Origin of the sequence: Xanthomonas sp. AM6, assembly GCF_025665335.1 — a bacterium.
Taxonomy (GTDB): Bacteria; Pseudomonadota; Gammaproteobacteria; order Xanthomonadales; family Xanthomonadaceae; genus Xanthomonas_A.
The window spans coordinates 3314260-3370894 of sequence record NZ_CP106869.1; the positions used below are offsets into that span (position 1 = coordinate 3314260).

The 56635-nt window shown below is 70.2% G+C and carries 48 protein-coding genes and 1 pseudogene (2 of these 49 running past the window's edge); 16 read left to right on the forward strand and 33 right to left on the reverse strand.

All coding sequences use genetic code 11. The features are described 5' to 3' along the window. On the forward strand, window positions 1-328 hold the final stretch of the coding sequence (locus OCJ37_RS13905; RefSeq protein WP_263110170.1) for an MATE family efflux transporter. It extends 1133 nt beyond the left edge of the window; 328 of the gene's 1461 nt are visible here — the last part of the coding sequence; its start codon lies beyond the left edge, outside the window; its stop codon occupies window positions 326-328. A 441-nt stretch (window positions 329-769) separates the two neighbouring features. On the opposite strand, the gene rplS is transcribed toward OCJ37_RS13905, so the two are convergent. From rplS to ffh, 7 genes are all read right to left on the reverse strand, one after another. Next, complete coding sequence (rplS, locus tag OCJ37_RS13910; protein WP_003470862.1) at window positions 770-1186, reverse strand: 50S ribosomal protein L19; 417 nt, start codon at window positions 1184-1186, stop codon at window positions 770-772. A 132-nt stretch (window positions 1187-1318) separates the two neighbouring features. Beyond that, window positions 1319-2101, reverse strand: a complete 783-nt coding sequence (gene trmD / locus OCJ37_RS13915) for a tRNA (guanosine(37)-N1)-methyltransferase TrmD (RefSeq protein WP_263110179.1) — start codon at window positions 2099-2101, stop codon at window positions 1319-1321. A gap of 73 nt (window positions 2102-2174) precedes the next feature. Beyond that, window positions 2175-2687, reverse strand: coding sequence for a ribosome maturation factor RimM (gene rimM, locus OCJ37_RS13920; protein WP_263110180.1), 513 nt, complete (start codon window positions 2685-2687; stop codon window positions 2175-2177). A 42-nt stretch (window positions 2688-2729) separates the two neighbouring features. Continuing rightward, window positions 2730-2990, reverse strand: a complete 261-nt coding sequence (gene rpsP, locus OCJ37_RS13925) for a 30S ribosomal protein S16 (RefSeq protein WP_145701131.1) — start codon at window positions 2988-2990, stop codon at window positions 2730-2732. A gap of 96 nt (window positions 2991-3086) precedes the next feature. Continuing rightward, window positions 3087-3890: an aminotransferase class IV family protein gene (locus OCJ37_RS13930; RefSeq protein ID WP_263110181.1), complete on the reverse strand. Its 804-nt coding sequence runs from the start codon at window positions 3888-3890 to the stop codon at window positions 3087-3089. Then, window positions 3887-4957 (reverse strand): NAD(P)H-dependent flavin oxidoreductase, encoded by a 1071-nt coding sequence (locus OCJ37_RS13935; protein WP_263110183.1) that lies wholly within the window; start codon window positions 4955-4957, stop codon window positions 3887-3889. The genes OCJ37_RS13930 and OCJ37_RS13935 overlap by 4 nt, the downstream gene beginning before the upstream one ends. A gap of 335 nt (window positions 4958-5292) precedes the next feature. After that, complete coding sequence (gene ffh / locus OCJ37_RS13940; RefSeq protein ID WP_263110185.1) at window positions 5293-6672, reverse strand: signal recognition particle protein; 1380 nt, start codon at window positions 6670-6672, stop codon at window positions 5293-5295. Window positions 6673-6906: 234 nt separating this feature from the next. On the opposite strand from ffh, the gene ccsA reads away from it, so the two are divergent. Continuing rightward, complete coding sequence (ccsA, locus tag OCJ37_RS13945) at window positions 6907-7701, forward strand: cytochrome C assembly family protein (RefSeq protein WP_263110186.1); 795 nt, start codon at window positions 6907-6909, stop codon at window positions 7699-7701. Between the two features lie 156 nt (window positions 7702-7857). On the opposite strand, the gene OCJ37_RS13950 is transcribed toward ccsA, so the two are convergent. Beyond that, window positions 7858-8910: an aldose epimerase family protein gene (locus OCJ37_RS13950; protein WP_263110187.1), complete on the reverse strand. Its 1053-nt coding sequence runs from the start codon at window positions 8908-8910 to the stop codon at window positions 7858-7860. A 605-nt stretch (window positions 8911-9515) separates the two neighbouring features. On the opposite strand from OCJ37_RS13950, the gene OCJ37_RS13955 reads away from it, so the two are divergent. Further along, complete coding sequence (locus OCJ37_RS13955) at window positions 9516-11108, forward strand: alpha-N-arabinofuranosidase (RefSeq protein WP_263110189.1); 1593 nt, start codon at window positions 9516-9518, stop codon at window positions 11106-11108. Between the two features lie 85 nt (window positions 11109-11193). On the opposite strand, the gene OCJ37_RS13960 is transcribed toward OCJ37_RS13955, so the two are convergent. From OCJ37_RS13960 to OCJ37_RS13970, 3 genes are all read right to left on the reverse strand, one after another. Then, window positions 11194-11667, reverse strand: a complete 474-nt coding sequence (locus tag OCJ37_RS13960) for a YqhG/Tai3 family protein (protein WP_263110191.1) — start codon at window positions 11665-11667, stop codon at window positions 11194-11196. 128 nt (window positions 11668-11795) lie between these two features. Next, complete coding sequence (gene fusA / locus OCJ37_RS13965; RefSeq protein WP_263110192.1) at window positions 11796-13859, reverse strand: elongation factor G; 2064 nt, start codon at window positions 13857-13859, stop codon at window positions 11796-11798. A 444-nt stretch (window positions 13860-14303) separates the two neighbouring features. Continuing rightward, a complete protein-coding gene (locus tag OCJ37_RS13970) occupies window positions 14304-15455 on the reverse strand; it encodes a dipeptidase (RefSeq protein ID WP_263110194.1) in 1152 nt (383 codons plus the stop codon). A 217-nt stretch (window positions 15456-15672) separates the two neighbouring features. Between OCJ37_RS13970 and OCJ37_RS13975 the strand changes: the two genes are divergently transcribed. Next, on the forward strand, window positions 15673-16941 hold the full coding sequence (locus OCJ37_RS13975; protein ID WP_263110196.1) for a cation:proton antiporter: 1269 nt from the start codon (window positions 15673-15675) through the stop codon (window positions 16939-16941). Between the two features lie 21 nt (window positions 16942-16962). On the opposite strand, the gene OCJ37_RS13980 is transcribed toward OCJ37_RS13975, so the two are convergent. Further along, a complete protein-coding gene (locus OCJ37_RS13980; protein WP_263110198.1) occupies window positions 16963-17895 on the reverse strand; it encodes a LysR family transcriptional regulator in 933 nt (310 codons plus the stop codon). A 138-nt stretch (window positions 17896-18033) separates the two neighbouring features. Here OCJ37_RS13980 and OCJ37_RS13985 point away from each other — a divergent pair, with 138 nt between their 5' ends. Further along, complete coding sequence (locus OCJ37_RS13985; protein WP_263110199.1) at window positions 18034-18300, forward strand: DUF2798 domain-containing protein; 267 nt, start codon at window positions 18034-18036, stop codon at window positions 18298-18300. 258 nt (window positions 18301-18558) lie between these two features. Next, complete coding sequence (locus OCJ37_RS13990) at window positions 18559-19884, forward strand: hypothetical protein (RefSeq protein ID WP_263110201.1); 1326 nt, start codon at window positions 18559-18561, stop codon at window positions 19882-19884. A gap of 143 nt (window positions 19885-20027) precedes the next feature. Here the strand turns inward: OCJ37_RS13990 and OCJ37_RS13995 are convergent, their stop codons facing one another. After that, the gene (locus OCJ37_RS13995; protein WP_263110203.1) at window positions 20028-20747 is read right to left on the reverse strand and encodes a hypothetical protein; all 720 of its coding nucleotides are present in this window, start codon (window positions 20745-20747) and stop codon (window positions 20028-20030) included. Window positions 20748-20807: 60 nt separating this feature from the next. Further along, window positions 20808-20882 (reverse strand): annotated as a pseudogene (locus tag OCJ37_RS21010) (glutathione S-transferase); the annotation flags it as partial. A 289-nt stretch (window positions 20883-21171) separates the two neighbouring features. Between OCJ37_RS21010 and OCJ37_RS14000 the strand changes: the two are divergent. Further along, complete coding sequence (locus OCJ37_RS14000; RefSeq protein WP_263110205.1) at window positions 21172-22161, forward strand: sensor domain-containing diguanylate cyclase; 990 nt, start codon at window positions 21172-21174, stop codon at window positions 22159-22161. Window positions 22162-22438: 277 nt separating this feature from the next. Here the strand turns inward: OCJ37_RS14000 and OCJ37_RS14005 are convergent, their stop codons facing one another. From OCJ37_RS14005 to araD1, 9 genes are all read right to left on the reverse strand, one after another. Further along, entirely contained in the window at window positions 22439-23059 is a 621-nt protein-coding gene (locus tag OCJ37_RS14005; RefSeq protein ID WP_263110207.1) for a glutathione S-transferase family protein, read from the reverse strand. 241 nt (window positions 23060-23300) lie between these two features. After that, window positions 23301-25253, reverse strand: coding sequence for a glycoside hydrolase family 97 protein (locus OCJ37_RS14010; protein ID WP_263110208.1), 1953 nt, complete (start codon window positions 25251-25253; stop codon window positions 23301-23303). 11 nt (window positions 25254-25264) lie between these two features. Then, window positions 25265-27220: a beta-L-arabinofuranosidase domain-containing protein gene (locus tag OCJ37_RS14015; protein WP_263110210.1), complete on the reverse strand. Its 1956-nt coding sequence runs from the start codon at window positions 27218-27220 to the stop codon at window positions 25265-25267. Next, the gene (gene yjfF, locus OCJ37_RS14020) at window positions 27217-28245 is read right to left on the reverse strand and encodes a galactofuranose ABC transporter, permease protein YjfF (RefSeq protein ID WP_263110211.1); all 1029 of its coding nucleotides are present in this window, start codon (window positions 28243-28245) and stop codon (window positions 27217-27219) included. Before yjfF ends, OCJ37_RS14015 begins: the two co-directional genes overlap by 4 nt. Beyond that, entirely contained in the window at window positions 28242-29297 is a 1056-nt protein-coding gene (locus OCJ37_RS14025) for an ABC transporter permease (RefSeq protein WP_263110213.1), read from the reverse strand. Before OCJ37_RS14025 ends, yjfF begins: the two co-directional genes overlap by 4 nt. Continuing rightward, on the reverse strand, window positions 29294-30808 hold the full coding sequence (locus OCJ37_RS14030; RefSeq protein ID WP_263110214.1) for a sugar ABC transporter ATP-binding protein: 1515 nt from the start codon (window positions 30806-30808) through the stop codon (window positions 29294-29296). The genes OCJ37_RS14025 and OCJ37_RS14030 overlap by 4 nt, the downstream gene beginning before the upstream one ends. 13 nt (window positions 30809-30821) lie before the next feature. Continuing rightward, on the reverse strand, window positions 30822-31814 hold the full coding sequence (locus OCJ37_RS14035) for an ABC transporter substrate-binding protein (RefSeq protein WP_263110215.1): 993 nt from the start codon (window positions 31812-31814) through the stop codon (window positions 30822-30824). A gap of 97 nt (window positions 31815-31911) precedes the next feature. Next, a complete protein-coding gene (locus tag OCJ37_RS14040) occupies window positions 31912-33351 on the reverse strand; it encodes an aldehyde dehydrogenase family protein (protein WP_263110217.1) in 1440 nt (479 codons plus the stop codon). A 17-nt stretch (window positions 33352-33368) separates the two neighbouring features. Beyond that, window positions 33369-34376, reverse strand: coding sequence for an AraD1 family protein (gene araD1 / locus OCJ37_RS14045; protein ID WP_263110218.1), 1008 nt, complete (start codon window positions 34374-34376; stop codon window positions 33369-33371). Window positions 34377-34526: 150 nt separating this feature from the next. Between araD1 and OCJ37_RS14050 the strand changes: the two genes are divergently transcribed. Then, complete coding sequence (locus tag OCJ37_RS14050) at window positions 34527-35510, forward strand: LysR substrate-binding domain-containing protein (RefSeq protein WP_263110220.1); 984 nt, start codon at window positions 34527-34529, stop codon at window positions 35508-35510. A gap of 497 nt (window positions 35511-36007) precedes the next feature. Here OCJ37_RS14050 and OCJ37_RS14055 read toward each other — a convergent pair whose 3' ends face one another. Further along, complete coding sequence (locus OCJ37_RS14055; RefSeq protein ID WP_263110222.1) at window positions 36008-36805, reverse strand: SDR family NAD(P)-dependent oxidoreductase; 798 nt, start codon at window positions 36803-36805, stop codon at window positions 36008-36010. Window positions 36806-36978: 173 nt separating this feature from the next. On the opposite strand from OCJ37_RS14055, the gene OCJ37_RS14060 reads away from it, so the two are divergent. From OCJ37_RS14060 to OCJ37_RS14070, 3 genes are all read left to right on the forward strand, one after another. Continuing rightward, window positions 36979-38703: an IlvD/Edd family dehydratase gene (locus OCJ37_RS14060; protein WP_263110224.1), complete on the forward strand. Its 1725-nt coding sequence runs from the start codon at window positions 36979-36981 to the stop codon at window positions 38701-38703. Window positions 38704-38922: 219 nt separating this feature from the next. Continuing rightward, the gene (locus OCJ37_RS14065; protein WP_263110225.1) at window positions 38923-39447 is read left to right on the forward strand and encodes an RNA polymerase sigma factor; all 525 of its coding nucleotides are present in this window, start codon (window positions 38923-38925) and stop codon (window positions 39445-39447) included. A 65-nt stretch (window positions 39448-39512) separates the two neighbouring features. Further along, window positions 39513-40523, forward strand: coding sequence for a FecR family protein (locus OCJ37_RS14070; protein WP_263113695.1), 1011 nt, complete (start codon window positions 39513-39515; stop codon window positions 40521-40523). A gap of 381 nt (window positions 40524-40904) precedes the next feature. On the opposite strand, the gene OCJ37_RS14075 is transcribed toward OCJ37_RS14070, so the two are convergent. Together OCJ37_RS14075 and radA are read right to left on the reverse strand one after the other, a co-directional pair. After that, window positions 40905-41291 carry a DUF805 domain-containing protein gene (locus OCJ37_RS14075; RefSeq protein WP_263110227.1) on the reverse strand — a complete coding sequence of 129 codons (387 nt, stop codon included), beginning with the start codon at window positions 41289-41291 and terminating at the stop codon, window positions 40905-40907. 112 nt (window positions 41292-41403) lie between these two features. Further along, window positions 41404-42789 (reverse strand): DNA repair protein RadA, encoded by a 1386-nt coding sequence (radA, locus tag OCJ37_RS14080; protein WP_263110228.1) that lies wholly within the window; start codon window positions 42787-42789, stop codon window positions 41404-41406. Between the two features lie 509 nt (window positions 42790-43298). Between radA and OCJ37_RS14085 the strand changes: the two genes are divergently transcribed. Beyond that, window positions 43299-43724, forward strand: a complete 426-nt coding sequence (locus OCJ37_RS14085) for a hypothetical protein (RefSeq protein ID WP_263110230.1) — start codon at window positions 43299-43301, stop codon at window positions 43722-43724. A 204-nt stretch (window positions 43725-43928) separates the two neighbouring features. Here the strand turns inward: OCJ37_RS14085 and OCJ37_RS14090 are convergent, their stop codons facing one another. Both OCJ37_RS14090 and OCJ37_RS14095 read right to left on the reverse strand, forming a co-directional pair. Then, window positions 43929-45797 carry a M61 family metallopeptidase gene (locus tag OCJ37_RS14090; protein WP_263113696.1) on the reverse strand — a complete coding sequence of 623 codons (1869 nt, stop codon included), beginning with the start codon at window positions 45795-45797 and terminating at the stop codon, window positions 43929-43931. A 312-nt stretch (window positions 45798-46109) separates the two neighbouring features. Next, complete coding sequence (locus OCJ37_RS14095) at window positions 46110-46634, reverse strand: MarR family winged helix-turn-helix transcriptional regulator (RefSeq protein ID WP_263110231.1); 525 nt, start codon at window positions 46632-46634, stop codon at window positions 46110-46112. On the opposite strand from OCJ37_RS14095, the gene OCJ37_RS14100 reads away from it, so the two are divergent. Further along, window positions 46633-47517, forward strand: a complete 885-nt coding sequence (locus tag OCJ37_RS14100) for an SDR family NAD(P)-dependent oxidoreductase (protein ID WP_263110233.1) — start codon at window positions 46633-46635, stop codon at window positions 47515-47517. The two genes, OCJ37_RS14095 and OCJ37_RS14100, sit on opposite strands and share 2 nt — an antisense overlap. Before the next feature lie 151 nt (window positions 47518-47668). Here OCJ37_RS14100 and cyoD read toward each other — a convergent pair whose 3' ends face one another. The 5 genes from cyoD to OCJ37_RS14125 form a co-directional block, all read right to left on the reverse strand. Further along, a complete protein-coding gene (cyoD, locus tag OCJ37_RS14105) occupies window positions 47669-48007 on the reverse strand; it encodes a cytochrome o ubiquinol oxidase subunit IV (protein WP_263110234.1) in 339 nt (112 codons plus the stop codon). Further along, on the reverse strand, window positions 48007-48630 hold the full coding sequence (gene cyoC / locus OCJ37_RS14110; protein ID WP_263110235.1) for a cytochrome o ubiquinol oxidase subunit III: 624 nt from the start codon (window positions 48628-48630) through the stop codon (window positions 48007-48009). The genes cyoD and cyoC overlap by 1 nt, the downstream gene beginning before the upstream one ends. A 3-nt stretch (window positions 48631-48633) precedes the next feature. Continuing rightward, window positions 48634-50634 (reverse strand): cytochrome o ubiquinol oxidase subunit I, encoded by a 2001-nt coding sequence (cyoB, locus tag OCJ37_RS14115; RefSeq protein WP_263110237.1) that lies wholly within the window; start codon window positions 50632-50634, stop codon window positions 48634-48636. After that, window positions 50634-51575, reverse strand: a complete 942-nt coding sequence (gene cyoA / locus OCJ37_RS14120; protein WP_263110239.1) for a ubiquinol oxidase subunit II — start codon at window positions 51573-51575, stop codon at window positions 50634-50636. Before cyoA ends, cyoB begins: the two co-directional genes overlap by 1 nt. 377 nt (window positions 51576-51952) lie before the next feature. Beyond that, window positions 51953-52726, reverse strand: coding sequence for a helix-turn-helix transcriptional regulator (locus OCJ37_RS14125; protein WP_263110241.1), 774 nt, complete (start codon window positions 52724-52726; stop codon window positions 51953-51955). A gap of 248 nt (window positions 52727-52974) precedes the next feature. Here OCJ37_RS14125 and OCJ37_RS14130 point away from each other — a divergent pair, with 248 nt between their 5' ends. The 3 genes from OCJ37_RS14130 to OCJ37_RS14140 form a co-directional block, all read left to right on the forward strand. Then, on the forward strand, window positions 52975-54576 hold the full coding sequence (locus tag OCJ37_RS14130) for a S10 family serine carboxypeptidase-like protein (protein WP_263110243.1): 1602 nt from the start codon (window positions 52975-52977) through the stop codon (window positions 54574-54576). Between the two features lie 3 nt (window positions 54577-54579). Further along, entirely contained in the window at window positions 54580-56100 is a 1521-nt protein-coding gene (locus OCJ37_RS14135; protein WP_263110245.1) for a S10 family peptidase, read from the forward strand. Window positions 56101-56178: 78 nt separating this feature from the next. Beyond that, window positions 56179-56635: the 5' portion of a TonB-dependent receptor gene (locus OCJ37_RS14140; protein WP_263110247.1), read on the forward strand. 1787 nt of this gene lie beyond the right edge of the window; only the first 457 of its 2244 coding nucleotides appear in the window; it begins with the start codon at window positions 56179-56181; its stop codon lies off the right edge, out of view.

The following is a 56635-nucleotide window of genomic DNA, read 5'->3' on the forward strand; positions in this document are numbered from 1 at the left end:
GACCTTCGTGATCTCCGGCGTGGTCCGCGCCACCGGCGCGGTGATCCCGCCGCTGCTGATCCTGGCGCTGTCGCTGTGGGGCATCCGCGTGCCGTTCGCGCAGTTGCTGCAGCCGCACCTGGGCGCCGATGCGGTGTGGTGGAGCTTCCCGACCAGCGCGACCTGCGCGATGCTGATGTCGCTGGCCTATTACCGCTGGGGCAACTGGCGCAAGGCGCAGATGCTGGCCAAGCCGCGCCCGGAGGAAATGGCCCACCCCGCGGAAGTGCCGGCGCAGCCGCCCGCGCCGGTCGCGGACGTGCCGGTCGCGCAGGGGCGGGCGCGCTGAGCGCTGGTATTCGCGGTTCGGTCCAGGCGATAGCGCCTGTGGGCACTCCTTCAGGCGCGGCAGGCCTGCTCGGTAACGCCCGTGGCGACTGAAGTCGCTCCTGCATACAGCCTGCGGCAACTGCGCGAAAACACTCTCGCTTCGTCTCGGCCGAAGCGGCATCGAGGGAACGCGGTCAAGCTGACGCCGCCGAGGCTTGGCCGCACGGAGGGTCCGCGGCTGCGTTCGGTCGCGGTTGAAACCGCCCCTGCAGGAAGCTGACTGCGCACTGCAGGAAGGACTCCAGCCCCGACCGGAATCTCCAGTCCGCGCCATGCCCAACACACGCCGGCACATCGGACGCAACGGCGCGTCGCTCCGACATCGCAGTCATACCGCCCCACAAACGCAAACGGCCGCCCGAAGGCGGCCGTCGCGGCAGCGACCGGAGTCGCTGGGGTCTTACTCGGCCTTGGCGGCGGCCGCAGCGGCCTGGCGCGCGACCTTGGCCTGCGCAGCGGCGGCCAGATCTTCCTTGATGCGGGCGGCCTTGCCTTCCAGGCCACGCAGGTAGTACAGCTTGCCGGCGCGGACCTTGCCGCGGCGCTTCACTTCGACCGAGTCGATGATGGCGCTGTGGCTCTGGAACACGCGCTCCACGCCGAAGCCGTGGGAGATCTTGCGCACGGTGAACGAGGAGTTCAGGCCGGCGTTCTTGGTGCCGATCACCACGCCTTCGTAGGCCTGCACGCGCTCGCGGTTGCCTTCCTTCACCTTGACGTTGACGACGATGGTGTCGCCCTGGTTGAACTCCGGCAGCTTGCGCTGGATCTGGGCGGCTTCGAAGTCGGCCAGGATGGTCTTGTTGAGCTTGCTCATGGTGGGCACCGCTTGTGTCTGGTGAGGTGGTCCGGCAGTCGCCGCACGGCGATTGCGCGATATACGGATGGGCCAAGCACAGAAGGGCTTGACCGGAAAGCCGGGCATTTTAACCCAGTCGTGCCGCCGTGGCTAGGGCTTGGATGGATTTTCCTGCGCGGGCGCCGGATCGGCCTGCAGGCCCTGGCGGAATTCCTCCAGCAGCCGCCGGTCGGCCGCGCCCAGCGCTGCCTCGTCCAGCAGCTCCGGGCGCCGCAGCCAGGTCCGGCCCAACGCCTGCATGCGCCGCCAGCGCGCGATCGCGGCGTGGTTGCCGGAGCGCAGGATGGCCGGCACCTCGCCCAGCGCGTGTTCGCGCGGGTGGGTGTAGTGCGGGCAGTCGAGCAGGCCGTCCGGGCCTTCGAAGCTGTCCTGGGCGGCGGACTCGGCGTCGTTCAGCGCGCCCTCCTGCAGCCGGGTCACCGCGTCGACCAGCACTGCCGCGGCGAGCTCGCCGCCGGACAGCACGTAGTCGCCGATCGAGATCTCCTCGTCCACCGCGGCGGCGACGAAGCGTTCGTCCACGCCTTCGTAGCGGCCGCACAGCAGCACCAGCCGCGGCAGCGCCGCCAGCTGGCGCGCCTTGGCCTGGGTCAGCGGCGTGCCCTGCGGGCTCAGGTAGATCACCGGCGCCGGCTGCGGGTCGGCCTCACGCACCGCCTGCAGGCAGGCCTGCAGCGGCTCGATCATCATCACCATGCCGGGGCCACCGCCGAACGGGCGGTCGTCCACCTTGCGGTAGCCGCCGCTGGCGTAGTCGCGCGGGTTCCAGCCGTGCAGCGCCAGCAGCGCGCGCTCCTGCGCACGCCCGACCACGCCGAACGCGGCGCACTGGGCGACGAACTCGGGGAACAGGCTGATGACGTCGATGCGCATGAGGCCGGGAATGGAGAGTCGAAAATGGGGAATGGGAACAGCAAGAGCGAAAGCGGCCGCATGGCCGCCTCGCTCAGAACTCGGGGTCCCAATCGACGACGATCAGGTTGGCGTCGAAATCCACCGACTTGACGTAGTCCGGCTGCACGAACGGCAGCAGCCGCTCGCGGTCGCCGCGCACCACCAGCACGTCGTTGGCGCCGTTGGAGAACAGGTGCGAGACCTGCCCCAGCGCCACGCCCTCGACGGTGCGCACGTCCAGGCCTTCCAGGTCCACCCAGTAGTACTCGTCGGGCTTGGGCGGCGGCAGGGTGTCGCGCGCCACGTAGATCTCGGTGCCGCGCAGCGCCTCGACCGCGTCGCGATCGGTGACGTCGGGCAAGGTGACGACCAGATGCTTGCTGGATTCGCGCCCGCGCACGCCGCTGAGGGTGCTCTCGCTGCCGTCGGGCTTGCGCACGATCCAGGGCTGATAGCGAAAAATGGCGAGGCGCGGCTCGGTCCACGACTCGAGCTTGGCCTCGCCACGTACGCCGAAGGCGCCCAGGATCCTGCCCAGCAGGATGCGGCGCTGGCTGTCTTTCATGGGTGCAAAACCGAAGGGCCGCGCGTGGCGCGGCCCGCAGGATCAGGCCGCGGCGGCCTGGGCCTTGGTCGCTTCCTTGTACAGGTTGCGCACCTTGTCGGTCAGCTGCGCGCCATTGGAGACCCAATGGTCCACGCGCGGCAGGTCGAGCACGATGCGCGGCTCGGCGCCCTGCGCGACCGGGTTGTAGTAGCCCAGGCGCTCGATGTTGCGGCCGTCGCGCGCGCTGCGCACGTCGGTGACGATGATGTGGTAGAAGGGGCGCTTCTTGGCGCCGCCACGGGTAAGGCGAATCTTGACCATGGTGAGTTTTCCGGTGTTGCCCAGTCGCCAGGATGGCGCGGTAAGCCGGCGATTATAGCGGGCGCCCGGAACGCTGCCAAGTCGCCCCCCGATTCGTCAGATCGCTTGCCAGGGCTGGGTCTGCACGGCTTCGTTCAGCATCCGCAACAGCTCGTCGGCCGGCGCCAGCGGCCGCCCGTCGATGGCGGCGATGGCCTGCTGGCCGCGCGCATTGCAGGCGAACACCGCCCAGCCCCCCGCCAGCACGTCCTGCAGCTGCAGCGGCCGCACCTGTTGCGCCACGCCGAGCGCGGCCAGGCCGGCCTGCAGCAGCCGCTCCTGGGTGCCGCGCAGGGCCGGCGCCTGCGGCCACACCACGCCCTGCCCGTCCCACGCGCCCAGGTTCCAGATCGATCCCTCGGCGACCAGGCCCTGCGCGTCGACGAACAGCGCATCGTCGAAACCGGCCTGCAACGCGAGCCGACGCTGGTGGAACAGCGCGAAGGTGCCGGCGTGCTTGATCTGCGGCAGTTCGCGCTGGAACACCACGCTGCGCACCCGCAGCGGCGTGGCGTCGGCCTGTGCGGGCGCGGCCAGCGAGACCAGCAGCTGCGCCGCGCAGGCCGCATCCGCGCGGCGGAAATCGAAGTCCGGCGCGAACACGCTGGCGCGCAGCGACGCGTCGCCGCTGCCGAATGCGTGCAGCGCGGCGCGCAACTCGGCGCGGATCCGCTCGGCCGGCAGTTCGCTGCCGAACAGCGCGCGGGTGGCCGCATCGAGCCGCTGCAGATGCAGGTCGAACCCGCGCACCGCGCCGTTGCGCACCTGCATCGTGCTGAAGTGGCCGTAGTTGACCAGCGCCGGCGCGGCCAGCGCGGCCGCGCTCGCCGGGCGTCCGTTGCAGAACAGCTGCGCGCTCACAGCAGCGCCTGCGCCTGATCCCACCAGGTCTGCACCAGCGCCGCCGCCGGCTGCGCCGGCGCCATCCACGCCGATTGGCCGGCCCAGGCCTGCATCGCCGCCAGCCGGTCTTCGCGCGCGGCGGCCTGGCGCATCGGCGCGGTCAGCCCGCGCTGCACCGGGTAGGGGCGCGGTGGCGGCGCCGTCGGTTCGGCCGCGGCGCGCACGTAGTCGGTGGCCAGGCCACGGCCGAGACGGCCGGAGAAGGCACGGGTCAGCGCGGTCTGTTCCGGCTCGGCGTCTGCCAGCGCCTCGGCCCAGGCCGGCGCCAGCGCCGCCTCTGGGGTGCGCAGGAAGGCGGTGCCGATCTGTACCGCGCTAGCCCCCAGGGTCAGCGCCGCGGCGATGCCGCGGCCATCGGCGATGCCGCCGGCGGCGATCACCGGCACGTCGAGCCGGTCGGCCAGCCGCGGCAGCAGCGCGAACAGCCCGGTCAGCTGCTGCTCGGCACGCGCGGCATCGAACGCGCCGCGGTGGCCGCCGGCCTCCGCGCCCTGCGCGACCACCGCATCGGCACCGGCCGCCTGCGCCGCCAGCGCCTCGTCCAGGGTGGTGGCGCAGGCGAACCAGGCGATGCCGGCCTGCTTCAGCTGCGCGACGAAGGCGGGCGGAAACAGGCCCATGATCGACGAGGCCACCGCCGGGCGTGCGGCAAGCAGCGCGGCGCATTGCGCTTGGAAATCGGCCGGACCGGCGTCGCCGGCGGCCGCGTCCACCGGCGGCCCCCACTGCGCCAGAAAATCGCACATGGCGGCCTCCGCGGCGGCATCGCGCAGCGGCGGCGGGTCGGGCACCCACAGGTTGACCTGCGCCGGCCCGCTGCTGTCGCGCCGGAACGCATCCATCCAGGTGCCGATGTCGGCGGCCGACGACAGCACCGCGCCCATCGCGCCCATGCCGCCGGCCTGCGCGACCGCCACCGACAACGGCACCGGGCAGGCGCCGGCCATCGGCGCCAGCAGGATCGGCGTGCGCAGGCCGAAGTGCGCGCAGAACGCGGTCACGCGGTGGTGCAGGGAATCGTTCATGGCGTGGGAATGCCGCAGTCGCGGCGTGTCGGAGGATGCAGCGGATGATATCGCCGGCGTCCGCGCGGTGGTCGCCGTGCGAAAGGTGCGTGAGGGACGACGAAGGTCTCCGATCGAGAACGAGGCGGCGTGGCCACGATCTCTTCCGCCACTCCATTGCGTGGTGAGGCGCCTTCGTCCTTCCCTCACCTGGCTCGTCGATGCATGGTCGGGCGGCTTCGCGCCGTACCCTGGCCCAAGCCGCCATGAATGGCTGGGTGCTTCGTCCCACCCCTCTCCCGGGAGAGGGGCTTGAGAATGCGCCGGCTCCCTTTCCAAGGAGCCGTTGGGCGGGCTCAGCGGAACGGCAGGCCGCCGCGGCCGCCCATGCCGCCCATCATGCCCTTCATGCCGCGCATCAGGCCCTTCATGCCGCCGCCGGCCATCTTCGACATCATCTTTTCCATCTGCTGGTACTGCTTCATCAGCTTGTTGACGTCGGCCGGCTGGGTGCCGGAACCGCGGGCGATGCGGGCGCGGCGCGAACCGTTGAGCAGGGTCGGGTTGCGCCGCTCCTTCTTGGTCATCGAGCCGATGATGGCGATCATTCGCGGCACGTCCTTGTTGCCGGCGACCTGCTGCTTGAGGTGCTCGGGGATCTGGCCCATGCCCGGCAGCTTGTCCATCAGCCCGGAGATGCCGCCCATGTTCTGCATCTGCTCGAGCTGGTCGCGCATGTCGTTGAGGTCGAACTTCTTGCCCTTGGCGACCTTCTCGGCGAGCTTCTGCGCCTTGTCCTTGTCGACCTGGTGCTCGACCTGCTCGACCAGCGACAGCACGTCGCCCATGTCCAGGATGCGGCTGGCCAGGCGGTCGGGATGGAACACGTCCAGGCCGTCGGGCTTCTCGCCCACGCCGATGAACTTGATCGGCTTGCCGGTGATGTAGCGCACGCTCAGCGCCGCGCCGCCGCGGGCGTCGCCGTCGGTCTTGGTCAGCACCACGCCGGTCAGCGGCAGCGCTTCGCTGAACGCCTTGGCGGTGGTGGCCGCGTCCTGGCCGGTCATCGCGTCGACCACGAACAGGGTTTCGGCCGGGTTGATCGCGGCGTGCAGCGCCTTGATCTCGGTCATCATCGCTTCGTCGATGGCCAGGCGGCCGGCGGTGTCGACCAGCAGCACGTCGACGAAGGACTTGCGCGCATCGGCGATCGCGGCGCGGACGATGTCCACCGGCTGCTGCGAGGCCTCGGACGGGAAGAACAGCACCCCGACCTGCTCGGCCAGGGTCTTGAGCTGCTCGATCGCGGCCGGGCGGTAGACGTCGGCCGAGACCACCATCACCTTCTTCTTGCGCTTTTCCTTCAGGTGCTTGGCCAGCTTGCCGACCGTGGTGGTCTTGCCCGCGCCCTGCAGGCCGGCCATCAGCACGATCGCCGGCGCCGGCACGTTGAGGTTGAGGTCGCTGGCGGCCGAGCCCATCACCGTGGTCAGCTCGTCGCGCACGACCTTGATCAGCGCCTGGCCCGGGGTCAGGCTCTTGAGCACTTCCTGGCCGACCGCGCGCACCTTGATGCGCTCGATCAGGGCCTGCACCACCGGCAGCGCGACGTCGGCCTCGAGCAGCGCAATGCGCACTTCGCGGGTGGCTTCGCGGATGTTCTCCTCGGTCAGGCGGCCGCGCCCGCGCAGGCGCTGCATGGTGCCGGAGAGGCGTTGGGTGAGGGATTCGAACATGCGGGCGGGTCGCAGACGGGAAACGGCCGTCGATTATAGCCGCGCCTGCCCGCCAACCCCGAGACGGCCATGCCTTGGCCCTGGCGCCGCCGCGCTACCGGCAGGCGCCCGACCCGGCGCCCTGCCCGAGGGCGCTCAGCAGGGCCCAGGCGCACCACGCGCCGCGGCCGGCGCGCGGGCCGAGGACGCCCGCCCGCCGCCACGAGCCCAGGCCCGATATGCGAAACTGGCGCGATGCTCCTGATCCTCGTCGCGACCCTGCTGTACCTGACCGCCACCGGCCTGCTGGTCGGCTCGGTGGTGCGCGACCGGGTCGAGCGCAGCCGCGGCTGGCTGTGGGCGGCGCTGCCGGCGGTGGCGCTGCACGCGGGCTACCACGTGCAGGTGGCGCTGCATACCGCCGGCGGACCGGACATGCACTTCTTCGCCGCGCTGTCGCTGGTCAGCCTGGGCATGGCGCTGATGACGACGCTGGTCGGCGCCAGCGGCCGCATGGCGGCGCTGGGGGTGGTGGTGTTCCCGCTGTCGGCCGCGCTGCTGCTGGCCTACCACTCGCACGGCCACGAACCGGCGCCGATGCTGGACTGGCGGCTGCAGCTGCACGCGTGGATGGCGCTGCTGGCCTACGCCACGCTGGGCATCGCCGCGCTGCTGGCGGTGATGCTGTGGCTGCAGGAGCGCGCGCTGCGGCGCCGCGACTTCCATCCGTGGCTGCGCGCGCTGCCGCCGCTGACCGCGCTGGAGACGCTGCTGTTCCGCACCATCGTGGTCGGCTTCATCCTGCTGACCCTGACCCTGCTGACCGGGGTGCTGTTCGTGCAGGATTTCCTGGCGCAGCGGCTGGTGCACAAGACCGTGCTCAGCGTGCTGTCGTGGATCGTGTTCGGCGCGCTGCTGTTCGGCCGCTGGCGCTATGGCTGGCGCGGGATCAAGGCGGTGCACTGGACGCTGGCGGCGATGCTGTTGCTGCTGCTGGCGTTCTTCGGCAGCAAGTTCGTGATCGAACTGGTGCTCGGCCACCCGCAGTAGCGGCCGCGGGGCAGCCAGGGCGCCACGCTTCCCCTGCAGGAGCGGCTTTCAGCCGCGACAGGATGTCTCCGCAACCGAAATCCCCCTGCGCCGGCGCTGCGGCTGAAGCCGCTCCTACAGGAAGCGCGCGCACTGCCGGCAGCGCTGCATCACCCCTCAATCGGCCAGCGCAGCCTCGACCGCGTCCCAATCGGCATTCGCGCCGACGTCGGCGAAGCGGTACTCGATGCGGTGCCGGTAGACCTGGCCGGGACGCAGGATCGTGTCGGGGAAGCCCGGCTGGTTCGGTGCGTCCGGGTAGCCCTGCGGCTCCAGGCACACGCCGCGGCCGAGCTGCGGATGCTGGCGATCCAGGCCCTGCCCTTCGTACAGCTGCAGCGCGGGCGCGGTGCTGGCGATGCGCATGGCCACGCCGCTGTGCGGCGAATACAGCACGGCGCTGCAGTCGCGCGTGTCGGCCAGCACCAGGCAGTGGTCGTAGCCGCTGCTCAGGCGCAGCTGCGGATCGGCTGCGATGTCCTTGTCGGCGATCGCGCGCGGCGTGCGGAAATCGAACGGCGTGCCGGCCACGCCGGCGATCGCGCCGCTCGGCAGCAGCGCCGCGTCGGCCACCGGCAGGTAGCGGTCGGCCGGCACCCGCAGCCACTGCGCGGCGGCGGCGACGCCGGCATCGCCGGCCAGGTTGAAATACGGATGGTGGGTGAGATTGAGCGGGGTCGGCGCGTCGGTCTGCGCGGCGAACTGCAGTTCCAGCGTGCGGCCGTGCACGCTGAACTCGGCACCGACCTGCACGTTGCCCGGATAGCCTTCCTCGCCGGCCGGCGAGTCGTAGCCCAGCTGCAGGTTGCGCCCGGACTGCGCCCGCACCGACCACACCCGGCGCCCGAATCCGAGCGCGCCGCCGTGCAGGTGGTTGGCGCCTTCGTTGGCAGTGAGCGCATGGCGTTGCCCGTCCACGCTGAAGGCCGAGCCGGCGATGCGGTTGCCGAAGCGGCCGACGAGCACGCCCAGGTAGGCCGGATCGTGCAGGTAGGCGTCCAGCGTCGGCAGGCCGAGCACCAGTTCGGTGCGGCCGCGCGCGGTGTCCAGGCTGAGGCTGCGCAGCAGGCCGCCGTAGGTCAGCACTTCCGCGCGCAGGCCCGCGCCGCTGTCCAGGACCAGGCGTTGGATGGCGGTACCGTCGGGAAGCTGGCCGAAGATCGATGACATGCAGGAGTCCTGGTTGAGGGCGTGGCGGGTGCGCTTGCACGCGGGTCGCGCAGCATAACCAGCGCAGGCGGTCGCAAGCCACCGATCGCGCCCTGTGCATCTCCTGCATTCGAATGCAGGTTGGCTCCCGCTCGCGCGACACAGCCGCGAGCGTGCTGCGCAACACAGAATGCGCCGGTCTGCGGCATTGCATCATTGCAATCCCCATATCGATACGCGGAGATAAATCATTGGTCGGCCATCCGCCGCTCCTCTATCTTCGATCCGCGCACAGGGGAGCGCACGGCGTCGCGCCACATCGGCAGCAATGCGAATCGGCCATGGCAGCGAGGATTCACGTCATTGGCCGCACTGCACCGGCCTGCCCATGCTCGAACCGTGGCCGGGGACCGCAGCCAGGCGGCCGCCGCGCCGCTGCACCATCACCGATCACAAGGACCGCGATCTGCACCGATACCGCCACACCGCCACGCCCTGCCACCTGCCACTGCCGACCGCCACCATGCATGCGCCAGATTGCGCCGAACCGCCGCATGCGGTCGCTCCCGCCCGCACCGGCATGGCGTCCGTGCACGCTCCATCGTCCATCCACCAGGAGACCCCCGATGCTCTCGACCCGCTCACTGAAGAACGCCGCGCTGCGCTGGCGGCAGCGCCTGCCGCTGGCCGCCGCGGTGGCCGCGTTGACCCTGGGCGCCGGGCTGGCGCAGGCCGCCGACGTCGAGGTGCGCGGCACGCTGCGCGCCGACCAGCCGGGCGCGCAGGTTTCGCGCAACCTGTTCGGCCAGTTCGCCGAACACCTGGGCAACGGCATCTACGGCGGCGTGTGGGTCGGGCCTGACTCGAAGATCCCCAACACCCGCGGCTACCGCAACGACGTGGTCGCGGCGCTGAAGGCGCTGGAGGTGCCCAACATCCGCTGGCCCGGCGGCTGCTTCGCCGACGAGTACCACTGGCGCGACGGCATCGGCCCGCGCGCCAAGCGCCCGGTCAGCATCAACAGCCACTGGGGTGGCGTCGAGGAACCCAACAGCTTCGGCACCCACGAGTTCCTGGACTTCACCGAACTGCTCGGCACCCAGGCCTACGTGGCCGGCAACGTCGGCGACGCCGCGCCGGACGAGATGGCGCAGTGGGTCGAGTACATGACCGCGCCGACCAAGTCCACGCTGGCCAACCAGCGCCGCAGCAACGGCCGCGATGCGCCGTGGAAGGTGCCGTTCTTCGGCGTCGGCAACGAACTGTGGGGCTGCGGCGGCAACATGCGCGTGGAATACGCCGCCGACGTGTACCGGCGCTACCAGACCTTCGTCAAGGCGCCGGCCGGGCAGAAGATCATGAAGATCGCGCCCGGCCCCAGCGACGCCGACTACCACTGGACCGAAGTGATGATGCGCGAGGCCACCAGGTACATGGACGGGCTGAGCATGCACTACTACACCATTCCCGGCGGCTGGCCGCCGCGCGCCTCCTCCACCGATTTCGACGAGACCGCGTGGATCGAGACGTTGTCGCGCACGCTGCTGATGGACGAACTGATCGGCAAGCACAGCGCGATCATGGACAAGTACGACCCGGGCAAGAAGGTCGCGCTGGTGGTCGACGAATGGGGCACCTGGTACAGCGGCCTGCCCAACGTCAACCCGGGTTTCCTGCGCCAGCAGAACACGCTGCGCGACGCGCTGGTGGCCTCGCTCAACCTGGACATCTTCGTGCAGCACGCCGAGCGCGTGCGCATGGCCAACATCGCGCAGATGATCAACGTGCTGCAGGCGATGATCCTCACCGACGGCGACAGGATGCTGCTGACCCCGACCTACCACGTGTTCGCGATGTACAAGCCGTACCAGGACGCGACCGCGCTGCCGCTGCAGATCAAGACGCCCGACTACAAGCACGGCGACTACACGGTGCCGTCGGTGCACGGCTCGGCGGTCAAGGCGAAGGACGGCCACGTCTACGTGGCGCTGACCAACCTGGACCCGAACCGCGCCGCGGACGTCGAGGTCAAGGTGGACGGCGTGCAGGCCAGCGGCGTCGGCGGGCAGATCCTCACCGCGCCGAAGATCACCGCGCTCAACACCTTCGAACAGCCGCAGGCGGTGAAGCCGGCCGCGTTCGGCGGCGCCAGCCTGCAGGGCGGCACGCTGAAGGTGGCGCTGCCGGCCAAGGCGATCGTGATGCTGAAACTGCACTAGTCGGCGGACGCCGTCGCGCCATCCCCTCCCGCTGCAGGCGCGGGCAGGTCGTCCGCACCGCGCCGGCGTCGCCGGCGCGGTTTTTTTATTCCTGCGGCTCGGACAGCAGCGCGAACAGCGAGTCGCCGTTGGGCGAGATCAGGTCGCTGACCGCCCAGCAGCCATTGCCGCGCCGCTGCAGCTCGATCTTCACCGAACCTGGCGTACTGGCCGCACCGTCCTGCGCCAGGTGGTAGTCCACGCGGACTTCCAGGACGGTGGCCAGGGCGCCGCCGGAAACCAGGGTGAAGCGCGGCTTGCCGGCGATGTCGCCGTCCTGCGCGCTGGTCCACGGATCGTAGTCCAGCCGGCAGATGCCCTCGCGCTCGGCGCAGGCCAGCTCGGCCTTGACCGCATGGGCGAAGGACGGCGTCAGCAATCCGTCCAGGTTCTGCGGCCGCCAATAGAAATCGCGCGCCTGGTACAGCCGCTCGGCCACCTGCAGCGGCGTCGCGCACGGCGGCGCCTGCGCCGCGGCGAGCGCCGGCAGCAAGGCGAGGATGGCAACGAATCGACGCATGCACGGCTCCGGTATCGGGGCGCCTATGAAGCCCGGATCGCGGCCCGCGCGCAAGCGCCGGGCAAAAAAAAGGGGAGCCGGCGTACCGGCTCCCCAAGGTCCAACTGCTGCGCAGCAGGCAGATGCGCTCATGCCGCCCTGACCGCCTCGTAGCCGTCGAAGGTCATGCTCGCCGACGCGCGTCCCTGGGTCAGCGAACGCAATGCGGTGGCGTAGGCCTGCAGCTGCGCCAGCGGCGCATGCGCGACCACGTCCGCGCGCGTGCCGTGCTCGGCGATCGCCACGACGCGCCCGTCGCGCCGCTGCAGGTCGCCGAGCACGTCGCCGACGCTGGCGGCCGGTGTGTCGATCGCCAGCGCCATCACCGGCTCCAGCAGCAGCGTGCCGGCCTGCGCCAGCGCCGCCTTCACCGCCTCCGACGCCGCGCGCTGGAACGCCATGTCCGACGAATCCACCGCGTGCGCCAGGCCATCGACCAGCGCGACCTCCACGCCGACCACCGGGTAGCCGCGCGGGCCCTGCGCCAGCGCCGCGCGCACGCCCTTCTCGGTCGCGGCGACGAACGCCTTCGGCACCACGCCGCCGCGGCTGCGGTCCACGAACACGACCTCGCCGTCCGCGCGCGGCACTAGGTCCAGCACCACCTGCGCGAACTGGCCATGACCGCCGTTCTGCTTGGACAGCCGCCCGACCACGCCCGGCGCGGCCGCGCGCAGCGTCTCCTGGTAGGCCACGCGCGGCGCGCCGGTGCGCACGTCCACGTGCCACTCGCTGCGCAGGCGCTCCACCATCACCTCCAGGTGCAGCTCGCCCATGCCCCAGACCAGGGTCTCGCCGGTCTCGGCATCGCTGTCGACGCGGAACGAGGGATCTTCCTGCGCCAGCCGCGCCAGTCCCTGCCCCATCCGCACCAGCTCCGCGGCATTGGCCGCGCGCAGCCGCCACGCCAGCACCGGCGGCTGCGTGCGGATGCTTTCCAGCACCCAGCGCTCGCTGCCGCCGCTGAGCGTCTCGCCGCTGGCCGCGTCCTTCCAGCCGAGGACGGCGACGATCTCGCCGGCGACCGCCTGCGCCACGTCATGGGTGCGCTGCGCCTGCACCACCGCCAAGCGCCCGACCCGGCGCGTGCGCCGCGCCTGCGACGCCCACACCGTGTCGCCGACGCGCAAGGTGCCGGCATACACGCGCACGAACGCCAGCGGCCCCTGCGCGGTATGCGCGACCTTGAACACCAGCGCCGCCAGCGGACCGGACGGGTCCGGCGCCAGCAGCGCCGTGGCGGCGGCATCGCGGCCGCCTGCAGCGTCCGCGTCGCGCGTGGCCGGCACCGGCGGGCGCTCCAGCGGCGACGGCAGCCAGTCGACGATCGCGTCCAGCAACGGCTCGATGCCCTTGCTCTTGAACGCCGAGCCGGCCAGCACCGGCACCCCGGCGCCGGCCACGGTGGCGCGGCGCAGTGCGGCGCGCAGCGTGTCGTCGTCGATCGCCCGCTCCTCCAGATAGGCCTGGGCCAGCGCGTCGTCGTGCTCGGCCACTTCGGCGATCAAGCGCTCGCGCGCCGCGGCGAACGTCGTGGCATCGTCGCTGTTCCAGGCGCGCGCGGTCATGCGCCCGTCGCCGTCCCACGCCAGCACGCGGCGGCCGACCAGGTCGGCCCAGCCGTCGAAACCGGAGTCGCCCGGCAGCGGCACGCCGACCGCCCACACCGTGGCGTCGAGCTTGCTGCGCAGCTGTTCCAGCACGCCGTCGAACGAGGCGCCGGCGCGGTCCATCTTGTTGACGAACGCGAGCAGCGGCACACCGTGCCGGCGCGCCTGGCGCCACACGGTTTCCGATTGCGGCTGCACGCCGTCGACCGCGGAGAACACCGCGACCGCGCCATCGAGCACGCGCAGCGAACGCTCCACCTCGATCGCGAAATCGATGTGGCCGGGAGTGTCGATCAGGGTGAGCCGATGCGCCGGCTGCCCGCGCGCGGACCACTGCGCCTGCACCGCGGCCGCGCCGATGGTGATGCCGCGGGCGCGCTCGATGTCGGAGAAGTCGGTGGTGGCGGCGCCGTCGTGGACTTCGCCGACGCGATGGATCGCGCCGGTGGCCCACAGCAGGCGTTCGGTGAGGGTGGTCTTGCCGGCGTCGATGTGGGCGATGATGCCGAGGTTGCGCCAGCGGGAAAGGGTTTGGGTGTTCATGAGATGGGTTCCAGATGCCAACACGGGGAGGCCGCATGCCCCGGTTGGCGCGTGGGCATGCGGCTAGGTTTCGGGTTCGGCTGCGTGGTGCATGGCACGTTCTCCTTCGCGTCCGGGAAGTGGGAAAACTGGAAAAAAGGCAATAAAAAAGCACCCATCGGGTGCTCGTCTGCGGCGGATCGGCGGTGGCGGAGCGCTACGGCTCGGCTCGTTCCATCCCGTCAGGCAGGCGCACCCGGCCTGCGCTGGCGCGCAGGGCGTTGGTCGGCAATATCAGCAGCGGTGCGTGCGGCATGGGGACGGCAGTCGATACGGTGGACGAGGCCGCAAGTCTGGACCTGCGCCAGGGCCGGGTCAATGCGCGGGACGCATCGCCACTGGAACAGTCCGGCGCGGCGCATGCAACGCCGCGCTGCGCCGATGCGCGCGATCGCGTGCGCGCGTTCAAGCCGCCCAGATCTCGCCGAAGACGCGGTCGAAGTTCAGCCCCAGCACCTTCTCGGCCACCCGCGCGCCGTAGCCGTGGCGCAGCAACGCATCGGCGACGCGTTCGAGCTTGCGCGGGGTGTTGACGTCGGACAGGTACGGCGTGCGGTTCTCGCCGGGCGCACCGACGCCGTCCTTGCGGCGCTGTTGCATCAGCCGGTCCATGTCGCGCTTGTCCTGCTCGGTGACCGGGAAGAACAGCGAATCGGTGCCGATGCCGACGTGGTCCTCGCCGCACACGTCCAGCGCATGCAGCATGTGCCGCATGTAGTCGGCCAGCTGCGGCTGGCGGCTGTCCTCGGTCAGGAACGGCAGCATGTAGATGCCCATCACCCCGCCCTTGTCGGCCAGTGCGCGCATGTCGCGATCGTGCTTGTTGCGCGGATGCGCGAACACCGCGCTGCAGCCGGCGTGGGTGATCACCGGCGGGCGCTGCGACAGCGCGATGCCGTCGCGGGTGGTCTGCGCGTTGGAGTGGCTGAGGTCCAGCGCCACGCCGAGCCGGTTCATCCGCGCGATCGCCTCGCGCCCGAGCGCGGTGACGCCGCCGGCCTCGTCGTCCAGGCAACCGGCGCCGAACGGCGAGCCGTGGTTGTAGGACAGCTGCATCACGCGCACGCCGAGCTGGCGGAACAGGTCGATGCGCTCGGGCTGGTCCTCCAGCATCGCCGCCGACTCGAAGGAGAAGATCAGCGCGATCCGTCCTTCGCGCCTGGCCCGCTGCAGGTCGTCGTGGCGCAGCACCTTGAGGAAGTGCTGCGGCTGGTTCTCGACCAGCGCCTGCGCGGCGGCGATGTCGCGCACCGCCGCCTCGAAACCGCCGTCGGCATCGCCCAGCGTGGTCTTCAGCGCGCTCACCCCGGATTCGCGCAGCTGGCGCAGCCGCGCGGCGTCGTCCGCGTTGCCGAACACCTGGCCGATCGAGGCCAGGGTGTTGGCGTCGAGCACCAGCGCGCGCCGGTACAACGCCGCGGCGTCGCGCGCGCCCTCGCCGTTCGCAATGGGTGCCGCGGTCCTCGCCGCTGCCGCCACCGTGCCCGGCAGCATCCCGGCGAGCAGTGCGCTGCCGGAGAGACCCAACCATTGCCGCCGCGTCCATGTCTGGCTCATCGCTGTTTCCTGCATTCGGTGTGGTGACGCCGCCGCGACCGCGATGGCTGCGCGCGCCCAGCGCGCATAGCACTGCATCCGGCGCGCGGCGATCAGTGCCGAAAGTACCGTCGGCGCAGCGCCGCCGTGCCGACCGGCGGCGGGCCCGGCACCGGCCTGCGTGGATTTCCTGGCGCCACGCTCCTATCATCCGCCGACCTATCAAGGATGCGCGCCCATGACCACCCCGCAGATGTCGGTGTATTTCTTTCTGCAGGCGGCGGCGATCCTGCTGGCGTGCCGGCTGGTCGGGCTGCTCGCCAAGCGCGTGGGCCAGCCGCAGGTGGTCGGCGAAATGATCGCCGGCGTCGCCCTGGGGCCGTCGCTGTTCGGCCTGGTGCTGCCGGACGTGCAGCAGGCCCTGTTCCCCAAGCAGACCCTGGACGTGCTGTACGTGGCCGCGCAGCTCGGCGTCGGCCTGTACATGTTCCTGGTCGGCACCGACTTCCGCGGCGACCATTTCCGCGCGCGCTACCGCAGCGCGATGACCGTGTCGCTGGCCGGCATCGCGGTGCCGTTCGTGCTCGCGTTTGCGCTGGTGCCGTGGCTGCTGCACACCCCGGGCCTGTTCTCGGCCAAGGCCAAGGTCCTGGAAGCCTCGCTGTTCCTGGGCGCGGCCATCGCCATCACCGCTTTCCCGATGCTGGCGCGGATCATCCACGAGCGCGGCCTCACCGGCAGCCCGCTCGGCACCCTGGCGCTCACCGCCGGCGCGGTCGACGACGCCGCGGCGTGGTGCATCCTCGCCGTGGTGCTGGCCAGCTTCGGCGGCAGCTGGAACAGCGCCTACCTGGCGATCGGCGGCGGCGTGGGCTACGCGCTGTTCATGATGCTGGTTGGCCGCCACTGGTTGCGCCGCCTAGCCGACCGCGTGCGTCCCGACCAGCCGCTCAACGCCAGCGTGCTGGCGGTGGTGCTGATGCTGTTCTGCGTCAGCGCCTGGGCGATGGACGCGATCGGCATCCACGCGGTGTTCGGCGGCTTCCTGCTCGGCGCCTGCCTGCCCAAGGGCGCGCTGACCGAGAAGCTGCGCGAGCAGCTGCAGCCGTTCGTGGTGGTGTTCCTGCTGCCGATGTTCTTCACCTTCTCCGGGCTCAAGACCCAGCTCAGCGTGCTGCTGGACCCGCAGATCCTGCTCGCCGCGGTGGTGATCCTGCTGGCCTCGTTCCTGGGCAAGGGCATCGCCTGCTGGGCCGCGGCACGCGCCAGCGGCGAGAACAACCGCGACGCGATGGCGATCGGCGCGCTGATGAACGCGCGCGGGCTGATGGAACTGATCATCATCAACATCGGCCTGCAAGCCGGGGTCATCGAACAGGGCCTGTTCTCGATCCTGGTGCTGATGGCGATCGTGTCCACGCTGATGGCCACGCCGCTGTTCAACTGGGTGATGCGCCGCGCCGCCGCGCGCGAGGCGGCGCCGGCCGCGGCCAACGGCGCGCTGTAGCGCGCCGCGCGTGCAGCGGGCCTAGGCTGCGTCCACGCGCCATCCCGGCGGCAGGCCGGCGACGAGGTGCGCCTGCAGGGCGCGCACCTTCGGAGTGAAGTCGCCGCGGTCGGCGACGCACAGGTACAGCCGCATCGGTTCGGGCGCGGCGTTGACCGCGCCGGCGGCGTCGTATTCGAACAGGGCGCGCAGCGCGCCGCGCTGCAGGTACGGTTGCGCCACGAACGCGGCCAGCCGGGTGATGCCGCCGCCGGCCGCGGCCATGCCGGCGAGCGCGTCGATGTCGTCGCCGACCAGCGCCGGCGTCACCTCCGCGTCGAAGCGCACGCCGTCGCGAATGAAGCCCCAGCGCAGGTAACGCCCGTCCACTGCCCAGCGCAGCAGCAGGCAGGCATGGTCCTTGAGGTGCTCAGGCGTCGTCGGCGTGCCGGCGCGCGCCAGGTACTCGGGCGCGGCGCAGAACACGAACGGCACCGCTGCGATGCAGCGCGCGACCAGACCGTCCTGCAGCTGCGGTTCGATGCGGATGCTGACGTCCACGCCCTCCTGCGCGTGATCGACGCGGTGGTCGGCGCTGAGCAGTTCGATCGACAGGCGCGGGTAACGCGCCGCCAGCGCCGGCAACAGCGGCGCCAGCACGTGCCGGCCGAACGCGGCGGTGCTGGCCACGCGCAGGCGGCCTTCCGGCTCGGCATGCCGGTCGGCGACCGACTGCCGCGCACGTTCCAGGTCCTGTTCCACCTGCCGCACCTGCTCCAGGTACAGCGCGCCGCGCTCGGTCAGCGCCAGGCTGCGCGTGCTGCGGTTGAGCAGACGCACGCCCAGGTGCGCCTCCAGCCGCGCGATGTTCTGGCTCACCGCCGCCGCGCTCACGCCCAGCGCCCTGGCGCCGCCGGCGACGCTGCCGGCCTCGACGGTGTGGATGAAGCTGCGGATGGACTGGAGGATGTTCAAGATGGGGGCCGGTATACGCGATGCAGTCGTAAGTTGCAGTTTACAAAGTCGCAAGCCGCGCCCGCCTGTCGGCGCTGCGGAACGCTTGCTAACGTGCCGCCTCCCGAGCCGTCAGGCCGCATCATCGAGGCATCGCCCATGCAGGAATTCGACATCGCCGCGCCACGCCGCCCGAAACTGGGCGCGCGCACCACCCCGTTTGTGTTCGCCTTCTACATGGCCACGATCATGGCCATGCTGATGTGCCTGGTGATCACCGCGGCCAATGCCGGGCTCGGCGACGGCTATCTGCAGCGTGTGCTGGGCGCCTACCAGTTGGCGATGCCAACCGCGTTCTGCTGCATCCTGGTGGTGCGGCCGCTGGTGCAGCGGTTGGTGGCGGCGACGGTGCACCCGCCGCGTTAAACGATGTCCCCGGATGTCGCGGCGCACACGCCCCGCCCCGCGCCGCCTGGCAAGTTGCTGCCGGCCCAGCGCCTGGCTTGCGGCGCGGCAATGCGTGATGCGCATCGAAATCCCGAACCGAACTGCTCACGCCTCGCGCGCGCGCCGATGACGGCCCGGCCATCGTTGGCTACGCTGGGGGCGGCGCCGGATGCGATGGCGCGGCGGCCATGCGCCGCCGCACCGGCTCGACGAAGATCCCACAGAGGAGCATGTGCGATGACCTTGTCTGTTGCCGGCCGTCCGCTTCGATCCGCGCGCACGCTCTCCGAACCCGCGCAACTGACGCTCGCCTGCATCGATGGCGGCATGCCATGGGTCCAATGGGCGAGCGAGTCCACCGCCGAGCGCTACGACTTCGCGGACGAACGCAGCCTGCTCGATGCCGTGCAACAAGGACTGCATGGCGCGCCCATGATCTGGCTGCCGCGGCTGGGCCTGCAGATCGGTCCGGCCAAATTGCTGACGATGAGCGGCGGGAACGCCGCGGCGCTGCGGCGCGCCGAAAGCGGCGAGGACAGCGCGGCGCTGGCGCGGGAGGTGCAGCGCGTGCTGGCCGCACACGACCTGGTGACCAACGCCGAGCTGGCTTCCGGCGACGCGTTCCTGGCCGAACTCGGCGTGGACGCGGCCCCGTTGCTGCAGGTGCTGGGCTTCGACGAGCGCGTGGCGGTATGGCGCCTGGCGGTGGCGTCCGCGCAGCTGGACGCGCGCGCCGCCCGCCGTCGCGAAGCCGCCGGCTTCGCCCTGGCGCAGGCGCGGACCCCTTTGGAATTCTGCGACTACTACCGTTATTACCTGCAGTCGGCCGCCGACGGAGGCAGCGCGGCCACGCGCCAGCAGGCCACGACCGACGCGCTGCACGCCCTGTTGCCGTCGCTGTTCGATGCGCTCAACAGGCTGCAGTTCGACAGCCCGCCCTCGCCGAGCGAGATGCAATACGCCGTCGTCCGCTACCTGGCGACGGGGCGCACGGTCGGCTTCCCGCGCCTGTCGCTGGCCGCGCAACAGATCGCAAGCCGGGCCCCGCGCCTGGGCAGCGACTCCGCCGGCGTCCGCCGCGCCGTCGCGTCCGTGCTGCAGACGGTGCAGGCGTCGCTGGGCAGTGGCCGGCTGCGGCCAGGACGCGTTGGCCAGGACGGCACCAGCCTGCAGTTCCTGGTCGAAGAAGGACAGCAGCGCGTGCTGTTGCAGCTTGCCGGCAACGCCCTGACGATCGCCGAACTCGCAGTGCCCCTTGCGCCCGCCGACACGACCGCCGAGGCGCCGTCGCCTGCGCTGGCGTGGCGGGACGCTGACGCCGCCGCCGCGCCGCCACCGTCGCGCCAAGACACCGGGCAACGCCTCGAGCAAGCGCAACGCGAGCTGCAGCAGGCCTTGGAGGCGTCGGAGCGGCTCGTCGAAGCGGCCCAATCCGCCGCGACGGCCGCCATCCGGCAAGCCAGCGAGGCCGCCGATGCCACCATCAACGCGGCGCTGCAACAGCTCGATGCCGCCGTCTCCGCGGCGAAGAACGCTGCGGCGGGCAGCGCAACCAGGACGTAGTTGCGCTGCCGGCACCGGGTGCGGCGGCGATGACCGGCAGCCCCAGCATCACCAGCGCGCGCGGAAGCCGCTGCGGCCCACGGTCGGCTCCGTCAACAACGGACGGGGCGCCAGGCGCGCCGCGCCAGCAGCGCATCGGCCGCTCACAACGGGGTCAGCCGCCACAAGCCGTAGGGATTGGCGAACAGGTCCCCGGGCGCGAACTGGGTGCTGGGTTCGGCGTCGAGCCGATAGCGCGGCGCCTGCGGCGCGACCGAGAAGGTATGGCCTTCGCGTACGGCCGGCGCCTCGGTGAACAGATACCAGGTGAAGGTGTGCAGCAACCCCACCGGATCGGACGCCGCTTGCGCATCGACGATCGCGTCCTTCATGCCGAAATGGTGCATGCCGCAGGAATGGACCTGCTCACCGGTGATGTTCAGCACGTACGCGCGATGCGCGCTGCACCGGGACAGGTCCGCGCAGAGCTGGCGCCATGCCGCCGGGCCGTGCGCCACGCCGCTGCTCTCCACCTTCACCCCCAGGCCGCCGGCATCCAGCAGCCCCGCGGCCGCCTGCATCATCGCTTCGGCACGCACCCTGGAACCGCCCGCGCCGATCAGATAGACGACGGATGCATGGGCGTCGATGCGCGCCATCTCGGGCGAGCCGCGCCAGTGCGGTCCGGCCGCGGCGAACGCCGCCGCCATGCGTGGATCGCGCGACTCGTATTCCAGTTCGAACGCATCGCCGCTTTCCATGTGCAGCAGGATCCGCCCGGCAAAGAGATAACCGCCACTGTCGCGGACGATGCGCGCGACCAGATCCGAGCGATCCTGCCAGGGACCTGGAATGCACAGCACGATTTTCGGGGGATCGATCAAGGTGGCGGCTCCTTGCCGTCAGCTGCCGGGCACGCTCGAGCGGAATGGCGACTGGTCCGTCACGCCGGCTTCTTCGGCGCACCACGACACCTTGCGCACGTTGCTCGCGGTGCGACGACCCCAGATCTTCAGCATGCGCCGCTCCCGATGTGTCCGCGGATTCTACCGGGTGCAGCGCGCGACGGCCGCGATCGTGCGGCCGGTCCCGACATCCGCCGACGATGGCATTATCATGACCTGCATTCGCGCCGCGCCTGCCGAGCCGTTGCGACGTGGGACCCGGACGCCCGCCAGCACTGGCCGGCGTCGATCCGCTGCCGAGGAGCCGAACTTGAGCAAGACCCCGCCACCGCAAACCGACACGCCCGCCCCCCTGGCAGCCGAATCGCCCCAGGCCGACACGCCCGGACACCAGGGCGCGCCCGTGCCATTCAACGAACTGCAGCGCCTCGCCTCGCTGAAGCGCTACCGGGTGCTGGACACCGATCCCGAGCAGGCCTACGACGACCTGACCACGCTGGCCTCGGCCGTCTGCAAGGCGCCGATCGCGCTGATCTCGCTGATCGACAGCGACAGGCAGTGGTTCAAGGCGCGCGTGGGCATGGACACGACGGAGACGCCGCGCGAGCTGGCGTTCTGCGCGCATGCCATCCTGCAGCCGGACTACGTGCTCGAAGTGGGCGACGCGCAACTGGACCCGCGCTTCGCCGGCAATCCGCTGGTCACCGGCGACCCCGGCATCCGGTTCTACGCCGGTGCGCCGTTGGTGAGCTCCGACGGCATGCCGATCGGCACGGTATGCGTGATCGACCGCATGCCGCGCACGTTGTCCGAAGAGGAGCGCAAGGCGCTGCAGTCGCTGTCGCGGCAGGTGGTGGCACAATTGGAACTGCGCCAGGCGATGGCCGGCCTGGAACTGGAAAGCATGACCGACCCGCTGACCTCGCTGTGGAACCGCCGCAGCCTGGACCGCAAGCTGCACGCGGCGTGGGACGTGCACATGCTGGACAAGACGCCGCTGAGCCTGCTGATGATCGACCTCGACCACTTCAAGAGCATCAACGACAGCTTCGGCCATCCGGCGGGCGACCAGGTGCTGGCGCAGGCCGCCGCGATCATCCGCGACAACGCCGGGGCCGACGCGATCGCCGCACGCTTCGGCGGCGAGGAGTTCTGCGTGGTGTTGGCGGACACCGATGCGGCGCAGGCGCAACGCACCGCCGAGACGATCCGCGCGGCGCTGCAGGCGGCGGCGTGGCCGCACCGCCAGGTCACCGCCAGCATCGGCGTCGCCATCGCCGACGTCGGCGATGGCAGTTTCCCCAACGTGCTGCTGGCGCGCGCCGACCGCGCGCTCTACATCGCCAAGCACGAAGGCCGCAACCGCGTGGCGGTGTTCAACGGTTGGGGCTGATGCAGCGTAGGCCCAGCGCAGTCGCCCGGCTGCGCGCGCGGCCGCCGTTGCGCCCTGCTCGCCCGACTCGCTTCTGCAACGCCGTCGCATCCACACGCGGCCATTGCCGCGTGTCCCGGCGCAGCGACAGCGCTTTTCCCACGCGAAAACCACGGCCCCGGACCGTGATCGCGAACGCATGGCGCGATTTCCGGGGATAAGCCGCAAGGCACGCGTACGACCGGAGACGCCCCGCCACGAACCGGCGCGGCGCTGTCGGCCGCAGACCACGCCACGCTCAGGTCAGCGGCGTCATCACGCCCTTGCGGTAGGCCGGGCGTTGCTGCAGGCGCGCATACCAGTCCTGCAGATGCGGCAGCGCGGGCCGTTCGATCGGCATCTCGAACCAGGCGTAGACGAAGCTGCCCAGCGGGATATCGCCCATCGCGAACTGCGCGCCCGACAGCCACGGCTGCTGCGCCAGCGCCGCGTCGGCGAGCGCCAGCAGTTCGCCCGAACGCGCCAGGGCGGCGGCGATCCTGGCCTCGTCGCGCGCTTCGGGCGCGGTGCGCAGCGTGCCCCAGAACAGATCGCGGAACGGGCCGGCGAAACTCGAGGTGGTCCAGTCCATCCACCTGTCGCCGAGCGCGCGCATGGCCGGATCGTCGGGGTACAGCGTGCCCGGCGCGTAACGCGCGGCCAGATAGCGCACGATGGCGTTGGACTCCCACAGCGCCAGGCCATCGTCCTCGATCGCCGGCACCAGCCCGTTGGGATTCATCGCGCGGTAGTGCGGCTCGCCGGTCCCGCCGAACGCGCCGCCGACCTGGATCGATTCGTAGGGCACCCCGGCTTCCTCGGCGCACCACAGCACCTTGCGCACATTGCTTGAGTTGTGTCGTCCCCAGATCTTCAGCATGGCAGCGCTCCTGTCGCGAGCGCCAATTCTAGGCCGCCGCGCGCGCCTGCGGCGGCGCCGCTTGCGATCGCGGTTGCGATGGCGCCAGGCAACGGCACGGATGCAACCTGCGCCGACCGGCGCGACATCGCGCACCAGCGCAGGTCTCGCCATCGGCATCGCGGGCGCTGCCGCCGCGCCTGCGCGCAGGTCGCCGGAGGCTGCGCGGATGCGCCAGCAGCCGCGCGCGGCGGTGCCAGGCTCAGTCGAACTGCAGCACGAAGCCGCCGCGCGCCGGCAATGCCACTTCCACGGTCTGCGCCGGCGGCACCTCGATGCGGCGGCTGGCCAGGCCCAGCGGGCCGTCGCCGTCGAGGATCAGGCGCGCGCCGCGTCCGCCCACGCCGAGCTCGGCCAGGTCCAGGCGCAGCGTGCGCGGCTGCGCATCGGCGTTGATGCCGGCCACGTACCAGCGCGCGCCGCCACGCCGCGCGAACACCGCGAAGCGCCCGGGGTAGCCATCCACGTAGCGGCTGTCGTCCCACACCGACGGCAGTTCGCGCAGCAGCGCGCGCACCTCCGGCGCGGCCTTTTCCAGATTCTCGGGGGTCTCGGCGTAATGCTGGATGCCGGACACGAACAGCACCGTCTCGGCCAGTTCGAACCCCGGCGTGGTGCGCCGTTGCACCTTGTCGTTGAGCTTGACCAGGGCCAGCGGGGTGAAGTCCATCGGGTCGAACACGTTGCGCGCGAACGGCAGCATCGCCGCATGCGCCGGCACCTGGTCGGCATTGGCCTGCTCGAAGGTGGCGAACTCCAGGCCGCGCACCGCCTCCATCGTCATCAGGTCCGGCCAGGTGCGCTGCCAGCCGCGCGGCAAGGTGGCGCCGTGGAAGTTGAGCAGCAGGCCGTACGGCGCGGCGTCCTCCATGATGTCCAGGTAATAGCCGATCATCGACTGCCCGTCGCCGCCGAAGAAATCGATCTTCACTCCGGCCACGCCCAGCGCCTTGAGCCGTTCGAACTCGCGGAGGCGGCTGGCGTGGCTCAGCATGCGGTCGCGCGGGGTCTGCGGCGCATCGTTCCAGCTGCCGGCCGAGTTGTACCAGAGCAGGATCGCGACCTGCCTGGCGCGCGCGTAGGCGATCAGTTCGCGCATCCGCTCTTCGCCGATCTGGGTGTCCCACAGCGCGTCGATCAAGGTATAGCGCCAGCCCATGCGCGCGGCGAAGTCGATGTAGCGCTTCTGCACCTCGAAGGTGGTGGCGCCGTCGCCGAGCAGCGGCCAGCTCCACGACGCCTTGCCCGGCTGCGGCGGCGCCACCGGCGCGCGCGCGGGCGGATCGGCCAGGTCGGTGCCGAGCGTGGACTCGGCGACGGTCTTCAGGCTGCCGACCGCGACGATGCGCCACGGCGAGCGCCACGGCAGCGCGAAGCGGGGGTTGGCGGCGCCGCCGGGCAGTACCTCGCGCGGATCGGGCATGCCGATCGCGTACTCGCCGGGTACGCCGGCGACGTCGCGCAGGCGGCTGCCGGCATGACCGCGGCCGAGCGAGCCTTCGCTGAGCAGCACCCAGTCCGCATCCTGGCGGAACAGCGCCGGATACACCCAGCCGGCGGCCAGCGGCGATGGCGTGCCCACCGCCACGTCCTGCAGGTAGTACTCCTCGTACGAGGGGTTGGTCCTGCCGAACCCGGTCTTGGCCGGCGACATCGGCTGCAGCCAGGCGCGCGTGGCGGCGGCGAAACGGAACGTGGTGGCGTCCTCGCGCAGCTGCCGGATCCGCGCGTCGCGCCCGGGAAAGCCGTAGCGGAACGCGACGCCGTCGTCGGAGACCTGGAATTCGATCTGCAGGCGCTCGCCGTTGGCGCCGCGCCAGGAAAACACGCGGCGGTTGGCGTGATAGTCGTTGATGCGCCGCTTGCCGGTGAGCAGTTCGTAACGGTCGTGCACCGTCGCGACGGGCGACACCTCGAGCAGGCGCAGGCCCTTGGAGAAATCGGCATCGTCGCGGACCAGGCCCAGGCGCGAGCGCAGCAGCACCTCGCGTCCGTCGCGCAGCACGCGGTAGTGCGCGGTGCCGGCCTCGTCCAGGCTCAGCTGCGCGCGCAGCGTCGCGTCCGGACTGGCCACCTCGCCGACCATGCGCTCGGCGGCCAGCGCCGGCAGCGCGCACAGCAACGCGCATGCCGCGACGAGGACCGCCGCCGTCATGCGCCAGCGGCTCAGAACTGCGGATTCTTTTCCCATACCGGCCTCGCGCGGCAATAGACCGCATAGCGCTCGTGGGCGATGCGGTAGAACGGCACCAGGGTCAGCGGGCCCTGCAGGCCGTCGGCCTCGAACACCAGCTCCTGGCCTTGGCGCTTGCGCGCCCACAGCTGTTCCGGCGCGAAGTACACCGCCGGCAGCTGGCGGCCGACGATCCGGTTCAACGACGGCCGCTGGTCGGACACGTGCAGCTGCGCCGGATCGATGCCGTCGCTGCCCAGCTGCGCGGCCAGCACCAGCGGGCCGTACATCATCGCCTGCAGGCTGGGTTCGTCGGGCAGCGGCGCGGCGTGCAGCGCCATCGGCAGGTCCAGCTCGATGCGGTCGCCGTCGGCGAAACGGCGTTCCACCTTCAGGTAGCTGCCCGGTGTCGCCTCGACCGCCTGCGCCTTGCCGTTGATGCGCAGGCGCACGCCCCGGGTCGCCCAGTAGGGAATGCGCAGACGCAGCGTCATCCGCTGCGCGCGCTTGCACTGGAACTCCAGCACGGTGCCTTCCTGCTGCGGAAAGCGGGTGCGCTGGGTCACGCGCAGGCCGCGCTCGGGCCAGTCCAGCTGCGAGGCGATGAACAGGTTGACGGTGAGCCCGGCGTCGTCGCGGAAGTAGATGCTGTCGTTGCTCTTGGCGAACTCCTCCACGCCGGTGCCGGTGCAGCACCAGAACGAGGCGAACGGGGTGTTGTACAGCTTCCAGTACCCGGCATCCATCGGCACGAAGTACATCATCATGCCGGCTTCGTCCTGGGTGCCCAGGCGCGCGTTGAACAGCACGCGCTCGTAGTAGTCCATCAGCGCCGCGTCCGGCTGCCAGGTGTACAGGTGGCGGGTCAGCTTGAGCATGTTGTAGCTGCAGCAGCATTCGTGGCTGTGCCCGCTCAGGCGCCCGGCGAAGTGGTCGGGCTTGCCGAACATCTCGAAGTCGCTGGTGCCGCCGGTGCAATAGGCATGGTGGCCGCTGACCGTGCGCCAGAAGAATTCGGCGATCTGCCGCTGGCGCGGCTCGCCGCCGATCTCGTAGGCGCGCGCGGCGGCGACGATCTTCGGGATCTGGGTGTTGGCGTGCAACCCGGCCAGCGCGTCGCGACCCTGCGCCAGCGGCTCGAGCAGCGAGGCCTGCTCGTAGCGTGCGGCCCAGCGCCGGTACTTGTCGTCGCCGCTGAGCAGGTACAGCTCCAGCAGCGACTCGTGCACGCCGCCGAACTCCACGCCGAGGATGCGCTGCCACTGCGCGTCGTCGAAACCGTCCATCCACGCGCCCAGCCAGTCGGCGAAGCGCTGCGCGGTGCGCAGCGCCTGCGCGTTGCCGGCGTGGCGGGCCATGTCCAGGTGCCCGGCCAGGATCTTGTGCGCGGTGTAGATCGGCACCCACACCTCCTCGCGGCGGCCGAGCCGGTCGTAGAACGAGGACGGGTACGCGCCGAGGTAGCCGTCCGCGCGCTGGCAGCGCGCCAGCTCGGCGACCAGCGCATCGGCCTTGTCCTTCAGCGCGGCGTCGCCAGTGGCCGCGTACAGCAGCGCACAGGCCGACAGGTAGTGGCCGCCGGCGAAATGCCCGCGGATCTCGCAGTGCGGCGACTCCCAGCCGCCCAGCGGCTCGGCCTGGGAGTCCAGGCCCGCGGTGAGCCGGAAAGTGTGCAGCAGGCGCTCGTTGGGAATGGACATCAGGTAGCGGCGGTCGCGCTCGCGCGCCTGCAGGAACGGGCCGTCGAGCAGTTGCACCTGGCCCATGGCGAACGGCTGCTCGCGCAGCTGCACGGACGGCTGCCGTTTCGCCGCCGCCGGCTCGGCCGGTGGCGTCAGGGCCAGCGCATCCCCATGCGCCAGCACCCCCAGCGCGGCCAGCGAAGCGCCGCCGTACTGGAGGAAATCGCGCCGTGTGCAGGCCAGGCCTGGATCCTCATGCTCCGTCATGCGTCCGCTCCCGATTCCGGCATGCGCCGGGTCAATAGGCGCTGCAGCAGGCAGAACACCAGCAGCAGCGCGCCGATGACGATGCGTGTCCACCACGAGCTGAGCGTGCCGTCGAACACGATCAGGGTCTGGATCACGCCCAGGATCAGCACGCCGAACAGCGTGCCGATCACGTAGCCGCTGCCGCCGGCCAGCAGGGTGCCGCCGATCACCACCGCGGCGATCGCGTCCAGCTCCAGGCCCAGCGCATGCAGGCTGTAGCCGGACAGCATGTAGAACGTGCACACCACCCCGGCCAGCGCCGAGCAGAACCCGCTGAAGGCATAGACCTTGACCTGGGTGGCGGCCACCGGCAGGCCCATCAGCCGCGCCGAGACTTCGCTGCCGCCCAGCGCGTACACGCTGCGGCCGAAGCGCGTGCAGTGCGCCAGCCACGCGCCCAGCGCCACCGTGGCCAGCGCGATCAGCGCGCCGACCGACAGCGAGGCGCCGGCGCCGATCGGCACGCGGAACTGGGCGATGGCCACGTACAGCGCATCGTCGATCGGGATCGAATCGACGCTGATCAGGTAGCTGGCGCCGCGCGCCAGGAACATGCCGGCCAGGGTCACCACGAACGGCTGCAGCCGGTAGCGCTGGATCAGCATGCCCATGAACGCGCCGAACAGCGCACCGAGCAGCAGCACCAGCGGGATCGCCGCCAGCGGCGACCAACCGTGGCGCTGCACCAGCGAGGCCGACAGCACCGTGGTGAAGGCGATCACCGCGCCCACCGACAGGTCGATGCCGCCGCTGAGGATCACGAAGGTCATGCCGACCGCGGCGATGCACAGGAAGGCGTTGTCGATCAGCAGATTGGCGAACACCTGCGGCGACAGGAAGCCGTCGTAGAGCGCACCGCCGGCGCCGATCATGGCCACGAACAGGGCCACGGTGATCGCCAGCGGCAGGCGCGCGCCGTGCAGCAGCGTGCCGGCGCGGCGCAGGCCGCGCGCGTTCTCGATCGGTGCGCCGGTCGCGCTCATCGGCGCGCTCCCGGTTCCGGGCGCCGCACCCAGCCGCGCACGTTGGCGCGGAACTGCGGCGACTGCAGCAGCATCACCGCGAACACCAGCAGCGCCTTGATCAGCATGTTGACCTGCGCCGGCACGCCGAGCGCGTAGATCGTCGCGGTCAGGGTCTGGATGATCAGTGCGCCGATCAGGCTGCCGGCCAGGCTGAAGCGGCCGCCGTCGAGCAGCGTGCCGCCCAGTGTCACCGCCAGGATCGCATCCAGCTCCATCAGCTGGCCGGCGTTGTTGGCGTCGGCGCTCTTGACGTTGGAACTGATCAGCAGCCCGGCCAGGCCGGCGCTGAAGGCGCAGAACACGTACAGCAGCACCGCGATCAGCCGCGCCTTGACCCCGGCCACGCGCGCCGCGCGCGGGTTGTGCCCGATCGCACGCACGAACAGGCCCAGCGCGGTGCGCCCGAGCAGCAGCTGCAAGGCCACGAACACCGCCGCGACCACGAACAGCGCGAACGGCAGGCCGAGCAGGAAGCCGTTGCCCAGGTAGAAGTACGGCGGGTAGTAGATGGTCAGGATCTGGCCGTCGCCGATCAGCTGGGCCACGCCGCGCCCGGCCACCATCAGGATCAGCGTGGCGATGATCGGCTGCATGCCGACCTTGACCACCAGCAGCCCGTTCCACAGCCCGCACGCGGCGGCGACCAGCAATGGCGCGGCGATCACCGCCCACAGCGGGAAGCGGCTGTGCTCGCCGCCGCCGATCATCCACGCCGCCACCGTGGCGGCGATCGCCACCACCGCGCCGACCGAGATGTCCAGGCCGCGCACCGCGATCACCAGGGTCATGCCCAGCGCGACCAGCGCCAGCGGCGCGGCGCGGTTGCCGATGTCGACCAGGTTGCCGTACAGGTGCCCGTCGCGCCATTGCAGCGCCAGGAAGCCGGGATTCCACAGGCCGTTGCCGAGCAGCAGCAGCGCCAGCGTCGCCAGCGGCCAGAACAAGGGATGGGCGAGGATGCGCGCCGGCAATCGCGGCGCGCTCGGCGAGGACGTGGCCGCCGCGCTCATGCCGCCGCGCTCCCGGCGATCAGTTCGAACACCGCGCGCTCGCCGCAACCGCCCGGCAGTTCGCCGACCAGGCGCCGTTCGCGCAGCACCGCGATGCGGTCGGCGATGCGCTCGATCTCGGCGACCTCGGCGGAAATGAACAACACCGCCATGCCCTCGCGGGCCAGCGCCAGGATCCGGGTCATGATGTCCTGCTTGGCGGCGATGTCGATGCCGCGGGTGGGTTCGTCGAGGATCAGCAGCCGCGGCCGCGTCGCCAGCCAGCGCGCCAGCACCACTTTCTGCTGGTTGCCGCCGGACAGCAGCCCGACCGGCGTGTCCACGCTGGGGGTCTTGATGCCCAGCACGTCCACGTAGCCCTGCGCGATGCGCAGCTGCTCGGCCAGCGGCAGGAAGCGGCGCAGGCCCATGCGCGCCTGCAGCGCCAGCACGATGTTCTCGCGCACCGACAGCTCGGCGACGATGCCGTCGGTCTTGCGCTCTTCCGGGCACAGCGCCAGGCCGTGGGCGATCGCGTCGGGCGGGCCGCGCAGCGCCACCTCGCGGCCGTCGATGGACACGCGCCCGCAATCGGCGCGGTCCAGGCCGAACAGCAGCCGCGCCAGTTCGGTGCGGCCGGCGCCGAGCAGGCCGGCCAGGCCCAGCACCTGGCCGCGGCGCAGGTGCAGGTCGACCGGATGCAGCTGGCCGCGCCGGCCCAGGCCCTGCGCCTGCAACAGCACCGGCGCGTCCTCGGGCGCCGCGGCGCGCACCGCGGCGGCGGCGGCCGCGGCCACGTCGAGTTCGCGCCCGACCATCGCCGCGACCAGCCGCGGCGCCGGCAGGTCGGCGGCCAGGTACTCGCCGACCAGGCGGCCGTTGCGCAGCACGCTGATGCGGTCGGACACCGCGTACACCTGGTCGAGGAAGTGGGTCACGAACAGGATCGCCATGCCCTGCTCGCGCAGCGCACGCATGACCCGGAACAGTTCGGCGACCTCGCCCTCGTCGAGGCTGGAGGTGGGCTCGTCGAGGATCAGCACCCGCGCCGACACGCTCAGCGCGCGCGCGATCGCCACCATCTGCTGCACCGCCACCGGGTAGCTGGACAGCGTGCGGCGCACGTCGATGTCCACGCCCAGGCGCTGCAGGCACGCGCGCGCATCGCCCTCGACGCGGCGCCAGTCGATGCGCCGCGGCCAGCCCTTGAGCGGATAGCGGCCGGCGAAGATGTTCTCGGCCACCGACAGGTTCGGGCACAGGTTCACTTCCTGGTACACGGTGCTGATGCCCAGCTGCTGCGCCTGCAGCGGCGAGGCCGGGGCGATGGCGTCGCCGCCCAGCGCCATGCGCCCGGCGTCGGGCGCGACCACGCCGGTCAGCAGCTTGATCAGGGTCGACTTGCCGGCGCCGTTCTGGCCCATCAGCGCGTGGATCTCGCCGGCGCGCAGGCACAGCGCCACGTCTTCCAGCGCGGCGACGCCGGCGTAGGCTTTGCTCAGGCCCTGCGCGTGCAGCACGATGGGGATCATCGGCGGCGCTCCGTCAGTACTTGCGCTTGGGCAGCTCGGCGGCGGCCTGCTCCTGGGTATAGACCGATTCTTCGACCACGATGCGCTTGGGCAGCGGCTTGCCGGCCTTGACGTCGCGAATCGCCTGCACCAGCTGCGGGCCGAGCAGCGGATTGCATTCGACGGTGACGTTGAGCTTGCCGGCCTGCATCGCCTCGAACGCGCCCTTCACCCCGTCGATCGAGATCACCAGGATGTCCTTGCCCGGCTTCAGCCCGGCCTCCTCGATCGCCTGGATCGCGCCGATCGCCATGTCGTCGTTGTGCGCGTACAGCACGTCGATGTTGCGTCCTTCCGACTTCAGGAACGCCTCCATCACTTCCTTGCCCTTGGCGCGGGTGAAGTCGCCGCTCTGCGAGCGCACCACCTGGAAGCGCGGGTTGGCGGCGATGACTTCCTTGAAGCCTTTCATGCGGTCGATCGCCGGCGCCGAGCCGACCGTGCCCTGCAGTTCGACGATGCGCACCGGCGTGTCGCCGTCCTTCAGCGGCGACTGCTGCTGCAGCCAGCGCCCGGCCTTGCGGCCTTCCTCGACGAAGTCCGAGCCGATCAGGGTGACGTACAGGCTGTCGTCGGACACCTTGACCGCGCGGTCGGTCAGCACCACCGGGATGTTGGCGGCCTTGGCCTCGCGCAGCACGGTCTCCCAGCCGGATTCGACCACCGGCGAGAACGCGATCACGTCCACGCGCTGGGCGATGAACGAACGCAGCGCCTTGATCTGGTTCTCCTGCTTCTGCTGCGCATCGGAGAACTTCAGCTTCATGCCGGCCTGCTCGATCGCCTGCTTCACCGAGGCGGTGTTGGCGGTGCGCCATTCGCTCTCGGCGCCGACCTGGCTGAAGCCGACGGTGATCTGGCTCTGCTTGCCGGCCATCTCCTTGCCACCGCCGGAACACGCGGCCAACGCCGCCCCCAGCAGCACCGCCAGACCCAACGCTGCCGCACGCACACCCGACTTCCGCATAACCCCTCCTCGTTCGTTGCACGCTGGCGGCCGCGCGGCCTTCGCGCCGCGGCGGCCGCCCACCCTCCCAGGCCGGCGCGCGAGTGGATCGATCAGTTCATCCCGCGAATGTATAGGCCGTCTTGACCGTCGTATAGAACTCCACCGCATAGCGGCCCTGTTCGCGCGGGCCGTAGCTGGAGGCCTTGCGCCCGCCGAACGGCACGTGCGGGTCGACCCCGGCGGTGGGCAGGTTGACCATCACCATGCCGGCCTGCGCGTGCCGCTTGAAATGCGTGGCGTGCTTGAGCGAGCGCGTGGCGATGCCGGCGCACAGGCCGAATTCGGTGTCGTTGGCCAGCGCCAGCGCATGCTCGTAGTCGTCGGCCGGCATCACCGCCGCGACCGGGCCGAACACTTCCTCGCGCGCAATGCGATGCTGCGGCTGCGCGGCGATCAGCGCCGGACGCATGTAGTGGCCCCGGTGCTCGCACTCCAGCGCGTCGCCGCCGTACAGCAGTTCGGCGCCCTCTTCCTGGGCGATGCGCACGTAGTCGCGGTCCTGCGCGAACTGGCCGGCGCTGGCGACCGGGCCGATGTCGATGCCCGGGGTCAGCGCATGGCCGATCTTCAGCGTGGCCAGGCGCTTGGCCACGCGCGCGACGAATTCGTCGTACACCGCGCGCTCCACGATCAAGCGGCTGGAGGCAGTGCAGCGCTGGCCGGTGGAGAAGTAGGCGCCGTTGACCGCGATCTCCACCGCCAGGTCCAGGTCCGCGTCGGCCAGCACCACCAATGGATTCTTGCCGCCCATTTCCAGCTGGATCTTCAGCCCGCGCGCGGCGGCCTGCTTGAGCAGATGGTTGCCGGTGGGCACCGAGCCGGTGAAGCTCAGCGCGTCGATGCCGCGCTCTTCCACCAGCGCCTGGCCGACCGTGCGGCCGCTGCCGATCACCAGGTTGAACGCGCCATCGGGCAGGCCGGCGCGGCTGAGGATCTCGGCCAGCGCCCAGGCGCAGCCGGGCACGATCTCGGCCGGCTTGAACACCACGCTGTTGCCGTAGGCCAGCGCCGGGGCGATCTTCCAGGCCGGGATCGCCAGCGGGAAATTCCACGGCGCGATGATGCCGACCGTGCCGACCGGCTCGCGGGTGATCTCCACGTCCACGCCGGGGCGGGTGGAGGCGAGCTTCTCGCCGGGAATGCGCAGGGCCTCGCCGGCGAAGAACTTGAAGATCTGTCCGGCGCGCGCGGCCTCGCCGATGCTCTCCGGCAGGGTCTTGCCTTCCTCGGACGCCAGCAGCGTGCCCAGTTCCTGCTTGCGCGCCAGGATCTCGCTGCCGACGAAGTCCAGCGCGTCGGCGCGCTGCTGCGGCGTGCTCGCCGCCCACTTGGCCTGCGCCGCGTTGGCCGCGGCGATCGCGCCGCGCACCGCAGCGGCGTCGACGCTGCCGACCTCGCCGACCGGCGCCGACAGGTCGGACGGGTTCTCGTCCGCCGCGACGTCGCTGCCGGCCACCCACTGGCCGTCGATGTAGCTCTGGAAACGCTCGCTCATGCCATTCTCCTGTTCGGTTACAGCGCGCGCACGCCGCCCAGCGCGAACCCGGCCGACACCCGCTGCAGCGGATTGACCAGCGCCGCGCCCAGCTCCGGCAGTTCGATCTCGAAACGGTCGCCCGGTTCGGCCTGCACGCCGTCGGCGAAGCTCAGCGTGGCGGTGCCGAAGAAATGCAGGTGCACGTCGCCGGGCACGCGATGCGCAGCGTACTTGAAGTGGTGGTATTCCAGATTGGCCAGCGAGTGGCACATGTTGGCCTCGCCGGTGACGAAGGGCTTCTCCCAGATCACCGCCTCGCCGCGGCGGATGCGGCTGCTGCCGCGCAGGTCGCGCGGCAGGTCGCCCGTGCGCAGCTCCGGGCCGACCGCACAGGCGCGCAGCTTGGAATGGGCCAGGTACAGATAGTTCTGGCGCTCGGTGACGTGGTCGGAGAATTCGTTGCCCAGCGCGAAGCCGAGCCGGTACGGCACGCCGTCGGCGCCGATCACGTACAGCCCGACCAGTTCCGGTTCCTCGCCGCCGTCCAGCGCGAAGTCCGGCGACGGCAACGGCGCGCCCGGCGCGACCAGGATGCCGCCATCGCCCTTGTAGAACCATTCCGGCTGCGCGCCGGGCTGGCCGTCGCGCGGGATGCCGCCTTCCACGCCGAGCTGGAAGATCTTCATCGAATCGGTGAGCGTGCCCTGGCTGGCCTGCTGCTGCAGGTTCTGGTGCATCGCATCGCGCGTGGCGGCGCTGCCCAGGTGGGTCAGGCCGGTGCCGGTGACGCGGCAATGCGCCGGGTCCGGATGGGTCAGCGGCGACAGCACGCGGTTGTCGGCCAGCAGTTCGGCGTAGTCGAGCACGACGTCGCCGAGCTGGTGCGTGGCGTAGTCGTCCAGGCCGGTGCCGGCGGCCAGCGCGGCGTTGGCCAGCGCGTAGGTCGAACCGACTTCGCGCAGCAAGCGCACCTGGGTGCCGTCCGCCTCCACCACGCCCACGCTGGGGATGCCGGACTCGTCGAGCAGTTGGATCAATCGCATGAATCGGTCGCCTGTCGGAATGCGAAACAGCGGCGCGCGGCAGAAACGCCGACGCGGCGGATGCGGGTTCCATTCTGGCTGGGCGACCGATATGCAACAAATATCGTTTTTGGCTTAATGTATACGAACATTCATATGCATTGGGCCGCCATGCCTGCCGCCACGCCCTGGTTCGTCCGCGCCCGCCTGAAGACCCGGCAATTGATGCTGCTGCTGGCGATCGAGGAGGAAGGCAACATCCATCGCGCCGCCGAGACCTTGAACATGTCGCAGCCGGCCGCGTCGAAGCTGCTGAAGGACCTGGAGGACATGATGGCGGTGCCGCTGTTCGAGCGCCTGCCGCGCGGCATGCGCCCGACCTGGTACGGCGAGGCGATGATCCGCCACGCGCGCATCGCCCTGTCCAGCCTGGGCGAGGCCGGCGCCGAGATCGAGGCGCTGAAGGCCGGCTATTTCGGCAGCGTCAGCGTCGGCGCGATCGCCGGGCCGGCGATGACCCTGCTGCCGGCCGCGCTGGCCCGGGTCACCGAACAGCACCCGTTGCTGCGCGTGGCGCTGCGCGTGGACGGCAGCGACGTGCTGCTGGAGCAGCTGGCGCAGAACAAGCTGGACATCGTGGTGGCGCGGCTGTTCGCGCGCCACGACAAGCGCAACCTGCACTACCAGGCGCTGGCCGAGGAAGAGGTCTGCGCGATCGCCCGCCCCGGCCATCCGCTGCTGGCGCTGCGGCAGCCGGCGCTGCGCGAGCTGGCCGCGGCCGGCTGGATCGTGCCGCCGGACGGCAGCGTGCTGCGCCACCGCTTCGAACTGATGTTCCAGAACGCCGGGCTGGAGCCGCCCAAGCGCGTGGTGGAGACCTCCGCGCTGGTGCTGCTGCCGCAGCTGCTGCGCCACGGCGACTACCTGGCGGTGGTGCCGGTGGACGTGGCCCGGCATTTCGCCGACCACGGCAGCGTGGCGATCGTGCCGGTGGAACTGTCGTGCCGGATGGACGCGTTCGGCATCGTCACCCGCACCGACTGGCTGCTGTCGCCGGGCGCGCGGATCATGCTGCAGGCCCTGCAGGCCGCGGCCGGCCCGGTCTACGGCTACGTCGCCCCGGCCGAGGAGGCGGATGCGCGAACGGAGGGATGATGTCGGGGCTGAAGCCCCTCCTACAGTGCACCCAGCCGACCAACCGCAAGCCCCTTGTGGGAGCGACTTCGGTCGCGACGAGCGAAGCGGCCAACATTCCGTCTTCGGACACCGTCGGGGCTGCAGCCCCTCCACAGCGCACCCAGCCAATCCACCGCAAGTCCCTTGTAGGAGCGGCTTCAGCCGCGACCGAACGAAGCGATCAACATTCTGTCTTCGGACACCGTCGGGCTGAAGCCCCTCCCCACAGCGCACCCAGCCAGTCCGCCGCAAGTCCCTTGTAGGAGCGGCTTCAGCCGCGACCGAACGGAGCCGCGCCCCATGCGCACCGCCAAAGCGTCGGAGCCGAAGCCCTCCCACAGTGCAACCCGCCAGGCAATCGCGACCATCTTGTGGGAGCGACTTCAGTCGCGACGAGCGGAGCCTGGAAGCGCGATCGTTTCAACGATCGGTCGGAGCCCAAGCCCCTCCGACATGTCAGCGATGCACCCGCTCGCTCAGGTCCACCCCGCATCCACCACGAACTCCTGCGCCGTGATCGCGCGCGCCTCGTCCGAGGCCAGGAACAGCGCCATGCGCGCGATGTCCTCCGGCATCACCTTGTCCGGCAGGCACTGGTTGCGCGCCAGTTCGCGCTCGCCGGCCTCGTCCAGCCACAGGGTGACCTGGCGCTCGGTCATCACCCAGCCCGGGGTCAGCACGTTGATGCGGATCCGCGATGCGCCCAGCTCGCGCGCCAGGCCGCGGGTCAGCCCGTTCACCGACGACTTGGCGGTGGCGTACACCGGATAGCCGCCGGTCTTGCTCTGCCAGCCGGTGGAGCCGAGATTGACGATCGAACCGCCGCCGAGCCGCTGCATGCCCGGCACCGCCGCCTGGATCGCGAAGAACGCGGCGCGCTCGTTGATCGCCACGCAGCGCTCCCAGTACTCCGGGGTCACCGCGTCCAGCGCATGCCGGTCGTCGCTGCCGACGTTGTTGAGCAGCACATGGAAGTCGCCCAGCTCGGCGGCCGCCTCGCGCAGCGCCGCCTGCAATGCCGCCACGTCGGTGACGTCGCACCGGCGCCACCACGGCCTGGCCAGGCCGGCCGCGGCCAGCCGCTCGGCCAGCGCCGCGCTGGCCTCGGCGGCCACGTCGACGAAGGCGACCTGCGCGCCCTGCCCGGCGAACGCCTCCACCAGGGCCGCGCCGATGCCCGACCCGCCGCCGGTGATGAAGACGCGGCGCCCCTGCAGGCTGCCGTAGGTTGCGTTGCCGATGCCGGAAGGCGCCGCGCTTGCCGTGTTGTCCATGCCGTTTCGCTCTAGGTGGAGAGGAGTTTCGATATATGAAAACAAATATCCATAGTCAGATATTTGTTATTTTTCATGTATCAATATGCCCGCTAGCATCGCCGACGTAAAGCACCCGGGCGACGCCGCGCAGGCACCGATCCGGCCGATCAGGACTTCAGGATTCCGCCAGCATGGGCTCACCCACCAAACCGGTCCGCCGCAGCCAGGCGTGGTTCGGTCGCGAAGGCAAGCAGGGTTTCTACTACCGCAGCTGGCTCAAGAGCGCAGGCCACCCGCATGACATGTTCGACGGGCGCCCGGTGATCGGCATCTGCAACACCTGGTCGGAACTGACCCCGTGCAACGGCCACCTGCGCGAACTGGCCGAGCACGTCAAACGCGGCGTCTACGAGGCCGGCGGGTTCCCGCTGGAATTCCCGGTGATGTCGCTGGGCGAGACGCAGATGCTGCCCACCGCGATGCTGTTCCGCAACCTGGCCAGCATGGACGTGGAGGAATCGATCCGCGCCAATCCGCTGGACGGCGTGGTGCTGCTGATGGGCTGCGACAAGACCACCCCGTCGCTGCTGATGGGCGCGGCCAGCGTGGACCTGCCGACGATCGGGTTGTCCGGCGGCCCGTCGCTGTCGGGCAACTGGCGCGGGCAGCCGCTGGGCTCGGGCACCGGCGTGATCCAGATGTCGGAGATGGTCCGCGCCGGCACCCTGGCGCAGGACGAATTCGTCGAGGCCGAGGCCTGCATGCAGCGCTCCAAGGGCAGCTGCATGACCATGGGCACCGCCTCGACGATGGCGAGCATGGTCGAGGCGCTGGGCATCTCGCTGCCGGAGAACGCGGCGATCCCGGCGGTCGATTCGCGCCGCGCGCGGCTGGCCCGGCTCAGCGGCCGGCGCATCGTGCAGATGGTGGAGGAAGACCTGCGCATGTCGCAGGTGCTGACCCGGCGCGCGTTCGAGAACGCGATCAAGGTCAACGCGGCGATCGGCGGCTCCACCAACGCGGTGATCCACCTGCTGGCCATCGCCGGGCGCCTGGGCGTGCAGCTGAGCCTGGACGACTGGGACCAGCTGGGGTCGCGGCTGCCGTGCCTGGTCAACCTGAAACCGTCCGGCCAGTACCTGATGGAAGACTTCTACTACGCCGGCGGCTTGCCGGCGGTGATGCGCGAGCTCGGCGCCGAACTGGACCTGGACGCGCTCACCGTCAACGGCCGCACCCTGGGCCAGAACGTGGCCGACGCGCCGTGCTGGAACCGCGACGTCATCCACGCGCTGGACACCCCGTTCCGCGAGCACGCCGGCATCGCCGTGCTGCGCGGCAACCTGGCCCCCGACGGCGCGGTGATCAAGCCTTCGGCCGCCTCGCCGCACCTGCTGCGGCACCGCGGCCGCGCGGTGGTGTTCGAGAGCATCGAGGACATGAAGGCGCGCATCGACGACGAGGCGCTGGACATCGACGCCGACTGCATCATGGTGCTGAAGAACTGCGGCCCGCGCGGCTACCCGGGCATGGCCGAGGTCGGCAACATGCCGCTGCCGCCGAAGCTGCTGCGCGCCGGCGTCACCGACATGGTGCGCATCTCCGACGCGCGCATGAGCGGCACCGCCTACGGCACCGTGGTCCTGCACGCCTCGCCCGAGGCCGCCACCGGCGGCACCCTGGCCCTGGTGCGCGACGGCGACATCATCGAACTGGACGTGCCCGGGCGCTCGCTGCACCTGGAGGTCAGCGACGAGGAACTGCTGCGCCGGCGCAGCGAATGGACTCCGCCGCCGACGCCGCTGCGCGGCTGGAGCAAGCTGTACGTGGAGCACGTGCAGCAGGCGCACCTGGGCGCGGACCTGGATTTCCTGGTCGGCGGCAGCGGCGCCGACGTGGCGCGCGATTCGCACTAGCGGCGCGCTGTTGTAGGAGCGGCGTCAGCCGCGACGGGCTTTACCGATACATCCTGTCGCGGCTGAAGCCGCGCCTACAGGAGACATCCAACCGGCCATGGCGCATGCAGCCATGGTCCTGCACGGAAGCCTTGCCCAGGAACCGGACACGCGCCGGGTCACCGAAACGTCATCAACCGCCTCTAGCCTGCGCCGCATCCAAGGGGGCAAGGCGGGTCGGTGGCGGCACATCCCAAGCGCGCGTGGGCGCGCATGTTCGCGGAACACGGCCCGGTGCTGCGCGGCTTCTTCGTGCGCCGCGGCGCCAACGAGGATGCCGAGGACATGGTGCAGGAAACCTATCTGCGCCTGCTGCGCGCGCACCAGCAGCAGGGCGAGGCGATCGCCAATCCCGAAGCCTATCTGTACACGGTGGCGCTGAACCTGGCGCGCGAGCAGGCCGCGCGGCGCAAGCAGGCGCCGCTGCGGATCGACGAGATGGAACAGTTCTCGCAATTGCTGGCCGCAGGGGACGACGTGGAAGACGCGGCACAGCGCCGTCATCGGCAACAGCGCCTGCAGGTCCTGCTGGCCGGCCTGCCCGCACGCACCCGCGCGGTGCTGGTGATGCAATACCGCGACGGCCTCAGCTACAAGCAGATCGCCGAGCGCATGGGCGTGTCCGCGCACATGGTCAAGAAGCACGTGGTGCGCGGGCTGTCCGCGTGCCGGCGGGCCCTGGCCGACAGCGGGGAAAGCTGGTGAACGAGCCCGCCTTCCCGACCCGCAGCGCCACCGCCGAGGCCGCGCACTGGCACGCGCTGCAACGCATGCAGCCGCTGGACGCCACGCAGCAGGCGCAGCTCATGGACTGGCTGACCGCATCGCCGCTGCACCTGCGCGAATACATGGCGGTGCTGCGCGTGGCCGGCGAACTGGGCGCGGCGCTGCGCGGCATGGACCTGGACGTGGACGCGCTGCTCGATGCCGACCGCCGCGCGGACGCGGCTCCCGCGCCGCGCAACGTGATCGCGCTGCCGCTGCCGCAGCGGCCGCCACGGCACGTGGCGGCGGCGCCTTGCGCCGCGCGCCGCAGCGCGCGCCTGCGCGGCTGGGCCATGGGCCTGTCCGCGGCGCTGTGCGGGGTGGCGGTACTCGCCGGTTGGGCCTGGCCGCGCACGCACACCTACACCACCGCGCACGGCGAGCAGCGCAGCGTGCGGCTGGCCGATCGCAGCGTGGTGCGTCTCAACGCGCAGAGCAGCGTGCGCGCGACCATGACCCCGTGGCGCCGCGAGCTGCAGCTGCTGCAAGGCCAGGCCAGCTTCGTGGTCGCGCCGGATCGGCGCCCGCTGCAGGTGCTGGCGGGCGCGCTGCGGGTCGAGGACATCGGCACCACCTTCGACATCGCCCTGTATCGGCAGCAGGCGCGCATCGACGTGGCCGAGGGCCGCGTCCACGTCTGGCATGCCGATCGCCCGCGGCAGCCGATGCTGGCCGATCTCGGCGCCGGGCAGAGCGCGCGCATCGATGCCGCCACCGGCAAGGTCGAACTGGCCAGTGAGGACGTCGCCGCCATGCATGCCTGGTGGCAACGCCGCATCGTGTTCCGCGACGAGCCGCTGGCCAACGTGGCCGAGGATTTCAATCGCTTCAACCACACCCGCCTGCTGATCGACGATGCCGCCGCGGGGGCGATGCGCCTGACCGGCAACCTGCGCGGCGACGACATCGCCTCGCTGCGCACCTTCCTCGCCAGCCAGCCGACGCTGCGCGTCACCGCCGGCGCCGACGCGATCCGGGTCGGCAGCCGCGCCGCACCGCCGCAGGCCGCGCACTAGCGCGACGCCGATCGCCGAACGCGGCGGCCAACCTTGCGCGCAGCTGCGGAGCCTGCGCCCATCGTGTGGTTTACAAAAGGACTGACGGATCGCCAAGGGCTTCGCACCCCTGCACAAACGGAACGCCGCTCGTCGTACGAGCGCCGTTCCAGCGACCCGGATCGTCTCGCCATTGCACACGCGACAGGCATGCGGGCGACGCCAGTACGCCGACATCCCGCGCATCGCAGCCGCTCATGCATCGGGAACAGGGATCCCGGCTCCCGGCTCCCGGCTTCAGCACCGGCATCGCAGCGGCGCATTACGCCACGCCGCATGCGCGCCGATGCAGCGACAGCAGCCGGGTCGCAGGACCCGGCCGCCGCACGCTCGGCCCGCGCCTCAGGCCTGCTTCGGATCCGGGCCGTAGGCGTTGGCGCCCTTGGTGCCTTCCATGAACATGAAGACCAGCACCACCACGCCACCCAGGTAGGGAATCAGGCCCAGCAGCACGTACCAGCCGGACTTGCCCTGGTCGTGGAAGCGGCGCACCTGCACCGCGATCGACGGCACCAGCACCGCCAGCGAGTACAGGCCCAGCAGCACGATCGCCACCAGCGACAGCGCACTGGTGCCGTTCTGGCCGCCCACGCCGCCGCCGACACCCATCAACACCATCAGCACGGTGATCACCACGATGTTCAACAGCGTGAACATCCAATACTCCTTACGCCGCGAACGCCCGGAAAAATCCGCGTAGCGCTTGAGCGGCATCAACATCCATTCCATTGTGTTTCCCTTTTTCTTGAACCGCTGCCTCACTGCAGCGGGCGGCATGGTGGCATAAACGCCGCCGCATGGAAACGCTTACAACGCGGTACCAGCCGGCGGTCGCGGGCCGCTACTCGCTTGCCGCTTCCAGCGCCTGCGCCAGGCGCTCCACCGCGATCACTTCCATGCCCTTGACCACGCCCGTCTTCGGCGCATTGGCCTTGGGCACGATGGCGCGCTTGAAGCCGTGCGTGGCCGCTTCGCGCAGCCGGTCCTCGCCGTTGGGCACCGGGCGGATCTCGCCGGACAGGCCGACCTCGCCGAAGGCGATGGTCTTCTCCGCCAGCGCGCGGTCGCGCAGCGAGGACAGCACCGCCAGCAGCACCGGCAGGTCGGCCGCGGTCTCCTGCACGCGGATGCCGCCGACCACGTTGACGAACACGTCCTGGTCGCCGACCACGATGCCGCCGTGCCGGTGCAGCACCGCCAGCAGCATCGCCAGCCGGTTCTGTTCCAGGCCCACCGCCACCCGCCGCGGGTTGGACAGCGGCGAGGCATCCACCAGCGCCTGCACTTCCACCATCAGCGGCCGCGTGCCCTCGCGCGTCACCATCACGCAGCTGCCGGGCTGGTTGGCGCTGCTGCCGGACAGGAAGATCGCCGACGGGTTGGACACTTCCTTCAGCCCCTTCTCGCCCATCGCGAACACGCCCAGTTCGTTGACCGCGCCGAAGCGGTTCTTGAACGCGCGCAGCAGGCGGAAGCGGCTGCCGCTCTCACCCTCGAAATACAGCACCGCATCGACCATGTGCTCGAGCACGCGCGGCCCGGCGATGCCGCCCTCCTTGGTCACGTGGCCGACCAGGAACACCGCGGTGCCGGTCTCCTTGGCATAGCGCACCAGTCGCGCCGCGCTCTCGCGCACCTGGCTGACCGAACCGGGCGCGGCGGTCAGCGACTCGGTCCACAGGGTCTGCACCGAATCGGCCACGATCAGCTTGGGCCGCGCCGCGCTGGCATGCTGCAGGATCTGCTCGATGCCGGTCTCGGCCAGCGCATTGAGGCCGTCCAGCGGCAGGTCCAGGCGCACCGCGCGGCCGGCGACCTGCGCCAGCGACTCCTCGCCGGTCACGTACAGCACCGGCAGCGTGCCGGCCATCTTGGCCAGCGCCTGCAGCAGCAGCGTCGACTTGCCGATGCCCGGGTCGCCGCCGATCAGCACCACCGCGCCTTCGACCAGGCCGCCGCCGAGCACCCGGTCGAACTCGCCGATGCCGGTGGACACGCGCGCCTGGTCGCGATGCTCCACGTCCTTGAGCGCGGTGATCTTCGGCGTCTCGGCCTTGCCGGCCCAGCCGCTGCGCCGCGCCGCGGCCGGCGCCTTGGCCGCCGACGCGCTTTCCAGCACGATCTCGCTCAGCGAATTCCATGCGCCGCACTCGGTGCACTGGCCCTGCCACTTGGTGTATTCGGCGCCGCAGTCGCCGCACACATAGGCCGTTTTCGCCTTCGCCATCTCGCTGTTTCCGGTTGCCGTGATGCACCAGCATAGTGGCTGGCGGTCTCAGGTTGCGCGACAGGATGCGGGCCACCGCCAGCAACGCCCGCCGCGATGCGCGCGGCGCGGCAGGTCCCGCGCCGCGTAGATGCCCATGCGCCGGGTATCGACGTCGCGCAGGTTCCCGGGTCAGCGATGTCCCTCGTGGCCACGATTCGCGCAACGCAGCGTGTGCTTCGCAGCACATGGCTGCCAAGCACAAATGCGGCGCGGGCCGGATCCGACCGGCGCAGGACGTCACGTCGGTCACGCCCATCGCGGTCGGTCCTTCACCGCACCATGCGCAGCGCCATCGTTGCGGCGCAGCACTCCTTTCACGCCGCGCTGCATTTGCCGATTTAGCATCGGCCCAGGAGCGGCGGTGCCCGTCACTGGATCGTGTCGGCATCGGGCAAGGCACGGCCGCTCTGCGTCGCTCCCGTCCAGCGGGGCGCCACATCGCACCTACCAAACGGACGAGGCTACCCATGCGATATCTCACCCTGATGCTGTTCACCCTGCTCGCGCTCGGCTATGCGGGCGCAGCCCGCGCCGACGGCTGCGGCGGCAACCTGATCGACCACAAGCCCGTGCGCATCGGCGGCGAAAAGGTCGGCGAGCTGCAGCTGTACTACAACGGCGGCAACGGCAAGAACTGCGCGGTGTTCGCGCACGCCGGCCCGACCTGGGGCAAGGCTTTGACCACCAGCGTGGAGGTCTACGTGTGCAAGCCCAACAAGAACAACTGCGGCGTGTGGCAATGGGATCCGTGGTGGGACCGCGACGACGGCACCTATTCCTACCAGGCCGGCCCGGTGCGCATCGACGGCCGCAACAAGTGCGTGCAGTCGATCGGCTACATCGACTACAGGGGCCAGACCGGCATCGCCGTGTCGGATGTGCATTGCCGCTAGCAGGCCTTTCCCGATACCGCTCGCGCGCCCTGTAGGCGCGGCTTCAGCCGCGACACGCGTACCGATAGTGCCTGTCGCGGCTGAAGCCGCTCCTGCAGAAGCAATGCAAGCACATCAGCGCCTGACCTTCACCGCCGCGTGCGAGCGGCGGCTGCGCGCTTGTGATCACGCAGCCGATGCAGACCGTGCCGCGGCGCGCGGGACTCAACGCGCCTTGTACAGCTCGCTCAGCCGGTCCGGCTTGCCGGCAATGCGCTCCAGGTGCGGATACTGCAGGCCGCCGTGGTAGTCGATGCGCAGCGTGTCGTAGCGGTTGCCGCGCTTGACCAGCAGTTCGATCGGCGCGGTGCCGCCCTTCGCCGCGGTGATCGCCTCCTTGATGACGTCGGCGCTGTATTCGCGGCCGTTGACCGCGACGATGCCGTTGCCGGCGATGATGCCGGCGGCGAACGCCGGGCCGTCCCACAGCACGTCCTGCACCACGCCCTTGTCGTCCAGGCTCAGGCCCAGCGAATAGGTCAGGCCGATGCTCTTCTTGGTCGTCTCGTAGGCCTTGGTGGCCTCGTTCGGCTGGTCGGTATAGACCAGTTTCCAGCCGCTGGCCTCGATGCCGCCGACCAGCGGGCCATGGCCGTCGACGCGGCTGCGCAGGAACGCGGCCCAGTCGTACTTGGCCACGCCGTTTAGCGTGGCGACGATGTCGTCGAAGGTGTACGGGTTCACGTCCCAGGCGCCGTCGTGCATGCCGAAGAAGGCCTTGGCGAAGTCGTCGATCGAGCGCTTGTTGCCGCTCAGCTCGCGCAGCTTGGCGTCGGTCTCCAGCCACAGCATCTGCCCGCCGGAATAGTAGTCCTCGCTCATCTGGTAGCTGCGGTAGGCGCGCGGCCGGCGCATCGACATGGTCGGGTCGTTGGTGGTGTCCTGCAGCGCGCGCCAGGCCATGCCGGGACGGCCGCGCTGGTAGGTCGCGGCGACCTCGGCAAGCATGTCGCGCGCCTGCGCCTGCGTCCACAGGCCCGCGCGCGCGGCCAGCACCTCGCCGAAGAACTGGGTCTGGCCTTCGTACAGCCACAGCAGGCTGTCGCCCATCGGCACGTTGAAGCTCGGCGTGGCCAGGTCGGCGCCGCGGCGGTACTTGCCGTTCCAGGAATGGTTGAACTCGTGCGCGAGCAGGTCGCGTCCCGCCCAGCTCTTGTCCCACTCGGTGAAGTAGTTGGGCGGGCCGCTGTTCTCGCTGGAACGGTGATGCTCCAGGCCGATGCCGCCGAGCTTCTCGGTCAACGCCAGCAGGAACTCGTAGTGATCGAAATGGCGCGCGGCGTACAGCCTGTCCATCTGCTGCACCAGCGCCGCATGCGCCTTGATCTGCTCGGGCTTGGCCTCCAGCGACTTGGCTTCGTCGGCGAACACGTTCAGGTACACCGGCGCCTTGCCGCCGGCGTCCAGCGCGACGCGCTTGTAGTACTTGCCGGCGAACATCGGCGAATCGACCAGGTCGTCGAAGTCGATCGGCTTGAACGTCACCGTATCGCCGACCCGGCCGGCGGTCTCCAGCGCGGTGGCATAGCTCCAGCCCGGCGGCAGGGTCACGCTGGCCTGGGTCATGATGTTGCGCGCGTAGTAACCGGCCGGGTACAGCGCGGTGGTGTTCCACTGCAGGTTGAGCATCTCCGGGGTCATCATCACCCGGCCCTGGCCGTCGCCCTGCGAGGACAGGAACTGGTACTCGGCGACGATCTCGCGCGCGCCCTGCGGTACCTCGATCTTGAACGCGTACACGTCGAGCTGGTCGCGCTTCCACGGCAGTACCTGGCCGTTGGCCTTGACCACCAGCCCGGCCAATTTGTCGATCGGCCCGGTCGGCGAATGGTTGCCGGGGATCCACTGCGGATACAGCAGGGTCATCGGCCCCGGCGTGGCCGGGATGGTGGTGCGCACGCGGAAGATGCGGCGCGCCAGGTCGGTGGCATCGACGTCGATCTTCAGCGTGCCGGCGAACGGCACGTCCTGCGGCGGCGCGGTCTGCGCCGTGGCCTGGAAGGCGGTGGTGGCGGCCAGCAGCAACGGCGCCATCCAGGCGGTGGACTTGTTCATTGGGTCTCCAGTGAGGGATACGGCGGACGGGCAACCCCTGATCCTATGCCGGCGATGCCGGAGTGCTCTATGCCATTGGTCATGCTTCGGCGCCATCGGCGCCCTCGACATCAACGCGTTCACGCCTCGCGGTGTTGGCCATGCATCGTTGCCGCCAGGGCCCGGCGATCATTCGGGGACAGGAACACGCGCTATCGCATTGGCCCGCGGATCACGCCGGTATTTAGCCGACGGCGCTGTCTGGCAAGCGCAGGTCCGTGCAGTCTCTGCCGCAGGCAGCGCGACGGCGCTTCAGGCGCGATTGAGCTTCCCGAGCAGTGCCACCAGCTGCGCCAGCTCGGCATCGTCCCAGTGCGCCAGGCGCGCCAGGAACATCTCGGCCTTGACCGCATCGGCCGCCTGCAGGCGCCGGTCGCCCGCATCGGTCAGGCGGTACACGGTTCCGCGGCCGTCGTCCGGATCGGCCATCGCCTTCACCAACCGGTGCTCGCTCAGCGACTTCGCCAGCCGGCTGACCGCGCTCTTGTCCATGCCGAGCAACTCGGCCAGGCGCCCGGCCTTGCTGGGACCATGGCGCGCGAGCGCAGCGGCCAGCTGATACGCGGCGGGCTGCAGATCGGGGTGGAAACGCGCGGCCGACGCGGCCATGACCGCGCGCGACGCCGCCAGCAAGGCGCTCAGCTCGCCGCCCAACTCCCCGACCAGTGCCGCATGACGTCTGCCCATGTTCTCTCCGCATGCATCAAAAGTGCGCATGGACACGCCGCAGCATTCGTGATTTAGTTGATATATATCAACCAAACCGATGCCCGCCATGCCCACCCTTCCCACGATCCTCATCACCGGCGCGACCGATGGCATCGGCCAGCTGGCCGCGCTGGCGCTGGCACGCCGCGGAGCACGCCTGGTGCTCACCGCACGCAGCCAGGTCAAAGCGGACAGGACCCGCTCCGCGATCCAGGCCGCCGCTCCGGCCACGCCGGTCGATGTGCATTATGTGGATTTTTCCGATCTTTCGGCAGTCGCGGCGACCAGCAGGGCGATCGCCCGGCAGCATCCCCGCATCGACGTGCTGATCAACAACGCAGGACTGCATGCCTTCCAGCAGCGCGTCAGCAAGGACGGCTATGCGGAAATGATCGCGGTCAACTACTTCGCCCCGTGGCTGCTGACCCATATCCTGCAGGAAACCCTGTTGCATTCCGCGCCGTCGCGCGTCGTCACGGTCGGCTCGGAGGCCTCCCGCCATAGCGGCCCCCTGGCCATCGAACGCGACCTGCTGGACATCGCCCCTTTCGGCGTACGCGGATCCTCGCGGATCTATGGCCGCAGCAAGCTGCTGGACATCATGTTTTCCCTGGAGCTGGCGCGTCGGCTTCGCGGCAGCGGGGTGACGGTCAACTGCCTGTGCCCCGGTTTCAACGTCACCAGCCTCGGCCGGGAATTGGGCTTCGCACGGCCGCTGGCCAGGCTGCTGCAATGGTTCGACATCGGCGATCCCCGACACGGCGCCGACGGCATCGTACGGCTTGCGGTCGATCCGGTTTTCGGCCGCCAGACCGGCGCCTATGTGTCGGCGAAGCATGTCCGCGCGCTGACCCCGTGGGGGCCGGGGAACAGCGACGCGGCAAGGCGGCAGTTGTGGGATGCGACGGCCGACCTGCTTGCCCGGTTCGTCGCACCCGCCCCTGCGCGGTGAACGCGGCGCCCACGCGCGATACCTCTCGACTGGCGCGGCCCACGCGATCGCCAACAAGGAGCACGCCTGCGCCGCAACGAAAAAGGCCGCCCGGAGGCGGCCTTCTTGCGCTCACGCGGACGACGTGAGCATGCCTTGCGCGTGCGCGCCCTCAATGCATCATGTTGACGTTGAGGTTGTGCATGACCCACAGCGAGCCGATCACCACGATGCCGATGATCAGCAGCGAGAACAGGCCCACGTGCACGTTGGAGCGCTGCTCGGCGGAGCGGTCCATGTGCAGGAAGTAGATCAGGTGCACCAGCATCTGCACCGCGGCCAGCACCGCGATGACGACGACGGTCACGCCCTTGGGGAACGCGCCGCTCATGACCATGCCGAACGGGATCACGGTGAGGATCACCGCCATCACGAAGCCGATCAGATAGGACTTCAGGCCGCCGCCGTGCGATTGCTCGGCGTGTGCGTCGGAAGGATGGTGGTTGGCCATTACAGCGCTCCCAGCAGGTAGACGATGGTGAACACGCCGATCCAGATCACGTCCAGGAAGTGCCAGAACAGGCTCAGGCACGCCAGGCGGGTGGTGTTGCGCGGAGTCAGGCCGTTCCTGGCGATCTGGATCACCAGCACCGCCATCCACAGCAGGCCGGAGGCCACGTGCAGGCCGTGGGTGCCGACCAGGGTGAAGAACGCGGACAGGAACGCGCTGCGGCCCGGACCGGCGCCCTCTTCGATCAGGTGATGGAATTCGTAGATTTCCATGCCCAGGAAGCCCAGGCCCAGCGCCGCGGTGACCGCCAGCCAGCCGTACAGGCCGCCCAGGCTGCGCTTGTGCGCGGAGATCATCGCCAGGCCGAAGCTCAGGCTGCTGAACAGCAGCAGGAAGGTTTCCACCAGCACGAACTTCAGGTCGAACAGTTCCTTGGCGGTGGGACCGTCCACCGTCGCGCCGGCCAGCACCGCATAGGTGGCGAACAGGCCGGCGAAGATGAGGCAGTCGCTCATCAGGTAGACCCAGAACCCGAACACGGTGTTGCCGCCGCTGTCGTGGTGGGCGTGGTCGTCGTGGCCGTCGGCGTGGACGGCGTGGCTCTCAATCGTCGTGGTGGACATGGTTCAGACCGCCTTTGCGGCCAGCGCCGCCTGTTGCTGCTCCAGCAGGGCGAAACGCGCGTTCTCGATGCGTTCCACCTCTTCCGCCGGGACCCAGTAGTCGACGTCGTCGTCGAACGTACGCGCGATGAAGCTGCCGATCATGCCGACCAGGCCGATGATCGCCATCCACCAGATGTGCCAGATCAAGCCGAAGCCCAGCACCACGCTGAAGGCGCCGATCCAGAACCCGGCCGCGGTGTTGCGCGGCATGTGGATCGCTTCGTACTTGGCCGGACGCGTCCAGCCCTTGCCCTTGAGCTTGTCTTCCCAGAACTGGTCGCGGTCGTCGACGTGCGGCAGCACGGCGAAGTTGTAGAACGGCGGCGGCGAGGAGGTCGCCCACTCCAGGGTGCGGCCGTCCCACGGATCGCCGGTCAGGTCCAGGTTGTCCTTGCGCTTCCAGACGCTGTAGCCGATCTGCACCAGGTTCAGGAAGATGCCGATGCCGATGATCGCCGCGCCGGCCGCGGCCACCATCAGCCACGGCGCCCACTCCGGATGGTTGTAGCTGTTCATGCGCCGGGTCATGCCCATGAAGCCGAGCACGTACAGCGGCATGAAGGCGACGAAGAAGCCGATGATCCAGCACCAGAACGAGGCCTTGCCCAGCGTCTCGTTGAGCTTGAAGCCGAACGCCTTCGGGAACCAGTAGGTCAGGCCGGCCAGGTAGCCGAACACCACGCCGCCGATGATCACGTTGTGGAAGTGGGCGATCAGGAACAGGCTGTTGTGCAGCACGAAGTCCACCGCCGGGATCGCCAGCATCACCCCGGTCATGCCGCCGATGGTGAAGGTGATGATGAAGCCGATCGTCCACAGCACCGGCGAGGTCATGTGCACGCGGCCGCGGAACATGGTGAACAGCCAGTTGAAGATCTTCACCCCGGTGGGGATGGAGATGATCATCGTGGTGATGCCGAAGAACGCATTGACGTTGGCGCCCGAGCCCATCGTGAAGAAGTGGTGCAGCCACACGATGAAGGACAGCACGCCGATGCACGAGGTGGCGTAGACCATCGAGGTGTAGCCGAACAGGCGCTTGCGGCTGTACGTGGCGATCAGTTCGGAGAAGATGCCGAACGCCGGCAGGATCAGGATGTAGACCTCCGGGTGGCCCCAGATCCAGATCAGGTTGACGTACATCATGGCGTTGCCGCCGCCGTCGTTGGTGAAGAAGTGCGTGCCCAGGTAGCGGTCGGCGCCCAGCAGCGCCAGCGCCACGGTCAGGATCGGGAATGCGGCGATGATCAGGATGTTGGTGATCAGCGCGGTCCAGGTGAAGATCGGCATGCGCATCAGGGTCATGCCCGGCGTGCGCATGCGCATGATCGTCACGAAGAAGTTGATGCCGGTCAGCAAGGTGCCCAGGCCGGATATCTGCAGGGCCCAGATGTAGTAGTCCACGCCGACCCCGGGACTGTATTCGAGCCCGGACAACGGCGGATACGCCAGCCAGCCGGTCTGCGCGAACTCGCCCACGCCCAGCGAGATGTTGATCAGCGCCGCGCCGGCCACGAACAGCCAGAAGCTCAGCGAGTTCAGGAACGGGAACGCCACGTCGCGCGCGCCGATCTGCAGCGGCACGATCAGGTTCAGCAGGCCGGTCATGAACGGCATGGCCATGAAGAAGATCATGATCACGCCGTGCGCGGTGAAGATCTGGTCGTAGTGGTGCGGCGGCAGGATGCCCTCGTTGCCGCCATGCGCGATCGCCTGCTGGGTGCGCATCATCGCCGCGTCGGCGAAGCCGCGCAGCAGCATCACCAGCGCCACGATGATGTACATGACGCCGATGCGCTTGTGGTCCACCGAGGTGAACCATTCGTGCCAGAGGTAGCCCCACTTCTTGTACTTGGTGATCGCCGCGGCGATCAGCAGGCCGAGCAGGCCGGCGCCGGCGAGGGCGCCCATGATGATCGGCTCGTGGTACGGAACCGCCTCGAGCGTGAGTTTGCCTAGCATCACTTGTCTCCAGAAGTGCACATGGCGACCGGCTCAGCAGCCGATGCCGGATGGTCGTCGTGGCCTTCCATGTGGTGGCCCTTGCCCATCATGTATTTGTCGATCAGCGACTTGAACATGCCGTCCTGCACCGACGAGTAGTAGGTCACCGGGTACTGCGCCTTGTCGTTGCGGTTGGCGGCCAGGACCTGGAACTCGGTCTGGTCCAGCGCCTTCGGCGCGGCCTTGACCTTGGCCACCCAGGCGTCGAAGCCGGCCTGGTCGGTGGCGTGCGCGGTGAAGGCCATCTTCGAGAAGCCGTGGCCGCTGTAGTTCGCCGACAGGCCGAAGTAGTCGCCCGGCTCGTTGGCGATCAGGTGCAGCTTGGTCTCCATGCCGGCCATCGCGTAGATCTGCGTGCCCAGGTGCGGGATGAAGAACGAGTTCATCACCGTATCGGAGGTGATCCTGAAGTTCAGCGGCGTATCCACCGGGAACGCGATCTCGTTGACCGTGGCGATGCCCTGCTCCGGGTAGATGAACATCCACTTCCAGTCCAGCGCCACCGCCTCGATGACGATCGGCTTCACGTCCGACTCCAGCGGCTTGTACGGGTCCAGCGCATGCGAGGAGCGCCAGGTCAGCACCGCCAGCACCAGGATGATCATGCACGGGATCGACCACACCACCACCTCGATCGCGGTGGAGTGCGACCAGTTCGGCTCGTAGCGGGCCTTGGTGTTGGAGGCGCGGTAACGCCAGGCGAAGGCCAGGGTCATCACGATGACCGGGATCACCACCAGCAGCATCAGCACCACCGAGGTGATCAGCAACGTCTTTTCGTCGTGGCCGATCTGCCCCTTGGGGTTGAGGATGGCCGAGTCGCACCCGGCCAGCAGCAATGCGGGCAGGAGCAACAGGCCGGAGCGCAGCGAGCGCCGGAGTTGTTTCAACGGAATCATCGAACGATCCAATTGCGTAGGGGATGCGGACCGCGCAATGGCGAACGGGAGCGGCGCAGAGCGGCGTTTCCACGTTTCCTGCGGCGTCCTGGCCGGCATGCGCGATCGACCACGCATTTTATGCTGCCCTGCGGCATCTCCGAAAGCCATTGACAAGGCCGAGCGTGCGCACAGGCGTGTTTTTGCGTGCGACACATTGCCGCACCTGGGTGCGGCGGATCGCCGCATCCGCTCCACCGCGCGGGCAATGCCGCCGTTCCGTCACAATTGGAGAGGCACGGCGGCGCGCCTGTCTTGGGCGAAGGCACCTGCCCTGGCCAGGCGCCGGTAGCCACCGGCCGACGGCAGCCGCAGCAACGGCGTCAAGCCGGTCGGACCTAGCGCGGCGCCGCCGCCTTCTTCTGCTTGATCTGCTCGATGTAGTTGTAGATGGTGAAGCGGCTGACCCCCAGTGCCGCCGCCACCTGCTCCACGCTGTTGCGGATCAGGAACAGGCCGCGATGCATCATCGCCTCCACCGCGTACATCTTCTCTTCCTTGTTCATCAGCGCCGGCGGCTTCATGAAGCGCTTGACCGCGTCGTCGATGATCTCCTGCATCATCGCCTCCAGGCCGACCTCCCCGGCGGGGGCCTCGCTGCGCGGCGGCCTGGCCTTCCGGTGCAGCATCTGCTCCAGCCAGCCGTGGGCCATCTCGAACACGGTCATGTCGGCATTGAGGCACAGCGCGGCCACCGGCAGGCCGGCGCCGTCGCGGAACAGCAGGGTGGCCGAACGCAGGTGGCGGCCGGCGGCGTTGGTGGTCTGGTACTCGTCGACGATCGACCAGCTGATCCGGCCGGTGCCCTCGACGTCGCGGTAGAGCTCGCTGAAGCCGGCGTCCTCGCGCGGGCCGCTGAGGATCGGGTCGCCGAGGTTGCGTCCGGACACATGGCCGTTGGCGATGGCCAGCACCGACGCATCGGGCCTGGACAGGTCGTGCAGCACCACTTCGATGTTCTCGCCGATCACCGCGCCGAGCAGGGTCACCACCGGTTCGAGCAACGCGAACAGGTCGCGCACCTGCACGCCCTCCCCCAGCCCTTGCGCAGGCGCCGCCTGGGCGCGCTTGCGCCTGGCGGCCGGCGCCCTGCCGTTTTTCGCTGTTGCCATTGAATCGTCCGTTCCGAGGAATGCCTGGCGAAGGTGCACCAGCCATCTTGCCGGCTGCGTCCGCGGGCGTCGAGACAACGGCGCATCGCGCGGATCGGCACACGAAGATCGTGACGCGGTCTTGACATACAAATTATTTTTCTATATCAACAAACTGTTGAAGCAGCATCGCGACGGCCAGGGGGGCCGCCGCCGCCCACGCAACGGGCGTCCAGCCACGCGTCACCAGGGGAACCACCGAGCCGCCCATGCCGACGTCCGCGCCGTCCGCCAGATCGTGCTGTCGCGCCAATGCCTGGCTGCGTCCGTTCGGGGCCGCGGCGGCGCTGTGGCTGGCCGGCGTCGGCGCGGTTGCGGCGGCGGTCCCGGCGCATGCCGACGTGCAGGTGCGCTCGGCCGGCAGCGTCGCCATCGAAGGCCAGGGCACGCTGCGCTACACGGCCGAGGCCGGCCTGCTGCCGATCCTGGAAGACGCGACCGGGCGCCTGCAGGCCTCGGTGTTCTTCGTCGGCTACGGCCTCGCCGACGCGGCCAGCCAGGCGCGGCCGTTGACCTTCCTGTGGAACGGCGGCCCCGGCTCCAACGCCGCGCAGCTGCACATGGGCGTGGGCCCGCGGCGCCTGGACACCGCCGACCGCCTGCCGGACTGGACGCCGGCGCAGAGCGAACGGCCGCTGGTCGACAACGCCGACAGCTGGCTGGGGGCCAGCGATCTGGTGTTCGTCGATCCGGTCGGCACCGGCTACAGCCGCGCGGTCGAGGCCAAGGACCTGCCGCTGCTGTATGCCGCGCATGGCGATGCGGAAGTGATCGCCGAGGCGATCCGGGTCTACCTGGCCCGCCACGACGCCTGGGACCGCCCGCTGTACCTGGCCGGCGAAAGCTACGGCGTGACCCGCGCGATGCTGGTCGCCGAGATATTGGAGCGCCGCGGCATGCCGGTGCGCGGCGTGGTGCTGGTGTCCTACAACCTCGACCTGGGCGCGCCGCCGGCGGCGTATCCGGAGGACGCGCTGAACCTGCCGCAGTTCACCGCCGCAGCGCACTACCACCGGCGCCTGGACGCCACGCTGCAGGCGCTCGACGCGGCGACGGCGGTGGCCCGGGCGCAGGCGTGGATGCAGCACGACTACCTGCCGTTCCTGGCCACCGCGGCCACGCAGGCGCCGCAGGCGCGGCAGCGGATTCTTGACGGGCTGGTGCGCTTCACCGGCCTGCGCGCGCAGGACATCGATGCCAAGCAGCTGACCGTGTCCACCGCCGACTTCGCCGACCGCCTGCTCGCCGACCAGGGGCGCGAACTGGGCCGCTACGACCTGCGCATGACCGCGCCGCGGCGCGCCAAGGACGCGCCGTGGATGCCCGGGATCGACCCGAGCCTGATGCCGATGGCCGGGCTGATGAACGGCACCTCGCGCGTGTTCAACCGCTACCTGCGCCAGCAGCTCGGCTTCGAGAGCGACCTGGCGTATCGCGGCCCGTTCGGCGACGTGCTGCATCCGCTGCCGCGCCACACCGACCCGAAGACCGGCATGCCGGACGACTGGATGGCGCAGCGCTGGGATTTCGCGCAGAAGATTCCCACCGGCGCGGATGCGCCGCTGCGCAAGGCGATGGACCAGGACCCGCAGCTGCGCGTGCTGACCCTGCGCGGCCGCTACGACGGCTGGCCGTGCGAAAGCTCGGTGGAAACCACCCGCGCCGCCGGCCCGCGCTACGCCGCGCGGGTGACCAACCTGTGCCTGCAGGGCGGGCACATGTGGTACTCCGAACGCGCCAGCCGTGCCCAGGGCCGCCGCGCGTTCGAGCAGTTCCTCGCCGCCTCCGCTCCCCTTCCCAGCACGGACTAGCCCATGCGCCCGACGACCGCACGCCCCGGCCCCGTGCCGCCGAAGACCCGCTCGCCGTTGCCGATGCTGGCGCTGGCCCTGGCCCTGGCGGCGATGCTGGCCGCCGGCGGCGCGCACGCCGCCGAGCCGGGCTTCGTCGATCCGGCCACGCTGGACCGGGTGACGCTGCCGACGCCGGTGACCACGCACCACCGCGGCACGTTCAACGGCCAGCGCATCGACTACGTCGCGACGGTGGAAACGTATGCCACGAACGACGCCGACGGACGCCCGGCGGCGCGCCTGGTCTCCACCGCCTACGTCGCCACGTCCGCCGACGGCGCGCGGCCGGTGATCTTCGCCTTCAACGGCGGCCCGATCGCCGCCAGCACGCCGCTGCATTTCGGCCTGCTCGGCCCGCAGCGGCTGGCCGTGCCCGACGACCTGCACGCCGCTGCCGCCGGTTTCAGGCTGGTGGACAACCGCCATTCGCCGCTGGACGCGGCCGACATCGTCATCTTCGATCCGGCCAGCACCGGCTACAGCCGGGTCGCCGACGGCGTGGCGCCGAGCAGCCAGTTCTCCACCCGCGCCGACGCGCGCCAGCTCGCGCAGCTGGTGACGGCATGGCTGGACCGGCACGGCCGCCGCGGCGCGCCGGTGTACCTGCTGGGCGAAAGCTACGGCACCTTGCGCGCGCCGGAAGCGGCCGCGCAACTGAAGGCCGCCGGCACCGCGGTGGACGGCATCATCCTGCTCGGCCAGGCCGCCAACATCCTCGAATACGCGCAGCGGCGCGACAACATCGTCAGCTACGCGGTGTCGCTGCCGACCCTGGCCGCGCTCGGCTGGTACCACGGCAAGGTCGATCGCGGCGGGCGCAGCCTGGCGCAGTTCGTCGATGCGGCGGCCGCGTACGGCCGCGACCGCTACCTGACCACGCTGTTCCTCGGCAACCGCGCCAGCGCGCAGCAACGCGAAGAGGTGGCGCAGGCACTGCAAGGCTTCACCGGCCTGCCGGCGCAGGCCTGGCTGCAGGCCGACCTGAAGGTCTCCAAGGTCGCCTATGCGCGGCAGCTGTTCCCAGGGCGGATCCTGTCGGCCAGCGATGGCCGCTACCTGCTCGATGCGCAGGGCCACTCCAGCAGCATGCCCGACTACAACGCCGTGGCCGAGCGCTATTACCGGCAGGTGCTGAAGGTGCCGGCGCAGGCCGGCCGCTATTCCACCGCGCTGCCGACCTCCAGCGACTTCAACGCCTGGGACTGGGACGCCAACAAGTCGCCGTTCGGCGACTACCCGTGGGTCGGGCAGCTGCGCGAGCTGCTGGCGTCCAATCCGACGTGCCGGCTGCTGGTCGGCAACGGCTACTACGACAGCCAGACCACGCTCGGCGCGATGGACTACCTCGCCGCGCAATCGGGCTTCCCGATGCAGCAGGTGCGCACCCGCTACTACGAGGGCGGACACATGATGTACACGGTCGAACGCAGCGCCGCCGACCTCGCGCAGGACATCCGGCAGATGGTGCGCCGCACCTGGTGACATTCCGCAGTACCGCAGCACCCGCCGTTCGCGCTCCATCCACCCCACCCCGCCCACCGCCAGCCAGCGAGTCCGCCCATGTCATCCGTTGCCCGCCATCGTCTTTCCCAGGTCATTTCGCGCGTGCTGCGCTGCCCGGCCAGCGCGCTCCTGCTGCTGCCGTCCGTCGCGCTCGCCCAGCAGGACGACGGCGCGGCCGCCGCCAAGCAGCTGGACACCATCACCGTGACCGCGCAGAAGCGCAGCGAGCGCCTGCAGGACGTGCCGATGTCGGTGCAGGTGCTCAACACCGAGAAGATGAGCAGCGAAGGCAGCTACAAGCTGGCCGACTATTTCGCCCAGTTGCCCGGCCTGTCCTACATCCAGTCGCCGATGAGCAGCAACATCGTGCTGCGCGGCATCGCCACCGATTCCGGCCTCGGCAGCCGCCCGACCTCGGGCATCGTCATCGACGACGTGCCCTACGGGTCGGCGCTCAGCACCGGCGCGATCCCCGACCTGGACCCGTCGGACCTGCAGCAGATCGAAGTGCTGC

What these genes read in the sequence shown, in the direction of transcription:
- rplS (WP_003470862.1), bottom strand. Translation starts at nt 1,186, where the DNA reads ATGAGCAAGCTCAACAAGACCATCCTGGCCGACTTCGAAGCCGCCCAG.
- trmD (WP_263110179.1), bottom strand. Translation starts at nt 2,101, where the DNA reads ATGCGCATCGACGTCATCAGCCTGTTCCCCGAGTTCGTCGCCCAGTGC.
- rimM (WP_263110180.1), bottom strand. Translation starts at nt 2,687, where the DNA reads ATGAAAGACAGCCAGCGCCGCATCCTGCTGGGCAGGATCCTGGGCGCC.
- rpsP (WP_145701131.1), bottom strand. Translation starts at nt 2,990, where the DNA reads ATGGTCAAGATTCGCCTTACCCGTGGCGGCGCCAAGAAGCGCCCCTTC.
- OCJ37_RS13935 (WP_263110183.1), bottom strand. Translation starts at nt 4,957, where the DNA reads ATGAACGATTCCCTGCACCACCGCGTGACCGCGTTCTGCGCGCACTTC.
- ffh (WP_263110185.1), bottom strand. Translation starts at nt 6,672, where the DNA reads ATGTTCGAATCCCTCACCCAACGCCTCTCCGGCACCATGCAGCGCCTG.
- ccsA (WP_263110186.1), top strand. Translation starts at nt 6,907, where the DNA reads ATGCTCCTGATCCTCGTCGCGACCCTGCTGTACCTGACCGCCACCGGC.
- OCJ37_RS13950 (WP_263110187.1), bottom strand. Translation starts at nt 8,910, where the DNA reads ATGTCATCGATCTTCGGCCAGCTTCCCGACGGTACCGCCATCCAACGC.
- OCJ37_RS13955 (WP_263110189.1), top strand. Translation starts at nt 9,516, where the DNA reads ATGCTCTCGACCCGCTCACTGAAGAACGCCGCGCTGCGCTGGCGGCAG.
- OCJ37_RS13960 (WP_263110191.1), bottom strand. Translation starts at nt 11,667, where the DNA reads ATGCGTCGATTCGTTGCCATCCTCGCCTTGCTGCCGGCGCTCGCCGCG.
- fusA (WP_263110192.1), bottom strand. Translation starts at nt 13,859, where the DNA reads ATGAACACCCAAACCCTTTCCCGCTGGCGCAACCTCGGCATCATCGCC.
- OCJ37_RS13970 (WP_263110194.1), bottom strand. Translation starts at nt 15,455, where the DNA reads ATGAGCCAGACATGGACGCGGCGGCAATGGTTGGGTCTCTCCGGCAGC.
- OCJ37_RS13975 (WP_263110196.1), top strand. Translation starts at nt 15,673, where the DNA reads ATGACCACCCCGCAGATGTCGGTGTATTTCTTTCTGCAGGCGGCGGCG.
- OCJ37_RS13985 (WP_263110199.1), top strand. Translation starts at nt 18,034, where the DNA reads ATGCAGGAATTCGACATCGCCGCGCCACGCCGCCCGAAACTGGGCGCG.
- OCJ37_RS13990 (WP_263110201.1), top strand. Translation starts at nt 18,559, where the DNA reads ATGACCTTGTCTGTTGCCGGCCGTCCGCTTCGATCCGCGCGCACGCTC.
- OCJ37_RS14005 (WP_263110207.1), bottom strand. Translation starts at nt 23,059, where the DNA reads ATGCTGAAGATCTGGGGACGACACAACTCAAGCAATGTGCGCAAGGTG.
- OCJ37_RS14010 (WP_263110208.1), bottom strand. Translation starts at nt 25,253, where the DNA reads ATGACGGCGGCGGTCCTCGTCGCGGCATGCGCGTTGCTGTGCGCGCTG.
- OCJ37_RS14015 (WP_263110210.1), bottom strand. Translation starts at nt 27,220, where the DNA reads ATGACGGAGCATGAGGATCCAGGCCTGGCCTGCACACGGCGCGATTTC.
- yjfF (WP_263110211.1), bottom strand. Translation starts at nt 28,245, where the DNA reads ATGAGCGCGACCGGCGCACCGATCGAGAACGCGCGCGGCCTGCGCCGC.
- OCJ37_RS14025 (WP_263110213.1), bottom strand. Translation starts at nt 29,297, where the DNA reads ATGAGCGCGGCGGCCACGTCCTCGCCGAGCGCGCCGCGATTGCCGGCG.
- OCJ37_RS14030 (WP_263110214.1), bottom strand. Translation starts at nt 30,808, where the DNA reads ATGATCCCCATCGTGCTGCACGCGCAGGGCCTGAGCAAAGCCTACGCC.
- OCJ37_RS14035 (WP_263110215.1), bottom strand. Translation starts at nt 31,814, where the DNA reads ATGCGGAAGTCGGGTGTGCGTGCGGCAGCGTTGGGTCTGGCGGTGCTG.
- OCJ37_RS14040 (WP_263110217.1), bottom strand. Translation starts at nt 33,351, where the DNA reads ATGAGCGAGCGTTTCCAGAGCTACATCGACGGCCAGTGGGTGGCCGGC.
- araD1 (WP_263110218.1), bottom strand. Translation starts at nt 34,376, where the DNA reads ATGCGATTGATCCAACTGCTCGACGAGTCCGGCATCCCCAGCGTGGGC.
- OCJ37_RS14050 (WP_263110220.1), top strand. Translation starts at nt 34,527, where the DNA reads ATGCCTGCCGCCACGCCCTGGTTCGTCCGCGCCCGCCTGAAGACCCGG.
- OCJ37_RS14055 (WP_263110222.1), bottom strand. Translation starts at nt 36,805, where the DNA reads ATGGACAACACGGCAAGCGCGGCGCCTTCCGGCATCGGCAACGCAACC.
- OCJ37_RS14060 (WP_263110224.1), top strand. Translation starts at nt 36,979, where the DNA reads ATGGGCTCACCCACCAAACCGGTCCGCCGCAGCCAGGCGTGGTTCGGT.
- OCJ37_RS14070 (WP_263113695.1), top strand. Translation starts at nt 39,513, where the DNA reads ATGCAGCCGCTGGACGCCACGCAGCAGGCGCAGCTCATGGACTGGCTG.
- OCJ37_RS14075 (WP_263110227.1), bottom strand. Translation starts at nt 41,291, where the DNA reads ATGGAATGGATGTTGATGCCGCTCAAGCGCTACGCGGATTTTTCCGGG.
- radA (WP_263110228.1), bottom strand. Translation starts at nt 42,789, where the DNA reads ATGGCGAAGGCGAAAACGGCCTATGTGTGCGGCGACTGCGGCGCCGAA.
- OCJ37_RS14085 (WP_263110230.1), top strand. Translation starts at nt 43,299, where the DNA reads ATGCGATATCTCACCCTGATGCTGTTCACCCTGCTCGCGCTCGGCTAT.
- OCJ37_RS14090 (WP_263113696.1), bottom strand. Translation starts at nt 45,797, where the DNA reads ATGGCGCCGTTGCTGCTGGCCGCCACCACCGCCTTCCAGGCCACGGCG.
- OCJ37_RS14100 (WP_263110233.1), top strand. Translation starts at nt 46,633, where the DNA reads ATGCCCACCCTTCCCACGATCCTCATCACCGGCGCGACCGATGGCATC.
- OCJ37_RS14095 (WP_263110231.1), bottom strand. Translation starts at nt 46,634, where the DNA reads ATGGCGGGCATCGGTTTGGTTGATATATATCAACTAAATCACGAATGC.
- cyoD (WP_263110234.1), bottom strand. Translation starts at nt 48,007, where the DNA reads ATGGCCAACCACCATCCTTCCGACGCACACGCCGAGCAATCGCACGGC.
- cyoC (WP_263110235.1), bottom strand. Translation starts at nt 48,630, where the DNA reads ATGTCCACCACGACGATTGAGAGCCACGCCGTCCACGCCGACGGCCAC.
- cyoB (WP_263110237.1), bottom strand. Translation starts at nt 50,634, where the DNA reads ATGCTAGGCAAACTCACGCTCGAGGCGGTTCCGTACCACGAGCCGATC.
- cyoA (WP_263110239.1), bottom strand. Translation starts at nt 51,575, where the DNA reads ATGATTCCGTTGAAACAACTCCGGCGCTCGCTGCGCTCCGGCCTGTTG.
- OCJ37_RS14125 (WP_263110241.1), bottom strand. Translation starts at nt 52,726, where the DNA reads ATGGCAACAGCGAAAAACGGCAGGGCGCCGGCCGCCAGGCGCAAGCGC.
- OCJ37_RS14130 (WP_263110243.1), top strand. Translation starts at nt 52,975, where the DNA reads ATGCCGACGTCCGCGCCGTCCGCCAGATCGTGCTGTCGCGCCAATGCC.
- OCJ37_RS14135 (WP_263110245.1), top strand. Translation starts at nt 54,580, where the DNA reads ATGCGCCCGACGACCGCACGCCCCGGCCCCGTGCCGCCGAAGACCCGC.